Raw genomic sequence first — 52657 nt, 5'->3', positions numbered from 1 at the left:
GCGCTAGCCGCTCAGTCCCGCCCTTCCGCCCTGCCCCCACTTCACCCGCAAGACCGATAGGTTTCCCGATGCAAACAGTCCGCACCGTCAGCTTCCCCGACCGGCAACTGCTCGCCGATCTTTCACCCCTTCCCGCAGGGCTCAGAGGAGTCGTGTGGGACCTGAAGTCGGATCCCGACGGCGGGACGCTGGAGGAGATCGACGGCGTCATCCTCCCGTACATCGACGCCGCCGCGGTGCTGGGATCCCTCGCCAGGGTTGAGGACCTGAAGTTCGTCCAGACGCAGTCCACCGGCTACGACGGGGTCGTCGAGGCGGCCGGTCCGGCGGCCGGCGTCGCGAATGCCTCCGGTGTGCATGCGGCCGCGACGGCGGAACTTGCCGTGGGGCTGATCCTGGCGAAGCTGCGCGGCATCGACCAGGCCGTCCGGGACCAGCAGTACGGCCTCTGGCGTCCGGAGCGGCGCCAGTCCCTCGCGGACCGGCGCGTGCTGCTGGTGGGCGTCGGCGGGATCGGGCATGAGATCGCCCGCCGCCTGGAGCCCTTCGAAGTCACGGTCACGCGGGTGGGGAGTTCGGCCCGCACCGACAAGCACGGCGAAGTGCACGCATCTTCCGAGCTGACCGCGCTCGCTGCGACGCACGACATCCTGGTGACCGTGCTGCCGCTGAACGAGCAGACGCACCAGCTGATTGGCGAAGAGGTCCTCGCAGCCCTGCCGGACGGTGCCCTGGTGGTGAACGTCGGCCGCGGCCCGGTGGTGGACACCGCCGCCCTGACCAAGGAAGTCCTGTCCGGGCGCCTGCAGTGCGCGCTCGACGTCGTTGATCCGGAACCGCTTCCGCAGGACCATGCGCTGTGGTCCACGCCCAACGCGCTGATCACCCCGCACGTCGGCGGCAACGCCTCGGCTTTCCAGCCCAGGATCCTCAAGCTCCTCCGGAAGCAGCTCGAAGCCCTGGCCGCCGGGCAGGCCCCGGCGAACCTCGTGCAGAACGGTCCCTTCTCATGAATTCACTGTTTGATTTGACCGGACGGGTTGCGTTGGTGACCGGTTCGAGCCGGGGGATCGGCAACGCCCTGGCCCGGGCCCTGGCCGACTCCGGTGCCACCGTGGTGCTGAACGGCATCAATGCCGAACGGCTCAAGGACGCCGAAGCGGCGATGACCGCCGAGTACGCACCGGGGCGGGTGCACAGCTGTGCGTTCGACGTCACCAGCGACTCCGAGGCGGCGCGGGGCATTGCGTGGGTCGAGGAGAACGTTGGGCCGCTGGAGATCCTGGTGAACAACGCCGGCATCCAGCACAGGGTGCCGATGCTGGAGCTGGATGTGAAGGACTGGGAGCGGGTTATCTCCACCGATCTGACCAGCGCTTTCCTGGTCGGCCGGGAAGCGGCCCGGCACATGATCACCCGGGGCCGCGGCAAGATCATCAATATCTGCTCGGTGCAGACCGACCTCGCGCGTCCCACCATCGCCCCCTACATCGCGGCCAAGGGCGGGCTGCGGAACCTGACCCGCGCCATGACCGCCGAATGGGCCGGGTCGGGCCTGCAGATCAACGGCATCGCGCCCGGGTACATCCATACCGAGATGACGCAGAACCTGGTGGACGACGAGGAGTTCAACGCCTGGATCCTGGGCCGCACGCCGGCGCACCGGTGGGGCACCGTCCAGGACCTGGCCGGCCCGGCGGTATGGCTGGCGTCCAGCGGCTCGGACTTCGTGAACGGCCAGACCATCTTCATCGACGGCGGAATGACGGTGGTGGTCTGATGTCCACAAGCACAGCCCTTCCTGTCTCCGGTCCTGCCGTCGTCGCCCACGCCAAAGGCGACCTGCGGATCGACGACCTCTCCCTCAGCGCTCCCGCTGCGGATGAGGCCGTCGTCGAGGTCCTGTATGGCGGCATCTGCGGTTCGGACCTGCACTACTGGCTGCACGGTGCCGCCGGTGAGTCGATCCTGAAGGCGCCCCTGGTGCTCGGGCACGAGATCTCCGGCCGGGTGGTCCGTGCCGCGGCGGACGGGACCGGCCCCGCCGCCGGCACCCCGGTAGCGGTCCATCCGGCCACCCCGGGCCCGGGCGCGGCCCGGTATCCGGCGGACCGGCCCAACCTCTCGCCCGGCTGCACCTACCTCGGCAGCGCCGCCCGCTACCCGCACACCGACGGGGCGTTCAGCCGGTACGTGAACCTGCCGGTGCGGATGCTGCGGGCGTTGCCGGAAGGCCTCGACCTGCGCACCGCGGCGCTGATTGAACCGGCATCCGTGGCCTGGCATGCGGTGTCCCGGGCCGGAGGCGTCGCGGGCAAGACCGCGCTGGTGATCGGCAGCGGCCCCATCGGGGCGCTGGCCGTCGCGGTGCTGAAGCGGGCCGGCGCCGGCCGGATCGTCGCCGTCGACATGCACGCCAAACCGCTCGAAATTGCCGCGGCCGTGGGGGCGGATCAGATGCTGGCCGCCGGCGACGCCGAGGCGATCGCCGCCGTCGAAGCGGACATTGTCATTGAGTCCTCCGGCAACCACCACGGCCTGGCCTCGGCCATCCAGGGCGCCGCGCGCGGCGGGACAGTGGTGATGGTCGGGCTGCTGCCCACCGGCCCGCAGCCGGTGCTGATCTCCCTGGCCATCACCCGGGAACTCGACCTGAAGGGCTCCTTCCGCTTCAACGATGAAATCGATGACGTCATCGCCGCACTGGCCGACGGCACCCTGCACATCGAACCGGTCATCACCCACGAATTTCCGGTAGAGGCGGCCGTCGAGGCCTTCGGGGTCGCCCGCAACTCCGCGGAATCCGGCAAGGTGCTGCTGAGCTTTGGCTCCGCAGGTAAGTGAAGGACGAAGATATGATCACGAACCTCCCGCCTTTGGTTGTCATGGGCGTATCCGGCTGCGGAAAGTCCACCATCGGCGCCCGGTTGGGGGAGCGGCTGGGGCTGCCCTTCTTTGACGGGGACGACTTCCATCCTCCCGCCAACAAGGCCAAGATGGCTGCCGGAATCCCGCTCGACGACGACGACCGGGCGCCGTGGCTCGCCGAAATCGGTGCCGCCCTGGCAACGCCGGCCGAGGGTGCCGGCTCCCGCATCATCGCCTGCTCGGCGCTCAAGCGCAGCTACCGCGACCTCTTGCGCAGCTTCGCACCGGATCTGGTGTTCATTCATCTCTCCGGCGAGGCCGCAACCATTTCCCGGCGGCTGAGCGGCCGGGCGCACGAATACATGCCGAGCAGTCTGCTCGCCTCCCAGCTGGCCACGCTCGAACCACTGGCATCGGATGAGGCCCATGTTCTTGTGGACATCCTCGATGATCCGGCGTCGTTGGTAGAGGGGATCGCCAGGCAGTTGGAAACAAACGGCAGCCGGGCCTCCGTCGACGCCGGGGCATAGGGCCGGTGGTTGAGCCTGTCGAATCCTGGGTTTCGACAAGCTCAACCACCGGGGGTGCACCGGGGGACTCTGGGCTACCGTGGACTGGAAAACTACACAGTGCCACTCGTGGCGGGGGAACGGGGTAACAATGCGCAGCTTCACGTCCGTAGAGCGTCGAATCGATGAACGTGCACATCGGCTCCTGGACCGGGCGGCTGCCGACGGCGTCCGTTCGAGGCTCCTCGAGTTTGCCGTCTTTGGCTTGAAGCAGGCCTGGGCGTGCATCTTTGGCGCCGCGCTCCTCGCGGTGATCCTGGCGGCCCGCCTGTGGTACCCGGACGACGCTGCCCTGGCCAGGAATGACTTCCTGACACTCGCGGCGGTTGCCATCCAGATCCTGATGATTGCCACGCGGCTGGAAACTGCCCGTGAATTGCGCGTGATTGTTCTCTTCCATCTGGTGGGCACGGTGATGGAGCTGTTCAAGACCGACGTCGGGTCGTGGACCTACGAGGCCGAGGGCTTCCTGCGCATCGGGTCGGTTCCGCTCTTCAGCGGTTTCATGTACGCGGCGGTCGGGTCCTATATGGTCCGTGTCTTCCGGCTCTTCGACCTGCGCTTCGCCGGCTATCCGCGGCGGTGGGTCACGGCGATCCTGGCTGCGGCCATCTACGCGAACTTCTTCACGCACCACTACATCTTTGACGCCCGCTGGATTCTGCTGGCCGCCGTCGTGGTGATCTTCGGCCGGTGCCTGATGCACTTCCGGGTGTTCCGCAGGCAGTTCCGAATGCCCCTGGTCCTGGCGTTCCTGCTCGTGGCCCTCTTTATTTGGATCGCCGAGAACATCGCGACCTGGTCCGGGGCCTGGCTGTACCCCAGCCAGCTCGCCGGCTGGCAGATGGTCTCACTCGACAAACTCGTCTCGTGGTTCCTGCTGATGATCATTTCGGTGGTTCTGGTGGCATGGGTCTACAAGCCGTCCCCGCCCGGAGAGGACGGGGATGCCAGCGACGGCACGACGGAAGCCGGCGAGTCTCCTGCTATTACCGCGGCCACCGCGGAACGCTAGCAGACGACGCCGGGACCTCCCGCCGTCGGCCGTCGCGGCCGGCTCCATTCGCCCTCGGCGCATGTGTGGGTGCGAGCCGGGTCTCCGCTGTCAGCGCCCGCAAACCGCCGGGCATTTCGCCTTGGGACCCGGCGGTGTAGTCTTTGCTCCGTCCTGACCGGATCCTGTTGCCGAAGTGGGTACAGACATGTCGCAGTCGGAAATAGCCCAGGCGATCACACGCTCCCGGCAGTACCTGAACGACCGCCCGGAAAAGGCCTGCTCCCGTGACTCGAAGGCCACGGCCGTACTGGAGGAGGGCCTCCGCGTACGGGTTGAAGGGCCGCGTGGCTGGTCCCTGGTGACGGACATGGCCCCGGGTGTCGGCGGGAAGGGGTCCGCGCCCACGCCTGGCTGGATGCTTCGCTCCGCGAGCGCCGCCTGCCTCGCCTCGCTCATTGCGATGCGCGCCGCTGAGAAGGGAGTGGATCTGTCCCTGCTGGAAGTCGAAGTCGACAGCGAATCTGACAACCGCGGCCTGCTGGGACTCGGTGATGACATTCCGGCGGGCCCCCTCGGCCTGCGCACGTTGGTCCGCGTGGCAGCCGCGGACGCTGACGATGCCACCCTCCGGGACATCGTTCAGTGGGCGGACGAGCATTCTCCCGTGGACGACGCGGTCCGCCGCGCAGTCCCGGTGGAACTGGTCGTCATGACTGGCTAGGAGGAGAGCTCAACGAGCGCATCGAGGATGGCCACTTGCCCCTTCACCAACTTCGTGCGGGCTTCGGATACTGTGAACCACCTGGCGCCGTCGACCTCGGGGTAGTCGCGGATTATCCCGGACCCTTTCGGCCATTCCAACGAAAACGTGTTGCTCACAATCCGCTCGGGCTCGAAGTCCGCTTCTGCTGCGAAGACCGTGATGATCTTGCCTGAAGGTTGCCGAAAAGCGCCCAGCTCGATGTAGTCGCCGGGCGGGGCGGGGGTGCCCATTTCCTCGGCAAATTCGCGCATTGCCGCAATGAGCGGATCCTCGTCTTCGAGGTACTCGCCCTTGGGAACGGACCAGGCACGCTCATCCTTGCCTGCCCAGAACGGCCCGCCCATATGGGCTATCCACACTTCCGGCTGCGCGTCAGCGCCGTGCCGGTACAGCAGGATGCCTGCGCTTCGAACCGTCATGTGCCCTCCACGTCCCAAGGCTACCGCGGGCCAGGTGCTATTGCAGGTGCCCGGCGCCTGGGCCCCGGCGCCTGCCTCAGTTGTGCAGGGCTGCGTAGAGGTTCAGGCTTCCCGAGAACACGAGCCACGAAACGTACGGCAGCATCAGCAGCCCAGCCGCCCTGCTGATGGGCCCGAAACGCAGGACGGTAAGAGTCACTGCCGCGGCGAGCGCTGCAAGAATCGCAAATGCGAGCCACAAGGCGGCGGTCCCCAGCATTGGGTACATGCCGAAAAACATCGCCGGCCACGCCAGGTTCAGCGCCAACTGGATCCCGTAGAGCCTGAGCGCGGCACTTCGGGGGAACTGCCGCCAGACCAGCCAGGCCGCCACGGCCATCGCGGCATACAGAGGCAACCAGACTGCGGCGAACATCCAACCGGGCGGGGTCCACGGCGCCTTCTCGGCTGCGGCGTACCAGCCATCGGCGTTCATCCTGATCGGCAGGGACCCCAGCGCCGATACCATCCACGACACCGCCAGAAAGCCGAGCAGCGCGGCGGCCTGCGACAGCCAGGGCCGACTGCCGGGATGTGGCGGGCCCGGGGCCCCGTTCTCGACGTTTGACGGCACCCACTCACTGTGAACAATCGCGGGCACTGCCGTCAAACGACGGCGGGAGTCCCGCCGTCGCCCTCGGCTCTCAGCCGATCAGTGCAAGAACGGAGCCGGCGGTGACCAGCTCACCGGAAGCGGCGGTGACACCGGAGAGGATTCCTCCCCGGTGGGCGGGAACGCTGCTCTCCATTTTCATCGCCTCCAGCACGAGCACCGGGTCACCGGCGCTTACCTCGGTCCCGGGTTCCACCAGCCACTTGACCACCGTGCCGCTCATCGCGGCGCGGAGTTCCGCCGGGTCGCCGGCAGCCCCGGTGCCCGCACCGTCGCCGTCGGCCGGGATGCCTGAAACTCCGCCCGGAAGCGCCTGCCCTGACCGCGCCCAGCCGTCCAGCAGGTCGGCCGGGAGCCCGACGGCGAGCCGGCGCCCGTCCACATCGACCGTAATGGTGCGCCGGACACCCTCGGGGCCCGTGGTGCTGAAGCCGGGATCGGCCGGGATGAGGTCGGCAAAGTCCGTTTCGATCCACCGCGTATGGATGCCCAGCCCCGTTTCGGAGGTGAAATCCGGGGACTCGAGCACGGCGCGGTGGAACGGCAGGACGGTGGCAACTCCCGTGATGTTGATTTCGGCCAGCGCCCGGCGGGCCCGGCGCAGCGCCTGCTGGCGGTCCGCGCCGGTGACAATCAGTTTGGCGAGGAGGGAGTCGAACTGCGGTGCCACGAAGGAGCCGGAGCGGACGCCGGTGTCCAGGCGGATTCCGGGGCCGGTGGGTCCGTGGAATTCGCCGATGGTTCCGGGGGAGGGCAGGAATCCGCGGCCAACGTCCTCGGCATTGAGCCGGAACTCGAAGGAATGCCCGCGGGGTGCCGGGTCATCGGTGATGCCCAGCGGTTCCCCGGCAGCGATCCGGAACTGTTCCTGGACGAGATCGATCCCGGTGGTTTCCTCGGTGATGGGGTGCTCCACCTGCAGCCGGGTGTTCACCTCGAGGAAGGCGACGGTCCCGTCGGCGGCGACCAGGAACTCCACGGTGCCAGCGCCGGAATAGCCGGCTTCCCGGCACACTGCCTTGGCGGCGTCGTAAATCTGCTGCCGCTGCGCGTCACTGAGGAACGGCGCCGGGGCTTCTTCCACGAGCTTCTGGTGCCGGCGCTGCAGGGAGCAGTCGCGGGTTCCGACGACGACGACGTTGCCGCGCGTGTCCGCGAGCACCTGCGCTTCGACGTGGCGCGGCCGGTCCAGGTAGCGCTCCACGAAGCATTCGCCCCTGCCGAAGGCGGCCACGGCTTCACGCACGGCCGAGTCGAAGGACTCCTCGATCTCGTCCATCTTCCGGACCACCTTCAGCCCGCGGCCGCCGCCGCCGAAGGCTGCCTTGATGGCGATCGGGAGCCCGTGCTGTTCGGCGAAGGCGCGGGCCTCGGCGGCCGAATCCACGGGTCCGTCACTGCCTGCCACCAGCGGGGCACCGGCGCGTACCGCGATTTCGCGGGCAGTGATCTTGTTGCCCAACTGCCGGATGGCCTCCGGCGAGGGGCCGATCCATGCCAGCCCGGCGTCCAGCACGGCCTGGGCAAAGTCCGCGTTCTCGGACAGGAAGCCGTATCCGGGGTGCACGGCATCCGCACCGGATTCGATAGCCACGTTGAGCAGCTTCCCGATGTTTAGGTAGGTGTCAGCAGGAGAGTTGCCGCCGAGGCTGAAGGCCTCGTCCGCAGCGGCCACATGCATGGCGTCGGCATCGATGTCCGCATATACGGCGACGGATGCCAGCTGCGCGTCGTCGCAGGCTCGGGCTACGCGGACGGCGATTTCACCGCGGTTGGCAATCAGGACCTTGCGCATTAATTATTTCCCTTTCTGGGGGAGCCGGCCGGCAGGCCGGCGGAGGCTTCGTTGGCACCGGAGTTGGGGGTGGTGTATTCGGGGGAGATGCGGAAACGGATGCTTCCGCCGATGGGCACCTGGGCGGCCAGGTCAAGCTGGTGGTCCACCACCACGCCGATGACGGGGTAGCCGCCGGTAATGGGATGGTCCGCGAGGAAGAGCACGGGCAGGCCCTCCGGCGGCATCTGGATGGCGCCGGCCACTGTTCCCTCGCTGGGGAGTTCGCCGGCACGGCTGCGCTGCAGGGGTGTCCCTTGCAGCCTCATGCCTACCCGGTTGGATTCCGGTTTGACGGTCCAGTCCTGCCCGCACAGTGAATCCAGGCTGGCCTGGTCGAACCAGTCGGCGCGCGGGCCCGGGACGATGTCCAGTACGGTGACCCCTCCGTGCGGGTAGTCGGGCTGGAGCTCCGGACTGCCCACGACGCCGGATTCAGCCTCACCGCCGGCGGGCAGCAGCTGCCCCGCGGCCAAGGGCGCGGGCCCGATTCCGGACATGGTGTCCGTGGAGCGGCTGCCGAGGACGGGATCGGCTGCCACGCCGCCACGCATTGCCAGGTAGCTCCGGAAGCCGGCTTCGGGAACGCCGATGGTGAGGATCTCGCCGTCGAGGAGGGCGAAGGGTGAGGCCACCGGCACGGTGCGCTGCCTTTCGGTTTCTCCGGAACCGTTGTCCGACGGCGTGACGACAGAGAGTGCCGACGGCGCGCCGGCAACGGCCAGGACCTGGTCTCCGACGGCCTGCACTTTCAGGCCGCCCGACACTGTCTCGATGGCGGCGGCCGACGGGGCATTCCCCACGAGCCGGTTGGCCCTGCGGAGCGAGGCCCGGTCGAGTGCCCCGGCCGCGGAGACGCCCAAGGCAGAATGGCCCTGCCGGCCAAGGTCCTCGATCAGGCTGTGGATTCCCGGGGAAAGGACACGGAGCCCGGAGCTGGCCTCAGCGACCGGCTGCTCCTTTTCAGGCGCAGCGGAAGCGGGGGTCTCGGAGGCCATCTGGACCACGTCACGGACCGCGCGGAACCGGACGCTGTGGCCGGGGCTTGCCAGCGCGGGTTCGGGGCGGTCGAGGTCCCACATGCGGGCTCCGGTGCGGCCGATCAGCTGCCAGCCGCCGGGGGACCTGCGCGGATAGACGGCTGAATAGTTTCCGGCCAGCGCGACCGACCCCGCGGGCACAGCGGTGCGCGGGGAGCTTCGGCGGGGAACCTCGAGCGCCTGGTTCTCTCCCACCATGTAGCCGAAGCCAGGGGCGAACCCGGCGAATGCCACTGTCCAGGTCTGGCCGCAGTGTGCCGCGATCACACCCTCCACACCGAGGCCGGTCAGTTTCCCCACTTCGGCGAGGTCTTCGCCGTCGTACACGGTGTCGATGACCACCAGCCCCCCGTCCTGCGGCGTCGGGGCCGCGAGGTCCAGCTCCAGGAGGATCCTGGCAATGCGCCGGGCGGCTGCCGGCGACTCGGCCCTGACCATGACGGTCTCGGCTGCTGCCAGGACGTCCTGCTGTCCCGGAAGCGGCGCCTCAAAGAGCGCTGCCTGCAGGGCGAGCACGTCCTGCAGCCCGGAAAGCTCGGCGAGTACCGTGCGGGTCCCCACGGGCCGCACGGAGCGGACTCTGCCCGGGCGGTCCGCGTGCGTCGGCGGGGCCGCTGCAGCGGCTGGAGTTTCACGTTTGGTGATTGCCATCAGATCCTGAATTCTGCTGTTCGTTGCTGGTTGGTTGCCGGTGGTTGCCGGCTAGGCAAAGGCTGTGATGGTGATTCCGGCGTCATCCAGCGCGGCTCTCACTGCCACTGCCATGGCGACGGCGCCCGGCGAATCGCCGTGGACGCAAACGGACTCCGCCTGGATTTTCAGGTCGGACCCGTCAATGGCCCGGATGGTTTCGCCGGCGGTCATTCGGAGGACACGGGCGGCAACCATGTCCGGGTCGTCGAGCACGGAGCCCGGCTGGGAGCGGGAGGCCAGTGTGCCGTTCGGGTTGTAGGCCCTGTCGGCGAAGGCTTCGGAGACCGCACGGAGCCCCGAGGCCCCGGCAAGCCGCAGGACTTCCGATCCGGGCAAGCCAAGAATGGGCAAGCCCGGGTCCACGGACTTCACGGCCTCCACGACGGCCCGCGCCTGTGCGGTGTTGTGGACGATCGCGTTGTACAGGCCTCCGTGCGGCTTGACGTAGCGGACGCGGGTGCCGGCTGTGGCAGCCAGGGCCTGCAGCGCGCCGATCTGGTAGACGACGTCGTCGGCCAGTTCCCGCGGATCGACGTCCATGAACCGGCGGCCGAACCCGGCCAGATCGCGGTATCCCACGTGGGCGCCAACGGCGACGCCGGCCTTCGCGGCCGCCTCACAGGTATTCCTGATGACGCTCGGATCGCCGGCGTGGAATCCGCAGGCGACGTTGGCACTGGAAACCGACGCCATCATCGCGGCATCGTCGCCGAGGCTCCATCGCCCGAAGGACTCACCGACGTCGCTGTTCAAATCTATTGCGTGCATTGTGACCCTCATCTCAACTCGTCCTTGAATAAGCATGCACCCAAACAGCAAAATGTTCAACAATCCAACAATCCAATTGTGGTGGGTTCGTGTAGATTCGGACGTATGGCCCCTGTTGACGCAAACCCCGAAACTTCCCCGCTCCGCGGACCAATGGCTGCGCCACAAGGCGGGCAGGCGGGAATCTCCCGGCTGCGCGTGGCTGTTCCGTCGGTGGCAACCCGCGTCGCCAGTGAACTCCGGCTGCAGATCGCCGAAGGCGTGCTGCCGCCGGGGACGAAGCTCAAGGAAGAGGCCCTGTCTGAAGAGCTCGGCGTCTCGCGCAATACCGTGCGCGAGGCGTTCGCCGAACTCGCCAGCGAGCGTCTGGTTGTTCGCCAGCCCAACCGGGGCGTCTTTGTTGCCAGCCTGGAGGTCAGCGACATTCATGATGTCTATGTCGTCCGCCGCGCCATCGAAGTCAGTGCAGTCCGCGGGGGCGGAAGCCCCGAAAGCGTTGCCGCCGTGCGGGCCGCCGTCGAGGAAGGGAAGCGCGCGGCTGCTGCCGGCGACAGCGAAGGGCTCGGAACTGCCAACCAGCACTTCCACGGCGCACTGGTGGCCATGGCTGGCAGTGAGCGGCTGAACACCATCATGTCGCAGGTGCTGGCCGAGATGAGGCTGTTCTTCCACAGGGCCGCGATAGCCGGCGGCTTCTACCAGGATTACCTGGCGGACAACGAAGAAATCTGCAGTGCCCTCGAAGCCGGCGACGCCGAGCTGGCGGCTGAGCGCCTACTTGCGTATCTTGCCAGGTCCGAAGCGCACCAGACTGCAGTCCACACGTCCTAGCTGGCTCCGCCCACCATTTCATAAGCGCGAACGGACACTTGAGGCCCCACTTCCGAGGGCCACAAGTGTCACTTCGCGCTTAACCAGTCCGACCGTTCCTGACGTTTGACGGCGTGAGGCTCTTGACCCTGTGATCTGCGTCGCGTAGATTGTTCAACAAGTTCTGGATTGTTCTACATTTCCACAATCCAACAGAAACTCCGCTTTCGGCGGCTGTCCCTGGAAAGCCGCCAACCAGCCTTACTGCCCGCCCCCTGTCAACGTCGCAGGCCGGGCAGACTGGCAAACCAGCGTATCCGTAGCAAGACGGATGGAATCCACACTCTCCATGGAGGAACAAATGGCCAATCAATCAGTAATGGCCGCCGGGGGTCCGAAGCCCGCTGTAGGGCGCAAGGACATGTACAAGGCATTCGCGGCAAGCCTGACGGGCACCGCGCTGGAGTTCTACGACTTCGCGGTGTACTCCGCCGCGGCTGCGATCGTTTTCCCGCTGATCTTTTTCCCCGCCTCGGACCCGGTAACGGGCACCCTGCTGGCGTTCTCGACCTACGCCGTCGGGTACATTTCCCGTCCGGTCGGCGGCATCATTTTTGGCCGTCTCGGAGATGAGATCGGCCGCAAGAAGATCCTGGTCATCACCCTGATGCTGATCGGCGTGGCCACATTCCTGATCGGTCTGTTGCCCACGTATGACAACATCGGCATCATCGCTCCTGCCATCCTCGTCTTCCTGCGGTTCGCCCAAGGGGTGGGCGTTGGCGGGGAATGGGGCGGCGCGGTTCTGCTGTCGAGCGAGTTCGGCGACCCGAACCGCCGTGGCTTCTGGGCCTCGGCCGCGCAAATTGGACCGCCTGCCGGCAACCTGATGGCCAACGGCGCCCTGGCCGTGCTGACGCTTTCCCTCTCCGAGGAAGCGTTCCTCGACTACGGCTGGAGGATTGCGTTCCTGATCTCGGCGCTCCTGGTGGCCTTCGGGCTGTGGATCCGCCTGAAGCTGGAGGACACCCCCATCTTCAAGGCCATGGAAGCAAGGGGAGACAAGCCCAAGGCGCCGATCAGGGAAGTCCTCGCCACCCAGCGCCGGCCCCTCGTGGCGGCGATGCTCAGCCGCATCGGCCCGGATGTGACCTACGCCCTGTGCACCGTCTTTACCCTCACCTACGGCATTCAGGAACTCGGATTCGACCGCGGCCAGGTCCTGGTGGCCGTACTCATCGGGTCGGCACTCCAGCTCTTCACCATGCCGCTCGCCGGAGCCATCTCTGACCGCATCAACCGCCGGCTCGTCTATGGCATCGCGGCAGGGGCCGCCGCAGTCTGGGGATACCTGTTCTTCATCGTCCTCGACGGACGGTCCCCGGTCATGCTGGTGGTGGGCACGGTGCTGGGCCTGCTGTGCCACTCCTTCATGTACGGACCCCAGGCCGCCTTCGTCGTCGAGCAGTTCACCCCGCGGCTCCGTTCCACAGGCAGCTCACTGGCCTACACCTTCGCGGGAATCATCGGCGGCGCCATCGCACCGTTCATGTTCACCCTGCTGCTGAGCACCTACAACAGCTGGGTTCCGGTGGCCATATACCTCAGCGTCGCGTGCCTGCTGACCGTGATTGGCCTTGCCCTCGGCCGGGACTCCAACGTGGCCGAAGACGAGGAGTACCTGCAGGCTTCAGCTGAACTGTCGGGGAGCGCCGTCCGATGACGCACACGAACGCCCGTGTGGCGCCTTCCGAAGCGCGTTTGCAGTTCCGCAACGGCCTCGTCACGCCCACCTCCGGATGGAGCGACGGCTACACTCAGGCCAATCTGATCGCTGTGACCGCCGACTACGCTGACGAATTCCTGGAGTTTTGCCGGCTCAATCCCAAGGCCTGCCCCGTCATTGACGTCATACCGGCGGGGCAGTCGGAAAGTGCGCTCGCCCCGGGCTCGGACATCCGCAGCGACATCCCTGCCTACCGGGTGTGGAAGGACGGTGTGCTGGCGGCCGAAGTTCCGGACGCCACCTCGATATGGCGCGACGACATGGTGGGCGTGCTCATCGGGTGCAGCTTCACCTTCGAGGCAGCGCTTGCCAAGGCAGGAATCCCCCTGCGCCACACCGAAACAGGCCGCAATGTCCCCATGTACCGCACCAATGTCCAATGCACCCCCGCGGGGCGGATCCACGGTCCCATGGTGGTTTCAATGCGGCCGATGCCGCACGAACTGGTCGAAACCGCCATCAGGGTGACCGCGGAGGTGCCCAAGGTCCACGGAGCACCGGTCCACGTCGGATCACCTGAGGATCTGGGCATCGCTGACATTGACCGCCCCGACTTCGGGGACGCCGTGGAGATCCGGCCCGGGGAAGTGCCGGTTTTCTGGGCCTGCGGCGTGACGCCGCAGAGCGCAGTGATGGCTTCCAGGCCCGCCTTCGCGATCAGCCATGCTCCCGGGCACATGTTCATCACGGATGTTCCGGAAAGCACCTACCGGGTGCCGGCAGGGGAATAGCCCCGATGCGGGGTGTTCCGGCCGCCGGGCTGGAAGCCCGCCGTCTAGAACGCCGCCGGCCTAGAAACTCCTGGCGTTGGCCAGCACGGGCAGTTTTCCGCGGACGTCGGGGATGACGGAGGTGTCAATGTCGACGACGGCCAGTTCGGGTTCGCGGCCCAAGGTCACCAGGGGCGAGCCCAGCGGGGACACCACGGCGCTATGGCCGATGCCGGTGGGGGCAGCGCCGGCGGAGGGCAGCCCGATGCTGGCAGGATCGCCCTGCCCGCAGGCCACCACGAACGTGGTGCTGTCCACGGCGCGGGCGCGGACCAGCAGGTCCCATTGCTCGGCCTTCCCTTCCCCGGAGCCCCATGAAGCGCAGACGATGTTGATGTCGGCCCCGGCCCGGGCGTTCGCGGTAAACAGGGCGGGGAAGCGCACGTCGTAACAGGTCGCGAGGCCGATCACCGTGCCGTTGAGTTTGAAGGTCACCGGGGACGTGCCGGCGTCCACTGAGTCCGACTCGGCAAAACCGAAGGCATCAAAGAGATGGATCTTGTCGTAGGACGTGTCGATGCCCGAGCCGGTGACGAGAAGCGTATTGCGCACCCGCCCGTCGTTGCCCGGGGTGAACATGCCTGCCACGATGGCGATGTCCAGGTCCCCCGCAATGCTGCGGACGGCCGCCGCCCACGGCCCGTCCAGTGGTTCCGCAATGTCGGCGAGGGTGTTCCCGAAGGCCCGCATCGCGGCTTCCGGGAACACCACCAGCTCCGCTCCGGCGGCTTTGGCCTGGGTGGCGTATTCTCGGATCAGTTCCACGTTGTCCGCCGGATTGGCGCTGCTGACTATTTGTGCCACTGCTAAACGCATCAAATTACTCCAGTCTGTTGTATACATAATGTATGCGAAAAAGTTCGGGGACGGCGGCGTCCGGCCGGGAGAAGGCCTACGCGTACCTGCGTGAAAACATCCTGATCGACCCGGAAATGCAGGGGCGGTTCCTTAATGAGCAGGAGCTTGCCGCCGAAATCGGAGTCTCCCGCACGCCGGTCCGGGAGGCTCTCCTGCTCCTTGTCTCCGACGGGCTGGTGGAACTGATTCCCCAGCGCGGCGCTTATGTCCCCCCGGTGACCGGCCGCGAGATCTCTGAACTGATGGAACTGCGGGGAGTGCTCGAAAGCCATGCCGCCCGGCTGGTCATTGAGCAGGGCGCGGTGCCGGCCGAAACCATGCGGGACACCCTGGGCCAGCAGGCCAACCTGCCGGACACGCTCAGCGCGGAGGCCGCGCGGGAATTCATCCGCCTGGACACGCTCTTCCACCAGCAGCTCATCGACGCCGCGGCGAACGAACTCATCTCCCGCACCTACAGCAAGCTCCATGTCCGGCAGATCCTGGTGGGCGTTTCCGCGCTCTTCCGCGCCGGGGGCCGGCGCGAGCAGGTGTGCGCCGAACACCAGGACATCCTCGATGCCCTGGTGTCCGGCGACGCTGCCAAGGCGCAGCAGGCGATCGACCATCACCTGGCCGTCACCCGCGACCTCCTGCTCCGTACCTGAGCACGGTCTATTTGGATTCCGCGGCGCCGGACGGCTGGGTTGCCGCCCCGGTTCCTTCCAGCAGCAGGCGGTAGTCCAGGTCCTCCACGGTGTCGTTGTCCCGGCCGAGGGCCAGTCCCACCAAGGTGACGGCCGCGGCCACAGCAACGTAGATGGCCACCGGAATCCAGGTGCCGAACTGGGACAGCAGCAGCGTGAACATCAGCGGGGCGATGGCGCCGCCGATTACGCCGGCGAACGTGTAGGCCAGCGAGCTTCCGGTGGAGCGGAGCCTGGGGGAGAACTGTTCCACGATGAAGGCGGCCTGGGGGCCGTACATGAAGGAGTGCGCCATCAGGCCCAGGACGATGCCGATGATGAGCATCGGCTGGTTGTTTCCGCCCAGGATGCCGAAGAAGACGAACGTCCAGACTGCGCCCACCACAGCGCCGACGCCGTACACCAGGCGGCGGTTGAAGCGGTCGGAGACGGCGCCAGCCAGGGGAATCATGAAGAGCTGGAAGGCTGAGCCGATCAGGACGGCGGTGAGGACTTGGTTGCGTTCGTAACCGAGCGACTGGATGCCGTAGGTGAGCGTGAAAACGGTGAACAGCGCGTACAACACGTCGGGGCCCACGCGGCACAGGATGGCAGCGATCAGTGGCCGGAGTTCCTTGCGGAAGACCTCATGGATGGGCGCGTGGGGCTGTTCGCCGTGTGCTTGGATCGCTTTGAAGACGGGGGTGTCTTCCAGTTTCAGACGGATCCAGAGGCCAAAGCCAACCAGCACGGCCGAGACCAGGAAGGCGATCCGCCAGCCGAAGCTGAGGAACTGCTCCTCGGTGAGTGCGAGGGTCAGGACGGCCAGGGCGCCGTTGGCCAGGAGGTTGCCGGCGGGCGGGCCCACCTGGGCTGCGGAGGCCCAGAAGCCGCGGCGGTGGGGGTCGCCGTATTCGCTGGACAGCAGGACGGCGCCGCCCCATTCGCCGCCTACGCCGACGCCCTGGGCGAACCGCAGCAGGACCAGGATGATGGGGGCGGCGATGCCGATGCTGGCGTACCCCGGGAGCACGCCGATCAGCACCGTGGCTACGCCGATGATCATCAGCGTGGTCACCAGGACTTTCTTGCGGCCAATGCGGTCCCCGAGCCGGCCAAAGATGATGCCGCCGACCGGTCGGGACACGTAGCCCACGGCGTAGGTTGAAAACGCGAGGATGGTGCCGGTCAGGGGATCGGACGCCGGGAAGAAGACGATGGGAAATACGACAGCGGCGGCGGCAGAGTAGACGGCGAAGTCGTACCACTCGAGTGCCGTTCCGGTGAGGCTGGCGGCAAAGGCCTTGTACAGGCCCTTGGGGTGAATCGTCGGGTGCGGCTGCGGGTGCGGATGCGGCGCTGGGCCGGAAGCCGGAACTGGGTGGTTGGCCATGGTGTTGTCCTCCATGAGGGTTTTTATGAAGTGACGCCTGTCACGCTGGCGTTAAATGTATACATTACGCATACTGGATGTACATTGGCGACCGTTTCCGGTTTCTGGTTTGTAAAAGTTTTTTCGGCAGCACATGAAAAGGACGGATCCACGATGACGACTCTGAGCTTTCAACTTCCCGACGGCAGCACCCGGAACGTACAGGTCAAGCACCTCCTAAACGCTGGTTATGCGGGGCGCGAGCAGGATGAGGTGCAGGCCCACATTGCCGAGCTGGCTGAACTTGGCGTTCCGGGCCCCGCCACTACTCCCGCCCTATACCCAGTGTCCCCCTATCTGGCGCAACAGGTAACGGAGGTTCAGGTGCAGCACGGTAGGACATCGGGGGAGGCTGAATGGGCTCTTGTCATCACCGAGGACGGCGTGCTGCTCACCGTGGCCTGCGACCATACCGACCGGGAGCTCGAAGTGCATGGCGTGGCCTGGAGCAAGAACGCCAGCCCGGACGTTTTGGGGCGCAAGGCCTGGCGCCTGGATGACGTGCGGGACCATCTGGACCAGATCACCCTGAAAGGCTGGGTAGGAAAGGGGGATACCCCCGATACCCTCATCCAGGACAGTGCACTGGGGGCCCTGCTGACCCCGGACTACTGGCTGGGCGTCCTCACCGAGCGCGGACTGAACGAGCCTGGAACTGTTTTGATCTCCGGCACTGTCGCCATGACCAGCGGCGTGGACCAATTTGCCCGCAGCTGGAAAGTGGAAATGGCCGACCCGGTGACCGGCTACTCGGTGGATGCCCAGTACGTCGTGGAGCAGATGGCCGAGCCCATCGGCTGAACCGCCGTTTCTACAGGCCTCTATAAACGGAAGAGGTCGACGGCGGGAAGCATCCCGCCGTCGACCTCTTGCCTTTTCCGCTACTTTGCCGGCTACTCGCCGGCCTCAAGGCGGTCGGCGTCGTAGCCCGCCAGCAGGCGTCTGGCCGCTGTCTTCATGTGGGAGCGCATTGTCGCAGTGACGGCGGCGGCCCCCACGCAACAACAACAACAAAGAGGCCGACGGCGGGGGGGTTCCCGCCGTCGGCCTCTTTTCGTTGCGGGCGGCAGCAAATTTGCCGTTGACACCCGGACGCCACCGGCATATTCTGCAACCAAATGGTTGTAGATCAGATGGGCGATGCCGAACTTGACCGCCTCTTCCAGGCGTTCGCCGACGCCACCCGCCGGGACATCATGCGCCGGGTGGCCGTGGGTGAATACTCAGTGTCCGGCCTTGCCGCCCTCTACACCATGAGCTTCGCCGCCGTTCAGAAGCACGTGGCGGTGTTGGAGCGCGCGTCCCTCGTTACGAAGGAAAAGCGCGGAAGGGAGCAGATCGTGCGGGGCAACCATGAAGGCCTGCAGAAAGCCCGGCGGCTGCTTGATGAATACGAGGCGATCTGGCGGCAGCGCGCCGGGCGGATCGCCGACATCCTCGCTGAAGAATAGGAAGGGTCCGGCAATGACGGTTATCAGTTCCACGAAGAATCCCGAGACGCTGAGCTACACCCTCGTGGCCGAGTTCGACGCCGACGTCGAGCGGGTCTGGCAGATCTGGGAAGACCCGCGGCAGCTTGAACGCTGGTGGGGTCCGCCCACCTGGCCGGCCACGTTCAGCAAGCACGAGTTCACCCCGGGCGGCGAGGCCAGTTACTACATGACCGGCCCCGAAGGCGAGAAGGCCGGCGGCTGGTGGCGGATCACCAGCATCGAGGCCCCGTACCGCCTCGAATTTGACGACGGCTTCGCGGACGACAACGGCGCTCCGGACGCGGAGATGGGCAGCATGCATGCGACCGTCACGCTGGAGGACATCGGCGGCCGCACCCGGATGTCCGTCCTGTCCAAATTCGAGTCCGAGGAACAGATGGGCAAGATGATCGCCATGGGCATGGAGGAGGGCATGCAGGAGGCGGCAGGCCAGATCGACGCCCTCCTTGCCGAACACTCCCGCGCCTGAGCGGGCTCGACCACCCCGGCGCCGGCTACACCCTGGCGATCCGTTCGATGTCTTCCAGGAAGTCCTTGACCACCGGTTCGGTGACGGTGGCGCGGGTGCCCTCGATGGCCTGCAAGTAGGCGTCGGTTGTCAGGACGTGTTCCTCCGGCACCGGCTGCGGTGCCTGCACCGCACGTTCGAGGGCCTGCTGGGAGGCCTTCCTCGCCGCAAACTCGATATCCGCCGGCGAGAACCGCTCGCTGGCCAGGGCAAGGGCCTCCAGATCGATCTGCGGGGACACGGCCGGCGGGATGTAGCGGTTCCAGATGGCCCTGCGGGCGTCCAGGTCCGGCGGGCCGATGGGAATGACGTAGTCGAAGCGGCCGTGGCGGAGGAAGGCCTTGTCGAGTGAACGGATGAAGTTGGTCGCGCAGATCAGCAGGCGGCCTTCCTTTTCCCGGAACGCCGGGATGATCTTCAGAAGTTCGTTGGTGACCCCCTGCAGGGCAGACGATGCTTCCCCAGTGCGGGCAGCGGCTATTTCTTCGACCTCATCGATGAACACCACGGCATGTTCGAGGCGGCTGATCTCGAGGAATATCTGCCGCAGGGCGCCGGCGAGACCCTGGGGGTCGGAGGCGAGCCGGGAAGGGAAGACCTCAACAAAAGGCCAGTCGAGCCGGGAGGCCACCGCCTTGGCGAAGGTGGTTTTGCCCGTGCCGGGAGGCCCGAACAGGACTACGGAGCGCGGCGGGGTCACGCCCAGGGACTTGGCAAGTTCCGTGCGCGCCAGCGGCAGGATCAGCCGCTGTTCGATCAGCGCCTTTTCGCGCTGCATGCCGGCCAGCGCTTCCCAGAGCCCGTGGGGGAGGAGGCGGCCACCCAGCTGGCTCAGCGGCTCCCTCTCGCGGGGCTGCAACGGGATGGTTCTCTCAAAGTAGTGGAGGTCTTCCTCCACCCTGTACTCGCTGTTGCGGAAGGCGCGGACCCTGGTTTCCGAGGCCGGCAGGAGCGCCGAGATCCGCCGTATGCCCTGGCTGGTGAGCCTGTCTTCCATCCCGGCGAGGAGGGCGCTCCCGAGCCCCTGGTCCCGCCACTCCCGGTCCTGGGCGAGCAGGACCATCCAGGCGCGGCCATCGTAGATTCTGCACGCCGCCGCCCCGACGACCCGTCCCTCCCTCGCGGCGACGACCGCCACTCCGTTGGAGCAGGCATCGATGATCTCCGCGAGGCTGTAGACGGGGTGGGCACCCGGTGTCCTGGAGTCCTGCCAGACGCTGATGAGCTGGTCGAGATCGTCCGAGTGGAAGTCGCGGACGCTCCATGGCTGGATGACGGGCCTTCCGGTGGTTGCCGTGTCCGTGGAAGTTGTGGCCGTCATCTCAATCCGTTTCGGGGCAGGCGCAGAAGAAGCATTCCTCCCCGGTACTGCAGTCAAAGTCCTCTACAGGGAGGACCGTATCGGCTGCGCGCCGCTGCTGTACGTCAGTGGTTTGGGGGGAAATCAGAGCCGTCATTGGATCCGTCGCCTTCTTGTCAGGGTGGCTGCGCGCCGAAGCGTGGGCAAGCGTCACGTCGTTGTGAGTCCTGTCCAGTATGGAAGGAAAATTACATCAGGAAAAGCGATCAGATCTAAATGTTAAGGATTGGAAAAGCCAATGATTCAAGGCCTTGGTCCGCGGAGTCTGGTCGCCGGGGAAATGTGAAAGGACGACGGCGGGAAGCATCCCGCCGTCGTCCTGCCGTGCCGCGTAGTGCTTAGCGCGTAACGTCCTCGAAGGTCGGGGCGCTGCGGTTCAGGCTGACGGTAAAGGTGTTGGGGCCGCTGCAGGTCACTGCAATGCTGTGCTTCGGGGCGTTCGCCCGGGCGGACAGGTCCTGCACGACCGTATCGAGTGTGTGGTCGATGGCCGACCGGTCCCAGATCTTCAGCGTGACGGAGTCAGTGGTTTCGAACGTCATTATTCGGTGCCTCATTCGTGTATTCGGTCATGGGCCTTGCCTCGGTGCGAAGCCCGGAACGGGTCAATCCGTGAACGATCGGAGACCTCGGTGAAGCTCAGTTGAGCTCACTGGCTTGGCCTCGTTGCGTCCACCAGGTTGGGTACAGCTGTGGTTCTCAGCCACTGAATCTCTACGCGTCAGCATGAACGTCAGGGCTTCGCCGGACGGGAAATCGTGTTCCCGGCCGTCCCTTCCATGATGCCCGGCGGGGCGCCGGCGTCTCAAGCTGATTTGCGATCATTGCGCGTGAGACTGCTCACACGGCGGTATTCGCGTGGCGCCCCGGTGTGAGGGCGGCTGCCGCACGGGCCGTCGGCTTACCCGATCAGCCGCCGCCAAAGGCTTGATTCTTCACCGGGGTCCTCGCCCCGCTGCAGCAGTGCGCGGCGCAGCAGGAGGCGCCCCGTTGTCTGTAGGTGCTGCTCCATGGCCGAGGATGCGGCCTTCGGGTCGGATGCTTCAAAGGCGCGGACTATGGGGAGGTGGTCGATCAGCACTTCCCCCAGCGACCGGTCCACGCCGACGGTGGAGGCGTCCACCAGCCGGACGGCATCCCGCAGGTTGTTGATGATGCTCTTGGTCCTGCTGTTGCCCTCGGCGTCCATCAGCGCGGTGTGCAGTTTCTGGTCGTGCCATTCAAACAGCGACACATCGTTGGCGGCGGCGGCCTTTTCCATCGCGGCGTACTCCGCCTGGACCGCAGTCCGGTCGTTGCCGTCGGCCTGACGCGTGGCACGCCCGACGGCGGGCACCTCCAGCGCCAGCCGGATGGAGAAGATTTCGGCAATGTCATGCGGGGTGGGCAGGACCACGCGGAAACCCCGGTTCCGCTCAAACCTGATCATCCCCGTTTCGCCCAGCCGGAGCAGGGCCTCGCGCACGGGGCTCCGGGAGATGCCCAGTTCCTCGGCCAGCCGGTACACGGAATAGAGCTCCCCGGGCAGCAGCGCGCCCGAACGCACGCCCTACGCGATGCGGACATTTTGGCCGGAAGGGGAGGGGAGGGCCAAGGACACGTGCGCGATCATTGGTGCGGGCTCCGCCGGGCTGTTCTTCGTTCAGCTGGCGAAGCAGATGGGCTTCCGGCAGATCATCGTGTCCGACCTGAACGCGGAACGCCTTGCTGTTGCCGGCAGGCTCGGTGCAGACGCCACAGTCCACGCACCCGGGGAGTCCATTGTCGACGCGGTGGCGGAAATGACGGGAGGCGGCGGGGCAGACCTTGTCATCGAAGCGGCCGGGTACGACCAGTGCCGGGCGGATGCCATTGAGGCCGTCCGCACACTGGGCATCGTCGGCTATTTCGGGTTTCCGGAACATCTTGGCGATGCCAAGTTTCCGCAGTACGCCGCGTTTCGCAAGGTCGCCCGTATCCAGTGGGCGGGAGCAACGCAGTCTGAACCCGGGCTGCGCTCCTTTCGGGACGCAGTCCGGGACATCCACGAGGGACGAATCGAGGTCGACTACTGCCTCGGCGAGCCTTATGACCTTGAGGATCTCCCCCGCGCCGTGCACGTGGCGCGCGAGCAGGGGCATGGGAAAGTGAAAATCCTGGTCGGTCTCGCCGGCCGCTAGCGTGTGCCCAAGGCGGAGCGAGCCCCAGCTCTTCTGCGCCACGTCACGGCTGTTGTCCGTTCCAGGTGAGCTCCGGGTGTCCGGATTCTTCAGAATATGCTTCGTAGACGGCGGCAGCGACGGCGAGGAACGGAAGGCGAGGCTTCTCGAAGACGTGCGAGCCTGAGCCGCGTTGCTTCAATTCCGCCAACGGACCGTCCGCCAGCCCTTCCCCTGTGTGACGGCCGCTCCTAAGCTGTGCGTGTGGGGATGTCGCTGCTTTTTGGCGTGGTGGCTTCGAGCGCCCTGATTGTGGGCGCTCTTATCGGTGTCCGTTTCGAACTGCCGAAGCGGCTCCTCGCGATCCTGCTCTCCTTCGCCGCCGGTGCGCTGATCACCGCGCTGAGTTTCGAACTTTTCGAGGATGCGTACCAGCGCGGCGGGATTGTGCGGGCCGCGCTGGGCCTGCTGGCGGGTGCCGTCGTGTTCACCGCCCTGAGCGCGCTGCTCGACCGCTGGGCGCAGCCGGGATCCCAGGACATACCTGCCGACGAGTTCCGGGGAAGTGCCAAGCTGGACACCAACGCTGCAGCCGCTGAGAAGGCGCCGGGCGCTGTGTCGACGCGTGGCGCGGCAGGGATGGCGCTGCTGGCCGCCGTGACGCTCGATGGGGTTCCGGAGAACATCGCACTGGGCGTTTCGCTGGGGGAGGGGACCGGCGGGCTGGCGCTGCTTGCCGCGATCTTCGTCTCCAATTTGCCGGAGGCGCTGGTGGGTGCATCGTCGATGCGCAGCCAGGGCCGGTCCGGCGGGGCGATCATGGGACTCTGGACCGTCTGCGCCGTGCTGCTCGTGGCTGCCGTGGTGCTGGGTGCAGGCCCCTTGTCCGGCAGCGATCCGGAGACCATTTCCCTGCCGCTGGCGTTCGCCGCAGGAGCCGTGATTGCCTCGCTCGCGGACACCTTGATGCCCGAAGCCTACGAGCATGGCGGCCCGGCCGTGGCCCTCAGTACGGCCGCCGGCTTTGTGCTTTCGTTCGTGCTCTCCCTCGCCTGATCCGGGATCCGCAGCCTAGGCGTGGTTTGAGGTCCAGCCCTGCCTGTTCAGCCGCTCGAAACCGTCGAGGAGGAGGTCGAGGGCGAACTCGAACTCGAACTGGTCGTCGCAGCCCGTCCCGACCACGGAACCCTCGTCGTGTGCCGTGGTCGTGGCGATCGCGGCAATGTTCGGAAACTGCTCCGCCATCTGGCGGAACATAGCGGCCTGCGTTTCCGCAGGTACAACGGCTTCGACGGACCCGCCGTCAGGAGAGTCGAACAGCTCCTGCGTGAATCCCCACATGCGGCTGCCGAGGGCGTGCATCACATGGTGGGTGAGATCGGCCGAGAAGCCTCCCGTCAGGAACATTCCGGCGAACGAATCCATATACCCAAGAACGGCCGGCGTCCTGTTGGTCCGGGATTCGAGGACCGGGCGGGCCCAAGGGTGCCGCAGCAGCGCCTGCCGCGCTGACAGCACCCTCAGCCGGACCGCGGTCTTCCAGTCTGCCCCGCCGGCTGGAGGATCAATCTCGCTGATCATGGCTTCGACCATCCCGTCGAGTAGCTCCTCCTTGTGCGCGACGTGCTTGTAGAGCGCCATCGGCACCACGCCGAGCTCTTGGGCGAGCCGCCTCATGCTAAGCGACTCGATGCCGGCGTCATCCGCTAGCGCGACGGCCGCAGCCAGGACACGGCCCCTGTTCAGGGGCGCCCGCCGCGTCTCCTCACGTTGCTGAGTCATTGTCAACCCTCCCGGTGGTCACTTTCTCTTGACAAGTGTACGGCGTACACCTAACTTCAAGACCTGTAAGGTGTACGCCGTACACCAGCAACCGAAGGACTCGCCATGCCAGCGGTAACTGCCAGTTCCCCCATTTCTGTCCGGCGCCCCCGGGCCCAGTGGCCCGTCCCCGTGGCCCTGATCCTGGTCAGCCTCATCCCGGTGATCTTCGGGAGCCTGCGTCTTGCCCAGCTGACGGGAGGCGCCGAGGTCACGCCGGAAAATGCGCGGTTCTTCGATTCGCCGCTGCCTGTGCTGGTCCACATTCCCGCGGCCATCGTGTTCAGCCTGGTCGGGGCGTTCCAGTTCGTTCCGTCGCTTCGCCGGGGGAGGCGCGGCAGGGTTGCCTGGCACCGGCTCGCCGGCCGTGCGCTGGTTCCGGCAGGACTGCTCGCCGCGCTGTCAGGCCTGTGGATGGCGGTCTTCTACGACCTTCCGGAAGGGGACGGCGACGTTCTCCTTATCCTCCGGTTGGTCTTCGGTTCGGCCATGGTGGTGAGCATCGTTTTGGGGATGCTCGCCGTGGTGCGCCGTGACTTTGTCCGGCACAGTGCGTGGATGGCCCGCGGCTACGCTATCGGAATCGCTGCGGGAACGCAGGCCCTGGTGTCCATCCCCTGGATTCTTCTGGTCGGCCAGCCTGACGAACTCACCCGGGCAGTGCTTATGGGGTCGGCCTGGGTGATCAACCTCGCGGTGGCAGAGATTTTCATCCGTCGGCGCCTCAAGAGGGCTGCTTGAGTCGGCGCCTCAAGGCGCCCGCACCGTACGACGGCGGGCGGTCCCGCCGTCATCCTCTTATGGGCGCGTGAGCATCTGGATACAAAATCGAAACGTTCAGACGCTGCCATGAAACATGCGGTCGCTACGCTAATTCCTACATTGATAAATGCCAGTCGCCGGATGCATCGAAAGGAAAAAGCCATGCTTTGGAATACTTTGAGCCAGTCTTTCAGTTCCCCGCAGAATGATGGAAACACCCAGTTCGGCGGCGCCGATTTCACCTCTGATTTCCCGCAGGGTCAGCTGACGTCCGCTGCCTGGGAAGGCTGGTGGCACAACTCCGCGCAGGCCTGACTGACCGCCGCCCCGCCAGGGATAAAGCCTCCTGGACAGGGTGAAAGCCCGGATGAAATCAGTGCGGCAGTAATCTCGTGGGCCCGTGAGATTTCATCCAGAATTCGTGCACGGATTTCCTGATGTGGCGGCCCAGCCTTTGCAGCGGCCTGACCGCTGCCACCGAAAAAACGAGGCCCACAAGGCGCGCTATTCCGGCCAGCAACAGCAGGACGGTGAAGATGATAATGGCCGGCAGCAACATGATGAATACAGCAGCCATTGTGACGATATAGGCGGAAGTAAAACCAACGATCGACGCCTGATCCATCTGGAATCCCATCAATAGCCACGTTTCGTGGCTGGGTGGTGCCGCAGACTCCCTCCGCGGCCCTGGGTAGTGTGGTCCCCGACCGTCTGCACGGCCGGGGACCACTTTGCGGGAGGGGTCCGCGCGCTGCTGCTGCAAAATGCGCTACAAGGCGCTGTGGCGTAACAGAGTGCTAACCGCCCCTAGAGGCAGCGTTAGCGTGTTCCGGCATCCCGTCCCGGTCCATCAAGGCGTCGATCTGTTGTCGATGATTCTCCTTCGCCTGGAAAAAATCGTGTGAAGCTTTGCGTGGCCCCTGATCATCAACATCACACACCTCCTGTGATCGCCATTGATCCGATGCATGTCCGCTGATACAAGTTTTTATAGCACCGCTGGGGGTGGCGGACAAGGGTGCAAGCCGGGCCGCCGGCATGGCCTCAGCCCTCGTACAGGCCCAGGCGTCAAAAGGCCGGCCTGCGGCCCAGCACGTCGCGCTCCGGGTATTATTTGGGTATTTTCGGGAGCCCAGTAGGCTGGGCGAAATACGGCCGGAATTCGGGAAGGCGGAGATGACTAGATTGAACAGGGCTGCGAAGAGAGTGCACGCTCGGGAGGCTTTGAGCCGTGCGGAGCGGCAACTCCGGAAGGGCGGGCGGGCTGCGAGGACCGCATGGCTGGTCCTCGGCATTTTGGCCGCCGCCGTGACGGCATCGGTAATTGTGTGGCAAGTCCTGGAACGCAGCGAAGAACCTGACGTGGCGTCGGACGAGGAAGCCAAGACAGAACACATGTAGGGCTAACCGACCTGCCTCATCACAGCTCGGGAACACACGGGCCGCGGCCCAGCAGGGCAAGTCCTTCGCGGTCGCCGTCAGCGAATCCCGTAACGTCGGTACCTTCCGGATGCATCAACTGGGTCGGGTCGTCCACGTGGTCGAGTCCCAGAACGTGCCCGAGTTCGTGCATGATGATGGCGCGTGCGTAGGCGGACCCGTCGGGCCACCGCAGCATCTCGGCAAAATCGGGTGCATCGAGCTCCACCTGTCCGGCAACCAGCACGTAGGGGCGTCCGGGTGTATAGGCATATCCACTGCCTCCGAGCCCGTTTACGTCACCGGCCAGATCCGGGCTCTCCTGCGGTGTGGACCAGGCGATCAGCACGGGAACCCATCGTTTGCCGTACAGGTCAGGCTGGTATGCCGGCCGTTCCGGACTGGGAGCCTCGGTGGTGGTGCCGTCGTACACGAACTGCAGGCCTGTCGCCGCTGACACTTCGGCGACGGCCTGGCGGATCAGCGCATCTGACCCCGGTGGTGCGTTGTCCGGCCGGACCACGTAGTGGACGGGACGGCAGGGATCGTAGGCAGCGTACGGTTGGCCCGCGTCTGGAGTTTCCTGCAGCTTGTAGGCACTCGAACCCGTGAAGGCCGGGGGCTGCCCGAGAGGGGTGGCCGCGGCTTCAACGCCCGGAGGTGGCAGCGGAGCTCCGGGGAGAAAGGGGAGGACAGCCGGCAGCACGAAGCGGTCAAACAACGCAGGGGTGAAATACAGGCCCCCAAGCAGGACCAGGCTCAGCGCTATGGCCGAGTACCGGCGCCAGGGGCGGATCACTCCATGGCGGGTGCCCGTCCGGCCGGCGTATGGGTTTGGCCCGGGCATGCTGCCCGAACGCCAGGGGCCGGGATCCGCCCGGGTTACAAGGGCTTCATCGATCGCCCACTGCGGAACGCGGCCGCTGGCCGAATGCCGTACGGCTACCGTCCTCCCGTCGATAGTAACGACTGTGTGATCTGAGGACGGGCCGGCGTATTGGTCAGGATTTGGACGCTGCATCGGTTCCTACTTGCCGCCGGCACGAGGGCACGGCCGGAACCCCTGGTTATCAAGCATGTTTCCCCCATGGAAAGTGGTCAGCGCCCAGCGCGATGAGTCACTATAACAACGGCTTCTCAGGGAATCCGCAGGGGAACCGCAGGTTTGCCGTAGTTCCGCGGAGGCGCCGGGGATCCTGAGGCAAGAGGATGACGACGGCGGGCGGGTTGGGTTCCAGCGGCCGACGTCGTCCGCGGGACCTACGTGGGCAGGTAGCCACCCGGCTGAATAATCACGTACCGGCTACGGGTTACGGGGTTGGCCGGCAACCCTAGTGTGTAGTGCATGAGGTGGTCGGGTGCCTGCAGGAACACACACGATGGGCCTGTGCGCGCTGGACTGGGCGACCGCCACCGACACTGCCGGAGGGATCGATCCGACCATGAATAATCCGAGGGCCGAGGTTCCAGCCACCCTTGGCAACGACGCCGACAAAGATGTGCTCGCCCCCTCGGCGCCCCCCGCTGGCGGTCCGGCCGGGAAAACCAAGCAGATGACCGGCGACGTGCCGGGCGCCGTTCCGGTCCGGGGGGCCATCGGAAACTGGCCTGACCCCATGTAGGCAGCAGGTCCGGCCGGCGGCGTGCCATCCGCCCGCAAGGCCGTTGAAAGGCGCGCGGCACGTCGGAATACTGGAAGCCAGGGAAAGACACTCCGGGCCGAAGGCGGTGGTGAACGATGGGCGACGGGGCAGCCGGCGACTTCAGGCGAAGGATGGAACGGCTGGCTGAGCTGCGTACCGTTCGCGGTGCTGGAATCACAGGCCAGGAAGAGGCCGAGCTGAAGGCCGCCGAGGAGGAAGAACGGCAAAAACGCAAGAAGGTCTCAGACGCGGCCAGGGTCGAATACCTGATCCGGGACGCCATGGCCCAAGGGAAGTTCGACAACCTGAAGTACGCCGGTAAACCGATTCCGGGCCTGGGCGAGGGCTACGATCCGGACTGGTGGGTCAAGGGCCTGATCCAGCGGGAGCAGATCACAGGGGTTGGCCCGAAGGCAATTCTCCTCCGGACCGAGGATGCGGAGCTGGACGCACGGCTGGATTCCCAGTTTTCGGAGAAGCAAGTGCGCGACATCGTTGACGACTTCAACGCCCGCGTCATTGATGCGCGGCGCCAGCTCCAGGGCGGCCCGCCGGTCATCACCAAAACCCGTGATCCCGACGTCGAAGTGCAGCGCTGGCAGGAGCGGCGGCGCGCTGCAGCTCCAGCCGCACCGCCGGAGCCCGAACCCCGGCCGCCGTGGTGGCGGCGCCTCTGGACCGGATCCTCCTAGGCCGGGCCGGTGGCCAGCCAGTCCGGCTCGAAGTCAGGGTGGTCCGAGTAGGGCAGCGCCAGGGCGTTCAGGGAAAGAGTGGTCCATTCCAGCGCCTCCGGAATCCAGTGCGTGTCTTCCCCATAGGGGTTGCTGAGCAGCGTGGCCAGTGCCGTCTGGCGGGCTGCCTCGACTATGCCGATGATCCTGCGTTTCGCCGCGCACTCCATCAGCAGGCGTTGTTCGTACCACTGCCCCGATTTCGACAGGGTCTTGCCACTGAGCAGCTTCCGGGCCGCGTCCTCATCCTCGGTGATGCGCGCGGACAGGAATTCGACAATGTCCACAATCCGAGCGTAATTGGCTGACGTGGAACCGGGTAGGCCCGACGCCTCAGGTTAATCGGTGATTGGGGGCTTACAACGGGGCTCGCACGGGCTACGGTTTCACTGGGGGACAATTCCTTCCGCACACGGCGAGCAAAGGAGTTCCAATGGGTGGCGTGTGGCTTCGCACGATCAGCCACAGTCTGGTCCGGGCGGACCAAATTACAGAGATCGCGTCCGCCCGCGGGTCCGTCCACGAGGAATCGGGCTATTCGTTGAAGGTGGTGGTCGATGGCAAGGGCCACGTCCTCATCGACAACAGCGACCTTCCAGGTACCCTGGCCCAACGGCTCGACCACGCCCAGCAAATGCAGGATGCGCTGTTGACGGCAATAGACGCGGCCAGCGCCATAGGCCCCGCGATGGTGATCAGTCATGAACCGGATGCCGAGCGCTGGACGCTCTCGGCGGCAGCTGACCTGGCAGGTGAACCCGCCTCCTAGGCTAGGGCACTCCCAGGGCCTCCCCTGCCCTGAGGTGGATGGCGACGGTTCCGGCCAGCTCTCTCAGCCCGGCTTCGGCTACATGCCGGGCACCGTCGGCGTCGTCGTTCGTCGCGGTCCGTGCCAAACGCACGTGCGTGTTGTCCGTGATGCCCACGAAGTTCAGCCAGTCTGTAAAGAACGTGCTGCTGAAGTCAGAACCGAACGCAGGAGGCAGCCCCGGGGCATACACGCCGCTCGTGTGAATGGCCACGGCCTTTTTGTCCTCGAGCAGGCCAAGGTAGCCGTCCGCGGGATCGAAGGCGAAACTCCATCCAGGCTGCGTGACGGTGTCGATCCACTGCTTGAGTGCGTATGGCACGCCGGCGTTCCACATGGGGATGTTGAACACGTAGGCATCCGCGGCGGCAAACTGGTCGAACACGGCACGTGCGTCTTCCCATGCCTGGATTTGCTCGGGTGTCTGGTCAGCGCCGGAGAAAACAGCCATTTTGGCGGCGGCTGCGGGCTGGCCGAAGTCAGGGAGGGCTCCGGGGTCGAACAGATTGAGCGTTTCAACGTCAAAGCCCTCGTCGGCGGAGTCCTGGACGGCGGCGATGAAGTGGCGGGCCAGCCGCAGTGAATCGCTGCGGGACCCCCGCGGGGAGGCGTTGATGTGGAGGATGGGGCCATGACTCTGACAGCGGACCAGAAGCGCCGCAGGGCGCAACAGGATTACAACGGCGGACTCGGGCTGTGCCCGGCGCGCCAGCTCCTCGAAACGATCAGCAGCAAGTGGGTCACCCTGGTGATGCTTGCCCTGTCCGACGGGTCACTGCGGCACAGTGAGCTGCGCCGCCAGGTTGCCGGGGCCAGCCAGAAAATGCTGACTTCCACGCTGCGTTCACTGGAACGCGACGGCCTGGTGGCCCGCACCGTGACATCGTCAGTTCCTGTCCGCACCGACTATCAGCTGACTCCCGTCGGGCACTCTCTGCTGGACGTGGTGTATAGGCTGAAGGGCTGGGCCGAGGACAACATGGACGACGTGGCCCACGCGCGCATGGCGTATGACGGCGGCAGGCTCACACGCGTGGAATGACTTCGCGGGGCGTCAGGATGTGAAGGGCGTCAGGGTGTATGGCCGCTGGCGTCTTCCGGGCCCACGAAATGGCAGGAACCCTGATGTCGTTCGGGCAGGATGCAGGTGCGGCCGGTGGCGAGATGGACGTTGCCGCAACGGCCGGATCGCGCCACGTCCTCGCGGACGTGGACGCTTCGCAGATCAAGCCGTTCGTCGGCGCGCACCGATTCGCGGGCGGTTTCAGACGTGTTGTTCTCGTGACTGTTCATGCCTCGTGACTCCTCGTCGAGTGGCTGCCCCCAGTAGCAAGGCCAGTCAGTTGGACCCTGAGACTCAATTCTCGTCCCCGCGGATTAACGGTGGGTTACGGCCATGTTAGAACCACAGCGGCCGGCTGTCAGCCCGTCAATTGCTTCAGGATGGTCCTGCCGCGTTCTGGAGGGTTAGTCCAGTGAATCAGCGCCTTCGGCCGGGTCCTGCGAGTGCATGCGGAGATCAGTGGGATCGGCGGTTTCATCCCCTTCGGCAGGGGCCTCGCTGTGGATCCGCTGCATTTCTTCCAGGTTCTCACTCATGACTGGCGCTCCTTCTGCTGCCGTTCCGTGCCCGCGAACATCCCCAATAGTCATCTAGCTCCTGCCGGCCTCGGACTGTCAAGGACCCGCACAACGCTCTGGCCGGGCCAACCGTTGTGTGCTGAACTGTGTGGCATGGCAACTCACAAGATCGGATACTTCGTTGGAAGCCTGGCCAGCGGATCAATCAACCGCACGCTGTCCAAGGCACTCATCAAGCTCGCGCCGGAGGACCTTGAGTTCACGGAGATCCCCATCAGGGATCTGCCGCTGTACAGCTACGACTACGACGCCGACTTCCCGCCGGCGGGGCGGGCCCTGAAAGAGGCCATCGAGGCCTCCGACGGGATCCTCTTCGTGTCACCCGAATACAACCGTTCCATCCCGGGAGCGCTGAAGAACGCCATTGACTGGGGGTCACGGCCCTGGGGCACCAACTCGTTCGCCCGTAAGCCCACCGGCATCATCGGGGCGTCGCCGGGCAGTATCGGCACCGCCGTGATGCAGTCCTCCATGCGGGCAGTGCTGTCCTTCCTGGATGCACCGCAGCTCAACGCCCCGGAGGCCTACGTCAAATTCAAGCCGGACGTTTTCGGGGCCGACGGCGAGATCACGGACGAGTCCACCGCCGCTTTCCTCCGCCATTACATGGAGGAGTACTGCGCGTTCGTCCAACGGGTCCTGGCCGCCAACGCACCGGGCCACATCGGTGACCCGGTGCCAGACGCCCAGAAATTGTCCCGCTAAGCCGGGCTGGCAGCTGCGGCGCGGAAGCCGCCAAGAGCCCGGTATTTCTCCAGCCGGCGGGGCAGCAGGTCGCTGGTCCTGGCGGACGTGAGGGTCGCCAGCTCGTACTCGATGGCGTGCCCCAGGCGCTGGCAGAAGGCCTTGCCCTCGAGCGCGGCGTCCGGGCGTTCGTCCACGATGTGCTCCACCATGCCGTGGGCGTACAGCGATGCCACATTGACGCCCTGCGCCTCGGACATGGCTGGGGCAAAGTCGGTGCTGCGGTGCACGATCGCGCTGGCGCCTTCTGGCGGCAGCGGGGAGAGCCAGGCGTGCTGCGCCGCGACGGTCCGGTCGGCCGGCAGCAGGGCCAGTGCACCGCCGCCCGCTCCCTGGCCGAGCAGCACAGACACGGTGGGCGAGTTGAGTCCGATCAGGTCGTGCAGGGAACGGGCGATTTCGCCGGCCAGACCGCCTTCTTCGGCTTCCTTGGAGAGGGCTGCGCCGCCGGTGTCGATGACGGTCAGCAGCGGCAGGCCGAGCTCTTCGGCGAGGCGCATGCCGCGCCGGGCTTCGCGCAGCGACGCCGGTCCCATGGCTGTCTGCTGCGAGGGCCGCGGCCGCGTGTGGCCGATCACGACGCAGGACTTCTGGCCAAAGCGGGCCAGGGCCAGCAGCAGGCCGGGGTCCTTTTCCCCCTGGCCCGTGCCGTTGAGCGGAAGCACGTCCCGGGCGCCGTAGGCCAGGAGCTGGCGAAGGTCCGGGCGGCGCGGGTTGCGGGAGATTTCGATCGATTCCCAGGCGCCGGCGTCGGACGGTTTCACGGACAGCGTCCGCGGCGCGCGGACGCGCGGGTGCGGGCCGGTGACCAGAATGCCCAGGGCGCGGTCGACGACGTCGGACAGCTGCCAGGGCGGGACCACCGCGTCGATGAGCCCTTGGTCGAAGAGGTTCTCTGCCACCTGGACATTCTCCGGAAAGTGGGTGCCGTAGAGCGCCTCGTAGACCCGCGGCCCGAGGAACCCTAGGAGCGCACCGGGTTCAGCCACGGTGATGTGGCCGAGGGAGCCCCACGAAGCCATGACGCCGCCGGTGGTGGGGTGCCGGAGGTAGACGAGGTAGGGCAGGCCGGCCTGCCGGTGCGCCCGCACAGCGGCGCTGATCTTCACCATGGACAGGAAAGCGACGGTGCCCTCCTGCATCCGCGTGCCGCCCGACGCCGGCCCGGCCAGGAGGGGAAGCCCCTCCCTGGTCGCGCGTTCGACGGCGTGCACAATCCGTTCCGCCGCGGCGAGCCCGATGGACCCGGCCAGGAAACGGAACTCGCTGACGATGACGGCCACCCGGCGGCCGCGGATGAGGCCTTCGCCGGTCAGGACGGATTCGTCCACGCCGGTCTTCTCCCGGGCCGCGGCCAGCTCCTGCCGGTACTCGGGACTCGGATCCGGGTCAACCACCGGGGTGTCCCAGCTGCGGTAGGAGCCGGGATCGAGCACGGCGGCAATGAGTTCGGTGGCGTCCAGGTGCCTGACTTTCAGGTCCGCAGGCATGGTCATCGGCCCTCTCCGGCGGAGGCGGACGCGTCGGCCGGCACCAGCCCGAGCCACTGCCGGATCTGCGCTCCGTCCTGGTCCAGCAGCGGCGGCGCGGTGTGCGTCTTGAGCGTCGTTTCGGCGGTGTCCGCGGTGCTGAAGAACCGCAGGGGCGGGCCGGGAAGGCTCACGTTGCCGAGGATTTGATGGTCGACGTCAATCACCAGGCCCTGCGAATGAACCTGCTCCCATGCGTAGACTTCGTCCAGGGTCCGGACTTTGCCGGCCGGAATGCCGGCGTCGTTCAGCCTGGCGAGCAGAGGTTCGGCGTCGTAACCGGCGAACGCTCGCTCCACTTCTTCGATGACCTGCTCCCTGTTGCGCACCCGGTCCGCGTTCGTGGCGAACTCGGGCCGCCCCGCATCAATTCCGAATGCCGACGCGAACGTGGTCCACAGCTTCTCGCTGCCCACGCTGATCTGGACCCGGCCCTCCCGGCAGTGGAACAGCCCGTAGGGCGCAATGGACGGGTGGTGGTTGCCCTGCGCCTGGGGTGTTTCGCCGGCAACGGTGGCCCGGGTGCCCTGGAAGGCGTGCACGCCGATCAGGGCCGCGAGGAGGGAAGTTCGCACGATCTGTCCCCGCCCCGTCCGTTCCCGTTGCAGCAGTGCGGCGAGCGTGCCGAAGGCCCCGTACATGCCGGAAAGCAGGTCGGCAATGGGCACTCCCACGCGCTGGGGGTCGTCGGGCCCGGATCCGGTCAGGGACATCAGCCCGGCTTCGCCCTGGAGGATCTGGTCGTAACCGCTGCGCCGTGATTCGGGCCCGTCGTGGCCGAAGCCGGTGATGGACAGGACCATGAGCTCCGGGTTCAGTGCGTGCATCTCTGCGGCCGAGAACCCGAGCCGGTCCAGTACGCCGGGACGGAAGTTTTCGATCACGACGTCGGCGCGCTCCAGCAGTTCGCGGAGCACCGTCCGCCCGTCGTCGCTCTTCAGGTCAAGGGCGATGGATTCCTTGTTGCGGTTGCAGGAGAGGAAGTACGTGGCCTGGGGGTCGTCCTCAGGGCCGACGAACGGAGGCCCCCAGCCGCGCGTGTCGTCGCCGGTGCCGGGGTTCTCGACCTTGATGACCCGGGCGCCGAGGTCCGCCAGCATCATCCCGGCGTGCGGGCCGGCGAGGGCGCGGCTCAGGTCCACGACGAGGTAGCCGGTAAGGGGGCCTTCAGCCCGGGGTGTGGATTCGAAGCTCATGGGGGATGTTCCTTTTCTTGCGCGGGGAGGCTGCTGGTGATGTCTCGGCTACATCCAGCCCGGGACCACCATGACCAGCCAGGCGATGGCGGGGCCGGCGGCGACGACGATGCCGCTGTAGGCCAGGATCTGCTTGTAGAACTTGTCCTTGTCCACGTCCTCGGGGGCGTTTGCCAGCACCAGGGCGCCGTTGGTGCTGAACGGGGAGACGTCCACGATCGTGGAGGCGACGGCCAGCGCCGCGACGACGCCGACGGGGCCGATTTCGCCGCTGGCGAGGAACGGAACGGCCAGGGGAATGAGGGCCGCCAGGATGGCGGTGGACGAGGCGAAGGCAGAGACCACTGCGCCGATGTAGCAGATCAGCAGGGCCGCCAGCAGGGGCATGCCGAGGTGCGCCACGCCGTCGGAGACGAACTTGATGGTGCCGGCTTCCTCGAGGACGCCCACGAAAGTGAGCATGCCGCAGATGAGCAGGACCGTGGACCAGCTGATCTTGTTGATGGCACCCTTCTGGGCGGCCGGCGAGACGAGGGCCAGGACGATGGCAATGGTGATGGAGACGAAGCCGACGTCAACCTTGAATCCCAGCGAGATGACGGCGAGCGCGATGAGGCCCGCAATGGTCACCAGCTGCGGAACGCCGGCGCGTGCACGGCTGCCGTCCGACGGGCCGCCCGCCGGGGAGGAACCGGACGATTCCTTGCCTGCCGAGCCGGAGGGAGTGCTGCCAGGGCCGCAGTCCCGCGGGGTGGCGCCGGCGGCCCGGGCGCCGACGCTGACCGCCATGCGGGACTCTGCAGCCTGCTCCACGAGCCGGCCGGTCCTGGTGCTGAGCAGTTTGCTGCCGCCCAGGACGATGAACAGCACCACGGCGATGGCGAGGTTGAAGATGAAGCTCGCGAGGAAGATGGCCATCGGGCTGGCCTCCAGCTCCGTCTTGGCGATGATGCCGTTGACCGTGACGCCATAGACGGCGATCGGGGAGAAGCCGCCGGCCTGGGCGCCGTGGATGACCATCATGCCCATCATCAGCGGGTTGATTTTGTGCTTCGCGGCGAAGCTCAGCGCGATCGGCGCAATGATTGCGACGGCTGCCGGTGACAATGCCCCGACAGCGGTGATGACGGCCGTGATGGCGAACATGACCCAGGGGATGAGGGCCACTTTGCTGCCCACGAGCCGCACGGCGCCGCGGACCAGCAGGTCGATGGTGCCGTTGTTCTGGGCGATGGCGAAGAGATACGTGACGCCGACGATCGTCAGGAACAGGCCGCCGGGAAAGCTGGCAAGAATGTCGCTGGTGGACATGCCGAGGACCACGGAGCCCAGCAGGAATGCACCCACGAAGGCCAGGGCGCCCATGTTGAGGGGCAGCACCGTGGCCAGCAGGAACATCACCGCCAGGATGATGATGGACAGGACGGGAGCGGACATCGTTGTTCCTCCGGATTGAGAGTTTTGTGTGATGTGGATTACTGGCTCACTGGCCTAGCCTCCTAGACACTAGGTGACTTTGTCAATACTCCTCCGCTAAGCTGGACCGAGGACGTCGCCGGAAGGATGCGCATGCCCAGGAAGTCAGCAACGCAACAGATATCCCGCGTCTCGCGGCCCCGGCTCTATGAGCAGCTCGTGGAGCAGCTCATGGAGTTCATAGAGTCCGCGCAGCTCGGGCCCGGAGACACCCTTCCTGCGGAGCGGGACCTGGCCGAGCGGCTGGGCGTCTCGCGGGCAACACTGGCGCAGGCGCTGGTTGCCCTCGAAGTCCTCGGCGTGATCGATGTCCAGCACGGCACCGGCGCGGTGCTGGTGTACCGGCCCAACGTTCCGTCGGTGCTCAAGGGCCTGCGCGAACACCGCAGCCGTCTGCCGGAAATCGTCGAAGCCCGCAGCACACTTGAGGTCAAGCTTGCAGAGCTGGCCGCCGCCCGGCGCACCGAGGCGGACATGAAGGCGATCGACAAGGCGCTGGACGCCATGGCGGAAGAGGTGGCCTCGGGAGCCAAGGGAGCGCACGGTGACGAACAGTTCCACCAGGCCGTCACCACAGCGGCCCACTCTGCCGTGCTGGCCCAGCTCATGACCTTCATTGCCGGGATGATCCTGGAGACGCGCCTCGAATCCCTGGGCCAGCCCGGCCGGCCGGAACAGTCGCTGGCCTCGCACCGGAAGATCGCCGAGGCCATCCGGGCTCAGGATCCCAGCGGCGCCGCAGCGGCCATGCTGGAACACATCACCCTCGTCTCCGACGTCGCACTGCTGAAGTAGGACCATGAAACCTTTTCTGCTGCTCGCATCCCGCGCTGAAGACACCGCGGCGGAGGACGAGTACGAGGCATACCTGCGCTACGGGGGGCTGGACGAGAGCCAGCTGCGGCGGATCCGGATGGAGCAGGCGCCGCTGCCGGACCTGTCGCTGGAAGACTACTCCGGAGTCATCGTGGGCGGCAGCCCGTTCACCTCGAGCGATCCTCCCGAAAAGAAGTCTGAAACCCAGCACCGGGTGGAGCGCGAACTGTCTGCACTGCTGGACCGGATCGTGGAAGCGGACTACCCGTTTCTGGGCGCCTGCTATGGCGTCGGCACGCTTGGCCGTCACCAGGGTGCTGTCATCGACAGGACCTACGGGGAGCAGCTGGGCGGCGTGACCATCAGCCTGAGTCCCGAGGGCCTGCAGGATCCGCTGCTGGCGGGCATGCCCGCGGAGTTTACGGCCTTCACGGGCCATAAGGAAGCATGCACCGTGCCGCCCCCGCACGCCGTGCTGCTGGCGAGCTCGGCGGCTTGCCCGGTGCACATGTTCCGGATCAAGCAGAACCTCTATGCCACCCAGTTCCACCCCGAACTGGACGCCGAAGGGCTTGTCACCCGGATCGACATCTACCGCCACGCCGGATACTTCCCGCCGGAGTCCGCCGAGGAACTGATGGCGGCGGCCAGGACCTTCACCGCGACGGAGCCCATGAAGATCCTGCGGAACTTCGTCAAGATCTACGGCCGGTAGCCTCGGCTTCCTGCCCATTGACTTCGGCCGGGTGAGGACTACGGTTGTACTACTTCAACATGGATCTGTTGATGCGCGTGCGCTGAGGGGGGAGCCGCAGAGTGTGGATTGTTGCACAGCCAGGCCACGGCCGGCGATCCACACTCCCTCAGCTCGTCTCCGTTCCGGAGCCTCCACAATTCAGGTCTCAACCTAGTCCCAGGCAGCGTCCCATGACCGCTAATTTCGTTACTGCTTTCTCCGTAAAATCCTTCGACGTGCCGGATAAGAAGAGGTATCCGGACAAGGCGGAGGTGGATCTCGTCAGCGTGAACGACTACTCCGTCGCCCGTCTGATCCTCGCCCCCGGCTGGCAATGGTCCGTGTGCTCCAAGCCCACGGAAAAGACAGAATTCTGCCAGCACAACCACCTCGGCTTCTGCATCTCCGGAACGCTGGAGATCGCCACGCCGGACGGCCTCAAATCCACCATCCGTGCCAACGACACCTACGCGATTCCGCCGGGCCATGACGAATGGGTGCTCGGTTCCGAGCCTTTCGTCGCCGTGGAATTCCTCGGGGCGGCATCGTTCGGCCGGCCGTCGAGCCGCGGACAGCACGCACGCATGTGAACAGCCGCGCCTAACCGCTCCTCCGGAGAGCGGGGCGGCCACCCCCAAGGTTTTCCCACCGTGCAGCGCCTAGAGTCGGTTTTGTAGCAGCCGGCTGTATCTGGTGGGGAAGCCGGGCACGGACTGCTCGGCCCGCTGGGGGCCGTGCAGTCCGTGTTGCGTTGCCTCCGCCGTCAGTGCGCGTCCTCGAGGCCGTGTTCTCGAGGCAAGGCGGCCGGTCCAACGAAGGAGTCGCGGCCGTGACCATTGTCGACAACGCGGTGTATGTGGCAGGCCGCCGGACAGCGGATCCGGAGGGCCTTGAGGAGACGTACTTCCTGCTGCGCCAGCGCCAGGGGATGGCCTGGATCGGACTTTACCGGCCGGATGCGCCTGAGCTGCGCTCGGTGGCCGATGAGTTTGACCTCAGCCCGCTCGCAGTCGAGGACGCCCTGAGCGGACACCAGCGTGCGAAGCTGGAGCACTACGGCGACACCCTGTTCATGGTCCTGCGCCCCGCCAGGTACCTGGACGATGTGGAAAAGGTGGAATTCGGCGAAATCCATATCTTCATCGGGCCAGACTTCGTGGTCACCGTCCGGCACGCCGAATCACCGGATCTCGCCAAGGTGCGCCGGCGCATGGAATCCGAGCCCGAGTTCCTCGCACTGGGTCCGGATGCTGTGCTGTACGCCATCCTTGACCAGGTGGTGGACGAATATGAACCCGTCGCCACGGGGCTGGAGAACGACATCGATGAAATCGAGGATGACCTCTTCGGCGCCGATCCGGACGTGTCCCGGCGGATCTATGAGCTCTCCCGCCAGGTGATCACCGTCCAGCGCGCCACCGGGCCGCTGGCAGGAATCCTTCGGGCACTCATGGCAGGAACGCCGGACCATCACCCGGGTCCCGAGCTGCAGGACCACCTCAGGGACGTCCTTGACCATGTCCTGCGGCTGAATGACCGCATCTCGTCCTTCCGCGCCCTCCTCCAGAACGCGCTCGCTGTCAACGCTGCCCTGGTCGCGCAGCGGCAGAACGACGAAATGCGCCGCCTCACCGAGTCCAGCTTCGCGCAGAGCGAGCAGGTCAAACGGATCTCAGCCTGGGCGGCCATCCTCTTCGCTCCGACCCTCATCGGCACCATCTACGGCATGAACTTCCGGACCATGCCTGAGCTCGACTGGGTGTTCGGATACCCCATGGCCGTCAGCCTCATGGTCGGCATGGGACTGGCCCTCTACGCCACCTTCAAACGCAACAACTGGATCTAGCCGGCAGGAGCACGCGGTGGGGCGGGCTGCCTTCAGGCTGCGGCGGGCAAAAGCGCAGGATTGTGCCGGATTTTCCCCGGTTTATGCCCAAGATTCTGAGGATCGCCCAAGCTTTAAGACACCTCTGGCCACCAGCCCGGAACGCGAAAATACACTGGAACAACCAACCTTTGGTTCTCTCCCACCGGACCCACTCCTCCAAGGAAGCCCAAAATTCGCCCTCCGCTTTCTGCCCGCCCTGCCCTGGCCGCTCTGCTCCTCACGGCTCTCGCCGTAACGGCCACGGGGACCCCCGCCGGAACCGCGGCCACTCCGGAGGCCGGCTCCACTTCGAACCCCAACGCCGCGGCACCCCAGTCCGGCACGGTCCGCTACCTGGTGCGCTTTGCGTCCGGGACAGATGTGGCACAGGAGGCCCGGAGCCTGCGCTCGCGGAGCATCGCCGTCAGCCGCACATTCTCGAAAGCGCTGCGCGGCGCCGCGGTGACGGCGACGCCCGCCCAGGCCGCGGAGCTGAAGCGCTCCGCGCACGTGGCGGCGGTCGAAATCGACGCCCCCGTGAAGACCGCCGAAACCCAACAGGCGGCACCGTGGGGCCTGGACCGCATCGACCAGCGCGCCCTGCCCCTTTCCGGGTCCTACACCTCTGCCGCTGCCGGCGCCGGCGTGAACGCATACGTGGTCGACTCCGGTGTCCTCGCGTCGCACACGGAATTAGCGGGCCGGGTCGCCGCGGGATGGACGGCCGTGGCTGACGGCCGCGGAACAGGGGACTGCAACGGCCACGGAACGCACGTGGCTGGGACTGTCGCGGGCAAAACCTACGGCGTTGCCAAGGCGGCCACGGTGATTCCCGTGCGTGTCCTGGACTGCGCAGGCTCCGGCTTCAATTCCGATGTCATCGCCGGCCTCGAGTGGGTGGCCTCCCACCACCACGCCGGAACACCTGCCGTGGCCAACCTCAGTCTCGGCGGCACCGCCAGCGCCATGGTGGACGCGGCAGTGCAGGGCCTGATCAACGACGGAGTCACGGTGGCCGCTGCGGCAGGCAACTCCGCCGTCGATTCCTGCAGCAGTTCCCCTGCCCGGGTGCCGGATGCGCTCACGGTGGCCGCCAGTGACGCCTCGGACCGGCAGGCGGCCTTTTCCAACTTCGGCGCCTGCGTTGACCTGTACGCGCCGGGTGTGGCAATCACCTCCGCCGGTATCGCCTCGACCACAGCGACGGCTTCCATGAGCGGAACGTCCATGGCCACTCCGCACGTGGCCGGCGCGGCGGCTGCCGTTCTGTCGCGCTCTCCTGAACTGAGTCCCGCAGCGGTGGCATCCCGTCTGCTCTCCGGCGCAACGCCCGCAGTTATCGCGGCTGCCGGTGCAGGCACACCGAACCGACTGCTGTTCTCGGACCCGTCGGCGGGCACACTCTCCGCCCCGACGGTGTCCGCCCGTACGCCGGCCGCCAACGCCACCGCAATTGGTGTGGCGAGTCCGGTGACTGCCACCTTCAGCAGGGCGGTTCAGGGTGTCAGCGTTGCCACCTTTTTCCTGAAAAACCAGGCCGGGACGGTGGTCACCGCGACAGTTACCTACGACGCGACACTCCGGATGGCCACGCTGCGTCCGTCAACGGTCCTGGCAGCGTCGCAGAAGTACACCGCAACGCTGACGGGCGGCGCCTCCGCCATCCGCGACACGGCGGGCACGCCCCTGGTCTCCGAGAGCTGGGCCTTCACCACCGCGGCGGCCCCTACGGTCACGGCACGGACTCCGGGGGCCGGCAGCACCGGCGTTGCTGTCGGAAGCAACATCACCGCCACCTTCAGCACGGCCGTCCAGGGAGTCACCGGCAGCACTTTCCTGGTGAAAAGCGCCAGCGGGCAGGTTATTCCCGCGGCCGTCACGTACAGCGCAACCACGCGGACGGCAACGCTTGATCCGGCAGTCACCCTACTGAGTGACACGAAATATACCGCCACCCTCATCGGCGGCACGGCAGCCATCCGGGACGCGGCAGGCACTCCGTTGACGGGTACCAGCTGGACATTCACCACCGGCCCGGCGCCGGTCATCACGAGCGTGACCCCGCGGCCCGGGGCAGCGCTGGTGCGGCGGGCCAACAACATCGCGGTGACCTTCAGCGAGCCCGTCCAGGGTGCGGGCACGGGCTCGATCTTCATGAAGAACACCGCTACGGGCACGACGGTGGCCGCGACGGTGTCCCGTTACGGAACCACCAACCAGTGGATCCTGAACCCGTCGGCCACGCTGGCCGCCAAGACCAGCTACAGAGTGACCGTCACCGGGGGGCCGGCAGCCATCCGCGACCTCGCCGGCAACAGCCTGGCGACGTACAGCTGGACCTTCACAACGGGGTCCTTCTAACGCCACCACCCCAAGAACGCAGAACTACGGCGGCACCGCGGTGCCGCCGTAGTTCCTGCTTAGCTTGATATGACTGTCGGTTAGTAGCCCCTCTTGAAGTCGATCGTCAGCGTCCGGCTCTTGTCAACGTCGGACCCCTTGGACCACTTGCCCTTGCCGTCCTTGTCCTTGTCAAAGGTGATCTTCACAACATGAAGTACCTTGACGTAATCGTCCTTGCGGTCCTTGTCGACACGGGCCTTGGTGCTCTCGTGTACAACGTCGTTCTTATGGACCCGGACGTCACCGTCCCGGTACTTGATGCGGTCGTAGCCGTGCTTCGTTTCCTTCACGATCCACTGCTGCCAATGCACCTTGACATTCTTGTCGCACTTGATCTTGAAGGAGAAGTCCACCCTGGCGAACTTGTGGTACCCCTCTTTGTGGATCTTGATGAGGTCCGGTTTCTTGGCTTCCACCCAACAGTTAACCCGTTCTGAATAGGACGGGGCGGCGCTGGCGGGGCCCGCGAAGGCGACGGGACCGGCAACCAGTCCCAAGGAAACCGTTGAGACCAGTGCGAGCTTGGCTGCGAGGGGGCGCCGGGTTGGTGAGGTGATGGTCATTGTTTTGCTCCTGCATAGCGATGCGCGTGTTATCTGGGGTCGGGCAGCACTAGCCGATCACGTGGCGCGTGGAGACCTATCAACCACTTCTGCCGCATTATGATCGTCCGCCTGCTGTAGCAAGCGGGCTCGGAGCCGGATTCATTTTCAAGGCAACTCCTTGAATCCGGTAATTCAGAATTTTACCCCCTAAGTGAAGGTGAGCGATTGTTTTTGCAAAAATTGTAACCATTAGGGGTTGCCTGAGGTGCGGACCGACGGCGGGGTCCCGCCGTCGTCCACCACGTCCGGGCGCTACGTGTTCAGGAAGCTGAGCAGCGCCTCATTGACCTCAGCGGCGTGCGTCCAGAGGAGGCCGTGCGGAGCGCCCTCGATTTCCACATACTCCGCGTCCGGGAGGGCCTTGGTGAACTCCCGGCCGGTGGCATCGATCGGCAGGATGTTGTCCGCGGTGCCGTGGAGGATCAGCGAGGGAACGTCGATCTTGGGGATGTCGGCGCGGAAGTCGGTGAGCCAGGTGGGCTGGGCTGCCACTGAGGCAAAGGCGCCCGCGTTGGCGGCAAGATTCCAGCTTGCCCTGACAGACTCTTCACTGAGGCGCGGCGTTCCCAGGAAGGTGTCGCTGTTGTAGAAGTTCTTGAAGAACTCGGTGAAGAAGGCGTAGCGGTCCGCTGTGACCGCCTCGGTCAGGCCGTCGAATACTGACTGGGGGACACCGGTGGGGTTGTCGTCGGCCTGCAGGAGGTACGGTTCCAGCGACCCGAGGAAGGCGGCCTTGGATACGCGTGCCGAGCCGAACGTTGAGAGGTAGCGGGCAACCTCGCCCGTGCCCATGGAGAAGCCGACCAGCACGGTGTCATTCAGGTCGAGGCTGGTGAGGACGGTGTTGAGGTCGGCGGCGAACGTGTCGTAGTCGTAGCCGGTGGTGGGCTTGCTGGATTTCCCGAATCCGCGGCGGTCATAGGTGATGACACGGTACCCGGCATCAAGCAGGGCGGCGGTCTGCTTCTCCCAGGAGGATCCGTCCAGCGGGTAGCCGTGGATCAGGACGACAGCCTGGCCGGTTCCGTGGTCTTCGTAGTAGAGCTCGATGTCGGTGCTGTTTTCCTGTCCAACGGTGATGTAAGCCATATCAGCATTCCCTTCGGTCTCGTGAGAACGGACGTCCTCAAGCGGTGATACCAACCTATCCGGCCGGGATGCGCGTGCGGCTCGTTCGGGGAGGAATGGCAGTGCCCGCGGGAACGTTGGAGCAGGCATGAAACGTATCGGCTTCCTATCGTTTGGCCACTGGGGCCCCGTCCAGGGATCCCACACGCGAACAGCACGTGACGCCCTGTTGCAGGGGATCGACCTGGCGGTCGCCGCAGAGGAACTGGGCCTTGACGGCGCATTTTTCCGCGTGCACCACTTCGCCCGGCAGCAGGCGTCGCCGTTCCCGCTGCTCGCGGCCATCGCCGCCCGTACCAGCCGGATCGAAGTGGGCACCGCCGTGGTGGACATGAGATACGAAAATCCCTTGTACATGGCGGAGGAAACCGCGGCCACGGACCTCATCAGTGGCGGACGGCTGCAGCTTGGCATCAGCCGGGGCTCACCCGAGCCAGCGAGGAACGGTGCCGCCGCGTTCGGCTATGTCCCGCGCGAGGGCGAGACGGACGCGGACATGGCGCGCCGCCACGCAGCCGACTTCCGGAGGGCTGTGGCCGGTGCCGGGGTGGTGGAAGCGGACCCGCGGTATGCCGGCGGGGCAACCGGCTTGCTGCCGATCCAGCCTAGGTCCGAAGGGCTGGGCGAGCGGATCTGGTGGGGCGCGGGAACCCGCAAGACTGCTGTCTGGGCCGCCGAACTCGGGATGAACCTGATGAGCTCCACGCTGCTGACAGAGGACACGGGCGCGCCCTTTGACGAACTGCAGGCCGAGCAGATCGCGATGTTCCGTGAGGCGTGGGCGGCCGCCGGCCACGTCCGAGAACCCCGCGTTTCGGTCAGCCGGAGCGTGTTGCCCCTGGCCGATGAGGAGGACCGCCGCTATTTCGGACTCAGTGCACTGCGGGAGGGCCGGGATCAGGTGGGCGCGCTGGATGGAGTCCTGTCCCGCTTCGGAAAAAGCTATGCTGGCGAGCCTGACGCCGTTGCCGCGGATCTGGCAGCGGATGCCGCCGTGCAGTCCGCGGACACCCTCCTGCTGACTGTTCCGAACCAGCTGGGCGTGGCATACAACACGAAAATGCTGGAGACCATCGCCACGCAAGTGGCACCGGCCCTCGGGTGGCAGCCGAAGGGGGAAAGGGTGCGCCGGCGCTAGGGCTCCGGCATCTTCGCCTGCCGGATCCCGCGTGGTCACCCGCCCCGGCACATAGACTGGGCTTGCTGTGCCGCGGACCTGGAGTGAATCGCTCCGTTGCGGCGCAGCCCGCCGGAGGGTGGACGATCTGCAGTCCAGAGTGAAAGGCAGTTCCATGACCGACCCCAACAAGCCGACGCACGAATCCGCTGGCCTCCAGGGCCCTGGCGACCCCGACGCCGTCGAGGCCCCGCAGCCACATCCCGAAGCGGGCTCTGCGCACAATATCCGTGAGGAGCAGCTGACCCAGGGCGCCGGTACCGTGCCCGCGGGCTATGTGGGCAGCGGCGCGGCGGACTCCGGGCACAAGCCGGAAGAGGCGGCGGACGAATCCGGGCTGTGGGACGCCGAGGAAGAGTAGCCTGCTAGTTCGCTAGCCGCTTCGCCCGCCCGGCGTCAGCGCCAAAGGATCACCCGGTCGGCCCGGTCCCGGGTTGCTTCTATCAGCCGAGCGTTCGCTTCGTCGGACCCGTTCGCCCAGGCTTCGGCTGCAGGCCGGTCCATGCCGAAGACCATATGCCGCTCCACGAGGCGGGAGAGTCGCAGCGCCGGGGGAGTGTCGATGAACCACACCGCATCCAGCTGCGACCGCACCCGCTGCCACGCGGGGTTCTCGGCCAGCAGATAATTCCCTTCAGTGATGATGAGCGGCACTGAGGCCGGGACAGCTATGGATGCGGCCACCGGCTCGTCGATGGACCTGCGGAAATCCGGTGCGTAGACAACGTCCTCGTCCCGCCGCGCCAGCCGCTGCAACAGCGAGAAGTACCCGCCGACGTCGAAGGTGTCCGGAGCGCCCTTGCGCTGCCTCAGCGGCGTGCCGTCAATGACGGCGTTTCCCAGGTGGAAGCCGTCCATGGGAACCACCAGCGCCGCTCCGGGGCCGAAGAAATCTGCGAGCGAGGCGGAGAACGTGGACTTGCCGGCACCGGGGGCGCCGGCCACGCCCAGCAGGAGGCGCGAACCGTCGGCCAAGCGGAGGCGCAGGTCTGCGACGGCCTGCCGGATGTCCGGGGAGTCGAAGGCCCGGGACACAGCCGACTGGGCGTTTGGCATAGTCATGGAATGAATCCTAGGCCAGGCCGGACCTGGCGAGGCCGGGCCCGGGTCAGTCCAGTGGGATCGTGACGGTGACCTCGGTACCCGCTCCAGGTTCCGAAGAGATGGCGACCGTTCCGCCGGCATCCTGTATCGCAGCGGACATCGTCCGAAGCCCGCTGTCGCCGTCGTCGGCAGTGTTGGCCAGGAGGGACGCATTGTCGGGCCCCGTGCGGTCCGTTGAACGCTGGCCGAATCCGTTGCCGTTATCGGCAATGGTCAGACGGATGCCGTGGAAGACGGCCGTGAGCCGGACCGTCACATCAGTGGCATGGGCGTGCCTGAATGCATTGTTGAGGGCCTCCTGCGCTGACCGGTACAGCAATGTTGCGCAACTGGCCGAGATCTCCAGGCCGTGGCGCGGCGTCTCCCAGTGGACGCAGGTGCCCTGGCGGCGCAATGGTCCGGTCAGCCGGTCGATGCAGCCTGCGAGTCCCAGCCGGTGGAAATCCGCAGACGCAGGAACCTCAACCGCGCCCCATGCCTTGGCCACACCTCCGAGAGATGCTGAGCTGTTCATGGCGGCCCCGCCTCCTTGCATCCTGATGCGTGCGATCCGGGGAAACTTTTTGCCCCGGGCTGTTGCATTCAGGATGGCGCGGGAGGATCAGGCTTAGCGCGGGATATCCTCAGGATCGGATCAGGATTGCCGGCTCATGCCCAGGGCTGGAGCACCTGCTGGGGATAGGTCACCGCGTCCGCGGCGTCGAGTACTTCAAGAGCCGTCATGTGGGCTGCCGCAGCCACTTCGCGTATCGGTTTGCCGTGCGTCACCGCTGCTGCCACCGCTGTCTGCAGTGTCACTGCGGCAGGCTCGTGCTCTGCGTTGGCGGTTTCCAGCGTGGCAACCGCTTCCTCTACTGCCCGGATGTCGTCATCGTCCATCAGTGCACTCCTATCTCTGCTCCATTGCAGTAACCTCTGCTGCAGCGTCCCCGGATGGGTTCCGGGCGCTGCGTCATGTTGATAAAACAATAGGACAGACAGGTCTGTCTCGGCCAGTCCCACGGTAGAGTATTTTCTTGATGAACGCACCTGAATCAACAGAGGGCACGTTGCTGCCCCAGGGGGTACGTGCCGGTCAGAACGAACCCCTGCACCGGATACTGTCCACTGCCTACGAGCTCTTCTCCCGCCGCGGGATCCGCGACGTCGGGATCAACGAGCTGATCGAGCGATCCGGCGTGGCAAAATCCACCTTCTATCGGCATTTCCCCTCCAAAGATGCGCTCGTTCTTGCCTTCCTGGCCCTTCGCGACCAGGTGTGGACCGTGGACCTCATCGTTGCCGAAGCCAGGCGGAGGGGCAACACTCCGGAGGAACGCCTCCTGGCCATTTTCGACGTGTTTGGCGACTGGTTCCAGCGCGACGACTTCGAGGCCTGCACCTTCATCAACGTCCTGCTTGAAATGGGACCGGAACATCCCCTGGGGGAAGCCAGCATCGGCTACCTTGCCCGGATCCGCGGCCATCTCAAGGCGCTTGCCGAAGAAGCCGGCCTGCGCGACACGGAGGAGTTCGCCCGCTCCTGGCACATCCTGATGAAGGGCTCCATCATTTCCGCCACGGAGGGTGACTTCCTGGCGTCCAAACGCGCCCAGCAGATGGCCGGCTGGCTGATCGCCCACCACCGGAGCTGAGGCGCGAGCTGCGGCTCCGGGCGATCCGCTGCCACCTGCGGTTGATGTCCTCACCCCCCCCCGTCTTTCCTTTGCCCTTCCCTGACCCATTGCCCGGGCTGTCGCCTGGGCCTTTGCCGCCGTTTTCGTTGTCCGGTGCGGGGGACGGCAACGGCGGGGGAGCCAGGGTGGCCGGAGCCGGGCGAACGGCGGTTTCCTGAGCTGCTGCTGCTGCTGCTGCTGCTGCTGCTGCTTCTGCTTCTGCTTCTGCGGCGGCCACCTTCTCCGCCGCCGCTGCCGCTTTCTCCGCCGCGGCTTTGGATGCGGCGGCCTTCGCGGCCATCGCCGCGCGGAGGTCTGCCCGGACGGCTCCGACCGCCTTCATGATGCTTTGGTGACGCTTGAAGGAGACCTCCCCGTCAGCCGCGGCCCGGGTGAGATGGTCCACCAGTTCATCAAGGGTCCGCAGGCCAGCTGCGGGGTCTGCGTTGGCGGCCGCGGTGCTGACGGCCAGGACCCGTGCCTGCAGTTCCCTGCCGGTCTGCGGGTCCAAGTCGCCAGGAGCTGCAGCGCAGCCCGAGAACGCGGCAACGGTGAGGCACGCAGCCGCCAGCCCCGCGGCGACGCGTAACCGCATGCCCCTGCGGCCGAGCGAATCCTTCATACTTCCAGCCCCATCCGAGTTCCCCGCTGAGCGTTTTGCCCGGCAGCACCGGCGCCGTCCCTTAACGGCAGCCGAATAAATCATAAGGCTACTTAGCTTTGCTCGGGAACGCGGCTGAAGACCAAGGGGCGCCGCGAGTTCTCAAACAGGTGGCACAGTAGCGCCTGCTCAGGGCGGCCGGGGTGGGCAGCGAGATGGCGCAGAAGCCTTAGCCTGACCTCTGACTGGGGATCTGTGGCTGAAATGATGTCCAGGATGAGGTCAATAACCTGCTGGCGCAGCACGGTCTGGTCCTCCCGGCCGGGGGCACTAGCGGCCATCACGGACTCCACGGTTGTCGGCGCCGGTCAGTGACGCCGCGCCTTCTTGCCTGTCCCTTAATCCGGGCCCGTCGTCGAATGCACGGTGGCCGGTGGCCGGGCTGGCGCCCTGCATGTTGGGCACCACGATGCCCGGAATGTGCGCCGGTGCCGGCTCAGCCAAAGCCTGGCTCCACACCTGCAGCCCGGCGATGGCGATCGCGGGAAGACCCAGGAGTAACAGCTTCTTCATCGGGGCTCTCCTTCAAGGGGCTTCAGTGCCGGACAGCACCAAATATCCTGCCGCGCACCTGTGAAAATCTCGGCGTGCCATCCCCACAATCCGGCGGGCAGCGCAGGAATTGGGGGGTGAGGGAAGCAGCATGGTCCCCGCGCGGGGCAACCCCAGGGTTTCCACCAGGTTCTCCCCGGCTGTTCCCAAGGAAGCCAGCGGGATGGGCTCCGGCATGTGCCGGAAGGAGCCTTAACAAGCGGCTGCGCCCGGCGTAGCTTATTGGTGTTGGAAGCATCCCGGCCCCTCCGCTCTCATGCCAAAACAGGGCCGGACACAGACAGGAGGTAACAGCGATGGCCAACATTCTCCGCCGTGCCGGTGTTGAGTTCCCGGAGCCGTTCCGCCGGTTCCTGGAAGGAGATCTGGACTCCTGGCTCCGCGTGGAGGAATACCGCGAGGGCGGTGACCTGGTGGTCAAGGCGGAGGTCCCGGGAATCGATCCGGACAACGACGTCGACATCACCCTGGCGGGCAACCAGCTGGAAATTTCGGTCCGGCATGAGGAAAAAGCCGAGCACAAGGATAAAGACGGTTACCGATCCGAGTTCCGCTACGGCACGTTTGCCCGCACCGTGAGCCTGCCCGGTCCCGTCAGCCAGGAAGACATCCGCGCCTCATACACTGACGGCATCCTGGAGGTCCGTATCCCCTTGCCCGAAGAGCCCGCGGCCGGAGCCCGGAAGATCCGGGTTTCACGCGGTGCCGCGCCCTCGCCCGGATTTGGTTCCGCCGCCCAGGAGTAAAGCCCAGCGCGTCAGTGCGTATCCCGGAGCCTTGGGGCCTGCGTTGGATAGAGTCGACCTGCATGCGGTCGCGCCGGCGGTCCGTATGCAGGCCGGGTCGACGAGAGGGACGCAGTGCAGTGGATCAGACATGCCGTAATTCGGCGCATGGCGATGCTATTCGCCGTCGTCATCCTGGCCGGAGGGCTGGGCGGGTGCGGACTTTCAATGCCCGGAGACCCGGACGGCACCCTGGAACGGGTCTCGGGGGGAACCCTGCGGGTGGGTGTCACGGACAACGGCAAGTGGGCCAGTATCAGTGACGGACAGGAACCCCGGGGCCTCGAACCAGGTCTGGTGCGCTCCTTTGCCTCCTCCATCAGCGCCACGCCCGAATGGGTCGCAGGGAGCGAGCAGGAGCTGACGAAGGCGCTCAAGGAGGGCGACCTGGACCTGGTGATCGGCGGTTTTGCTGCCGACACGCCGTGGACCACGCATGCAGGAACCACGCGCCCGTACACGGAGTCGAAGGACGCCTACGGCAAGACCGTGAAGCACGTGCTCCTGGTGCCGCTGGGCGAGAACGGCTTCCTGCTGGCCCTGGACCGCTTTCTCCTGGAACAGGACGTGCAGGCATGAGCCGCACGGATACTGCCGGCAAGTTCGGCAACACCGAACTGCCCGAGGAGCAAAAAGACGCGCTGGAAAAGGCGATCAGGTTCGAATGGATCACCCTGGCGTTCCTGACGGTTTCCACCGCCCTCGTATTCCTGGTGCTGGGCAATTCCCAAGCCATGAAGGCTGCATGGATCGAAGACCTCCTCTCCTTCCTGCCGCCCATCGCCTTCCTGCTGGCCGCCCGGCTGATTCGCAGGCCTCCGACGGAGAAGCATCCGTACGGATATCACCGCTCGGTGGGGATTGCCCACCTTGTTGCCGCGGTGGCACTGGTGGCCATGGGCTCCTTCCTGATTGTCGATTCCGGCGCGGGCCTGCTCAGCGCGGAACACCCGACGATTGGCGGCATCGAGCTGTTCGGGCACACCATTTGGCTGGGCTGGCTGATGGTCGGGGCGATGCTGCTTACCGCGGGCCCTCCGGTGTATTTGGGGCGGGTCAAGATCAAACTCGCCGAAAAGCTCCATGACAAAGTGCTCTACGCCGATGCGGACATGAATAAAGCCGACTGGATGACCGCGGGGGCGGCGGCCGTAGGCGTTCTCGGCATCGGTGTCGGCCTTTGGTGGGCAGACTACGCAGCCGCCCTCCTGATATCGGTGAGCATTCTCCGCGACGGAGTGAAGAATCTTCGCGGTGCTGTGGGGGCGCTGATCGACACCCGGGCCCATACCGTGGACGACTCCGCACCGGACCCCCTCAACCGGCGGATCGACATCTACCTGAAGGGTCTTCCCTGGGTCAGCGAGGCCGCCTCACGCATCCGCGATGAGGGGCATGTTTTCCACATCGAGTCCTTTGTGGTCCCGGCCGGGGGCGCCGTTCCGTCCCTGGAAACCCTGGAGGAGGCACGCAAAGCCTGCGCCGGGCTCGACTGGAAGGTGCAGGACCTGGTCATCATCCCGGTTGCGAAGTTGCCGAAGGAGTTCCTGCCCGGACTGCGGTCGCCGGGTGCAGAGTACTGAACCTAGCCCTCGTAGTGGGTCTTTGCGGGCCCCTGGCCGAGCGAATCGACGATCGCCGACGCGACGCTGTGGAGCTTGGTGTTCCGTGTGCTGGAGGCGGCTTTCAGCAGCTGAAATGCCTCTTCCTGGCTGCACCGGTTCTGGGCCATGATGACACCGATGGCGACATCGATCACCGTCCGCGACTCCAGCGTGGCCTTCAGATTTGCGGCTGCCTCGCTGTAGTGGGCAAACCGCACCGCGAGTCGCAGTGCCATGGACGTCTGGGTGACAAAGTCCTCAGCAAGGTCCAGGACACGTCCCTCAAACCTGCCGGGGCGGTGCGAGTAGAGGTTCAGTGCGGCGCGCGTCTCGCCCTCAAGCTGGAAGGGGATCGCCAGGATGGAACGCACGCCCTGGCCCAGCACCGTACGGGAATACTGCGGCCACCGGGCATGCCCTTCGAGATCGGGGATATGGACGGTCACTTGCTCGCGTGAGGCGGTCATGCAGGGTCCGTCACCAAAGTCGTATTGGATCTCGTCCATGGCCTGGGCCTCAGGGGTGCTGCTTGCCACGGTGGCGGCTTTGCGGTGCCGCAGGAGTGTGATGCCGCACAGGACTTCGTCGCCGGGCTCGGAGAGGCTGCGGGCGGAAACCCGGGCAAGCTCGTGGAGGAATGCCTCCACATCCGGGCTGGCGAGCACCATCTCATTCAGGTGCTCCGTGATTGACGTTTCAAATTTTGCGGTCGACTCGCTGGCCACGATTCCCAGTACCGTTTCGCTCAGGTCAAGACGAGCCGGCGGCGCAGCGCATACCACGGAAGGGGAGCGGGTAGCGGCAGCAAAGAGCCGGATCGAACAAACTATCCAACGGCCTTCTGCTAAACCGTACCGAGAAATTATATACACCAGTTTGATGCGCATTTTGACTGCGCCGGCGCACCCTCCCGCCTAGGCTGGGGACCACGGCGAACCAGAGGAGAGCACCATGAGAATTGCGGTAACAGGCGGAAGCGGAAAACTTGGGCGCAGCGTAGTCCGCAGGCTTACGGAGGACGGTCATTCCGTCCTGAACCTGGACCGGACGGGCGAGAGGAGCCCCGCGCTGGCCATCGTGGACCTGCGGAACTACGGCCAGGTCTTGGATGTGGTCCTTGGCCTGGACGACCGGCATCAGGGCTTTGACGCGATCGTCCATCTTGGTGCCATTCCGGCGCCGGGGATCGTGCCGGATGCCGCCACGTTCGAAAACAACATGCTGGCCACGTACAACGTGTTCCAGGCGGCCCGCAGGGCCGGCATCAAAAAAGTCGTATACGCCTCCAGCGAGACGGTGCTGGGACTGCCGTTCGACGTCGACCCTCCCTACATCCCGGTGGACGAGGAGTATCCGGCGCGGCCGGAGAGC

Annotated in this window: 65 protein-coding genes (2 of these 65 cut by a window edge); 37 read left to right on the top strand and 28 right to left on the bottom strand. The window is 66.0% G+C overall.

Annotation, left to right across the window (positions count from 1 at the left end; genetic code table 11):
* The 7 genes from AC3A3W_RS19990 to AC3A3W_RS19960 all read left to right on the top strand — a co-directional run.
* On the top strand, positions 1-7 hold the end of the coding sequence (locus AC3A3W_RS19990) for an SDR family oxidoreductase (protein ID WP_487444867.1). Its footprint begins 743 nt before the window's first position; only the last 7 of its 750 coding nucleotides appear in the window; the start codon falls outside the window, past its left edge; it ends in the stop codon at positions 5-7.
* Between the two features lie 61 nt (positions 8-68).
* Complete coding sequence (locus AC3A3W_RS19985) at positions 69-1013, top strand: 2-hydroxyacid dehydrogenase (protein WP_487444866.1); 945 nt, start codon at positions 69-71, stop codon at positions 1011-1013.
* The gene (locus AC3A3W_RS19980; RefSeq protein WP_487444865.1) at positions 1010-1780 is read left to right on the top strand and encodes an SDR family oxidoreductase; all 771 of its coding nucleotides are present in this window, start codon (positions 1010-1012) and stop codon (positions 1778-1780) included. Before AC3A3W_RS19985 ends, AC3A3W_RS19980 begins: the two co-directional genes overlap by 4 nt.
* Complete coding sequence (locus tag AC3A3W_RS19975; RefSeq protein ID WP_487444864.1) at positions 1780-2844, top strand: L-idonate 5-dehydrogenase; 1065 nt, start codon at positions 1780-1782, stop codon at positions 2842-2844. The genes AC3A3W_RS19980 and AC3A3W_RS19975 overlap by 1 nt, the downstream gene beginning before the upstream one ends.
* An 11-nt stretch (positions 2845-2855) precedes the next feature.
* Positions 2856-3398 (top strand): gluconokinase, encoded by a 543-nt coding sequence (locus AC3A3W_RS19970; protein WP_487444863.1) that lies wholly within the window; start codon positions 2856-2858, stop codon positions 3396-3398.
* A gap of 130 nt (positions 3399-3528) precedes the next feature.
* On the top strand, positions 3529-4452 hold the full coding sequence (locus tag AC3A3W_RS19965) for a DUF817 domain-containing protein (protein WP_487444862.1): 924 nt from the start codon (positions 3529-3531) through the stop codon (positions 4450-4452).
* Between the two features lie 187 nt (positions 4453-4639).
* Entirely contained in the window at positions 4640-5155 is a 516-nt protein-coding gene (locus AC3A3W_RS19960; protein ID WP_487444861.1) for an OsmC family protein, read from the top strand.
* Here the strand turns inward: AC3A3W_RS19960 and AC3A3W_RS19955 are convergent.
* The 5 genes from AC3A3W_RS19955 to AC3A3W_RS19935 all read right to left on the bottom strand — a co-directional run bounded on the left by AC3A3W_RS19955 (position 5152) and on the right by AC3A3W_RS19935 (position 10603).
* Complete coding sequence (locus AC3A3W_RS19955; RefSeq protein WP_487444860.1) at positions 5152-5616, bottom strand: NUDIX hydrolase; 465 nt, start codon at positions 5614-5616, stop codon at positions 5152-5154. The genes AC3A3W_RS19960 and AC3A3W_RS19955 overlap by 4 nt on opposite strands.
* A 76-nt stretch (positions 5617-5692) precedes the next feature.
* Entirely contained in the window at positions 5693-6229 is a 537-nt protein-coding gene (locus AC3A3W_RS19950) for a TspO/MBR family protein (protein WP_487444859.1), read from the bottom strand.
* 70 nt (positions 6230-6299) lie between these two features.
* Positions 6300-8063, bottom strand: a complete 1764-nt coding sequence (locus AC3A3W_RS19945) for an acetyl/propionyl/methylcrotonyl-CoA carboxylase subunit alpha (RefSeq protein ID WP_487444858.1) — start codon at positions 8061-8063, stop codon at positions 6300-6302.
* A complete protein-coding gene (locus AC3A3W_RS19940; RefSeq protein ID WP_487444857.1) occupies positions 8063-9793 on the bottom strand; it encodes a 5-oxoprolinase subunit B/C family protein in 1731 nt (576 codons plus the stop codon). Before AC3A3W_RS19940 ends, AC3A3W_RS19945 begins: the two co-directional genes overlap by 1 nt.
* Before the next feature lie 51 nt (positions 9794-9844).
* On the bottom strand, positions 9845-10603 hold the full coding sequence (locus AC3A3W_RS19935; RefSeq protein WP_487444975.1) for a LamB/YcsF family protein: 759 nt from the start codon (positions 10601-10603) through the stop codon (positions 9845-9847).
* 153 nt (positions 10604-10756) lie between these two features.
* Here AC3A3W_RS19935 and AC3A3W_RS19930 point away from each other — a divergent pair, with 153 nt between their 5' ends.
* The 3 genes from AC3A3W_RS19930 to AC3A3W_RS19920 all read left to right on the top strand — a co-directional run bounded on the left by AC3A3W_RS19930 (position 10757) and on the right by AC3A3W_RS19920 (position 13930).
* On the top strand, positions 10757-11434 hold the full coding sequence (locus AC3A3W_RS19930) for a GntR family transcriptional regulator (RefSeq protein WP_487444856.1): 678 nt from the start codon (positions 10757-10759) through the stop codon (positions 11432-11434).
* A 340-nt stretch (positions 11435-11774) separates the two neighbouring features.
* Entirely contained in the window at positions 11775-13136 is a 1362-nt protein-coding gene (locus tag AC3A3W_RS19925) for an MFS transporter (protein ID WP_487444855.1), read from the top strand.
* Positions 13133-13930, top strand: coding sequence for a putative hydro-lyase (locus AC3A3W_RS19920; protein ID WP_487444854.1), 798 nt, complete (start codon positions 13133-13135; stop codon positions 13928-13930). Before AC3A3W_RS19925 ends, AC3A3W_RS19920 begins: the two co-directional genes overlap by 4 nt.
* 60 nt (positions 13931-13990) lie before the next feature.
* On the opposite strand, the gene AC3A3W_RS19915 is transcribed toward AC3A3W_RS19920, so the two are convergent.
* Positions 13991-14785, bottom strand: coding sequence for a carbon-nitrogen hydrolase family protein (locus tag AC3A3W_RS19915; protein WP_487444853.1), 795 nt, complete (start codon positions 14783-14785; stop codon positions 13991-13993).
* 32 nt (positions 14786-14817) lie between these two features.
* On the opposite strand from AC3A3W_RS19915, the gene AC3A3W_RS19910 reads away from it, so the two are divergent.
* Positions 14818-15474: a GntR family transcriptional regulator gene (locus AC3A3W_RS19910; protein ID WP_309992146.1), complete on the top strand. Its 657-nt coding sequence runs from the start codon at positions 14818-14820 to the stop codon at positions 15472-15474.
* Between the two features lie 7 nt (positions 15475-15481).
* On the opposite strand, the gene AC3A3W_RS19905 is transcribed toward AC3A3W_RS19910, so the two are convergent.
* On the bottom strand, positions 15482-16885 hold the full coding sequence (locus AC3A3W_RS19905) for an MFS transporter (RefSeq protein ID WP_487444852.1): 1404 nt from the start codon (positions 16883-16885) through the stop codon (positions 15482-15484).
* 153 nt (positions 16886-17038) lie between these two features.
* Here AC3A3W_RS19905 and AC3A3W_RS19900 point away from each other — a divergent pair, with 153 nt between their 5' ends.
* The 3 genes from AC3A3W_RS19900 (at position 17039) to AC3A3W_RS19890 (ending at position 18886) form a co-directional block, all read left to right on the top strand.
* Positions 17039-17725, top strand: a complete 687-nt coding sequence (locus tag AC3A3W_RS19900) for a DUF2848 domain-containing protein (protein WP_487444851.1) — start codon at positions 17039-17041, stop codon at positions 17723-17725.
* 317 nt (positions 17726-18042) lie between these two features.
* Positions 18043-18375, top strand: coding sequence for an ArsR/SmtB family transcription factor (locus tag AC3A3W_RS19895; RefSeq protein ID WP_487444850.1), 333 nt, complete (start codon positions 18043-18045; stop codon positions 18373-18375).
* Between the two features lie 13 nt (positions 18376-18388).
* Positions 18389-18886, top strand: a complete 498-nt coding sequence (locus tag AC3A3W_RS19890; protein ID WP_487444849.1) for an SRPBCC family protein — start codon at positions 18389-18391, stop codon at positions 18884-18886.
* A 25-nt stretch (positions 18887-18911) separates the two neighbouring features.
* Here AC3A3W_RS19890 and AC3A3W_RS19885 read toward each other — a convergent pair whose 3' ends face one another.
* From AC3A3W_RS19885 to AC3A3W_RS19875, 3 genes are all read right to left on the bottom strand, one after another.
* Entirely contained in the window at positions 18912-20198 is a 1287-nt protein-coding gene (locus AC3A3W_RS19885) for an ATP-binding protein (protein WP_487444974.1), read from the bottom strand.
* A 425-nt stretch (positions 20199-20623) separates the two neighbouring features.
* On the bottom strand, positions 20624-20827 hold the full coding sequence (locus tag AC3A3W_RS19880) for a hypothetical protein (RefSeq protein ID WP_400580631.1): 204 nt from the start codon (positions 20825-20827) through the stop codon (positions 20624-20626).
* A 359-nt stretch (positions 20828-21186) separates the two neighbouring features.
* Complete coding sequence (locus AC3A3W_RS19875) at positions 21187-21831, bottom strand: GntR family transcriptional regulator (RefSeq protein WP_487444848.1); 645 nt, start codon at positions 21829-21831, stop codon at positions 21187-21189.
* A 10-nt stretch (positions 21832-21841) separates the two neighbouring features.
* Between AC3A3W_RS19875 and AC3A3W_RS19870 the strand changes: the two genes are divergently transcribed.
* Together AC3A3W_RS19870 and AC3A3W_RS19865 are read left to right on the top strand one after the other, a co-directional pair.
* Positions 21842-22444: a zinc-binding dehydrogenase gene (locus AC3A3W_RS19870; protein ID WP_487444847.1), complete on the top strand. Its 603-nt coding sequence runs from the start codon at positions 21842-21844 to the stop codon at positions 22442-22444.
* Positions 22445-22687: 243 nt separating this feature from the next.
* Complete coding sequence (locus AC3A3W_RS19865) at positions 22688-23479, top strand: ZIP family metal transporter (protein ID WP_487444846.1); 792 nt, start codon at positions 22688-22690, stop codon at positions 23477-23479.
* Positions 23480-23494: 15 nt separating this feature from the next.
* On the opposite strand, the gene AC3A3W_RS19860 is transcribed toward AC3A3W_RS19865, so the two are convergent.
* Positions 23495-24205, bottom strand: a complete 711-nt coding sequence (locus tag AC3A3W_RS19860) for a TetR/AcrR family transcriptional regulator C-terminal domain-containing protein (RefSeq protein WP_487444845.1) — start codon at positions 24203-24205, stop codon at positions 23495-23497.
* 105 nt (positions 24206-24310) lie between these two features.
* Here AC3A3W_RS19860 and AC3A3W_RS19855 point away from each other — a divergent pair, with 105 nt between their 5' ends.
* Positions 24311-24985, top strand: coding sequence for a DUF2306 domain-containing protein (locus tag AC3A3W_RS19855; protein WP_487444844.1), 675 nt, complete (start codon positions 24311-24313; stop codon positions 24983-24985).
* A gap of 183 nt (positions 24986-25168) precedes the next feature.
* Positions 25169-25321 carry a hypothetical protein gene (locus tag AC3A3W_RS19850; RefSeq protein ID WP_487444843.1) on the top strand — a complete coding sequence of 51 codons (153 nt, stop codon included), beginning with the start codon at positions 25169-25171 and terminating at the stop codon, positions 25319-25321.
* 58 nt (positions 25322-25379) lie between these two features.
* Here the strand turns inward: AC3A3W_RS19850 and AC3A3W_RS19845 are convergent, their stop codons facing one another.
* Positions 25380-25643 (bottom strand): hypothetical protein, encoded by a 264-nt coding sequence (locus tag AC3A3W_RS19845; RefSeq protein WP_487444842.1) that lies wholly within the window; start codon positions 25641-25643, stop codon positions 25380-25382.
* A gap of 539 nt (positions 25644-26182) precedes the next feature.
* Between AC3A3W_RS19845 and AC3A3W_RS19840 the strand changes: the two genes are divergently transcribed.
* The gene (locus AC3A3W_RS19840) at positions 26183-26407 is read left to right on the top strand and encodes a hypothetical protein (RefSeq protein ID WP_487444841.1); all 225 of its coding nucleotides are present in this window, start codon (positions 26183-26185) and stop codon (positions 26405-26407) included.
* A 19-nt stretch (positions 26408-26426) separates the two neighbouring features.
* Here AC3A3W_RS19840 and AC3A3W_RS19835 read toward each other — a convergent pair whose 3' ends face one another.
* Positions 26427-27272 (bottom strand): matrixin family metalloprotease, encoded by an 846-nt coding sequence (locus tag AC3A3W_RS19835; RefSeq protein ID WP_487444840.1) that lies wholly within the window; start codon positions 27270-27272, stop codon positions 26427-26429.
* Positions 27273-27783: 511 nt separating this feature from the next.
* On the opposite strand from AC3A3W_RS19835, the gene AC3A3W_RS19830 reads away from it, so the two are divergent.
* On the top strand, positions 27784-28047 hold the full coding sequence (locus tag AC3A3W_RS19830) for a hypothetical protein (protein WP_487444839.1): 264 nt from the start codon (positions 27784-27786) through the stop codon (positions 28045-28047).
* 116 nt (positions 28048-28163) lie between these two features.
* Positions 28164-28760: a DnaJ family domain-containing protein gene (locus AC3A3W_RS19825; RefSeq protein ID WP_487444838.1), complete on the top strand. Its 597-nt coding sequence runs from the start codon at positions 28164-28166 to the stop codon at positions 28758-28760.
* Here AC3A3W_RS19825 and AC3A3W_RS19820 read toward each other — a convergent pair.
* Positions 28757-29086 (bottom strand): DUF6221 family protein, encoded by a 330-nt coding sequence (locus AC3A3W_RS19820; protein WP_487444837.1) that lies wholly within the window; start codon positions 29084-29086, stop codon positions 28757-28759. The two genes, AC3A3W_RS19825 and AC3A3W_RS19820, sit on opposite strands and share 4 nt — an antisense overlap.
* A gap of 146 nt (positions 29087-29232) precedes the next feature.
* Between AC3A3W_RS19820 and AC3A3W_RS19815 the strand changes: the two genes are divergently transcribed.
* Entirely contained in the window at positions 29233-29568 is a 336-nt protein-coding gene (locus AC3A3W_RS19815; RefSeq protein ID WP_487444836.1) for a hypothetical protein, read from the top strand.
* A 1-nt stretch (position 29569) separates the two neighbouring features.
* On the opposite strand, the gene AC3A3W_RS19810 is transcribed toward AC3A3W_RS19815, so the two are convergent.
* Positions 29570-30277, bottom strand: coding sequence for an FMN-dependent NADH-azoreductase (locus AC3A3W_RS19810; RefSeq protein WP_487444835.1), 708 nt, complete (start codon positions 30275-30277; stop codon positions 29570-29572).
* Here AC3A3W_RS19810 and AC3A3W_RS19805 point away from each other — a divergent pair.
* Entirely contained in the window at positions 30239-30649 is a 411-nt protein-coding gene (locus AC3A3W_RS19805; RefSeq protein WP_487444834.1) for a winged helix-turn-helix transcriptional regulator, read from the top strand. The genes AC3A3W_RS19810 and AC3A3W_RS19805 overlap by 39 nt on opposite strands.
* A 29-nt stretch (positions 30650-30678) precedes the next feature.
* Here AC3A3W_RS19805 and AC3A3W_RS19800 read toward each other — a convergent pair whose 3' ends face one another.
* Both AC3A3W_RS19800 and AC3A3W_RS19795 read right to left on the bottom strand, forming a co-directional pair.
* On the bottom strand, positions 30679-30900 hold the full coding sequence (locus AC3A3W_RS19800; protein ID WP_487444833.1) for a hypothetical protein: 222 nt from the start codon (positions 30898-30900) through the stop codon (positions 30679-30681).
* Between the two features lie 174 nt (positions 30901-31074).
* The gene (locus AC3A3W_RS19795; protein ID WP_487444832.1) at positions 31075-31206 is read right to left on the bottom strand and encodes a hypothetical protein; all 132 of its coding nucleotides are present in this window, start codon (positions 31204-31206) and stop codon (positions 31075-31077) included.
* A gap of 135 nt (positions 31207-31341) precedes the next feature.
* Here AC3A3W_RS19795 and AC3A3W_RS19790 point away from each other — a divergent pair, with 135 nt between their 5' ends.
* Positions 31342-31953 carry an NADPH-dependent FMN reductase gene (locus AC3A3W_RS19790; RefSeq protein WP_487444831.1) on the top strand — a complete coding sequence of 204 codons (612 nt, stop codon included), beginning with the start codon at positions 31342-31344 and terminating at the stop codon, positions 31951-31953.
* Here AC3A3W_RS19790 and AC3A3W_RS19785 read toward each other — a convergent pair.
* Genes AC3A3W_RS19785 through AC3A3W_RS19775 form a run of 3 tightly spaced genes read right to left on the bottom strand, consistent with a single transcriptional unit; the run spans position 31950 to position 36154 of the window.
* A complete protein-coding gene (locus AC3A3W_RS19785) occupies positions 31950-33482 on the bottom strand; it encodes a carboxyl transferase domain-containing protein (RefSeq protein WP_487444973.1) in 1533 nt (510 codons plus the stop codon). The genes AC3A3W_RS19790 and AC3A3W_RS19785 overlap by 4 nt on opposite strands.
* Positions 33483-33484: 2 nt before the next feature.
* Positions 33485-34717, bottom strand: a complete 1233-nt coding sequence (locus AC3A3W_RS19780; RefSeq protein WP_487444830.1) for a CaiB/BaiF CoA transferase family protein — start codon at positions 34715-34717, stop codon at positions 33485-33487.
* 48 nt (positions 34718-34765) lie between these two features.
* Entirely contained in the window at positions 34766-36154 is a 1389-nt protein-coding gene (locus AC3A3W_RS19775) for an SLC13 family permease (protein ID WP_487444829.1), read from the bottom strand.
* A 132-nt stretch (positions 36155-36286) separates the two neighbouring features.
* Between AC3A3W_RS19775 and AC3A3W_RS19770 the strand changes: the two genes are divergently transcribed.
* The 5 genes from AC3A3W_RS19770 (at position 36287) to AC3A3W_RS19750 (ending at position 41973) form a co-directional block, all read left to right on the top strand.
* Positions 36287-36988: a FadR/GntR family transcriptional regulator gene (locus AC3A3W_RS19770; RefSeq protein WP_487444828.1), complete on the top strand. Its 702-nt coding sequence runs from the start codon at positions 36287-36289 to the stop codon at positions 36986-36988.
* Positions 36989-36992: 4 nt separating this feature from the next.
* The gene (locus tag AC3A3W_RS19765) at positions 36993-37724 is read left to right on the top strand and encodes a glutamine amidotransferase (RefSeq protein ID WP_487444827.1); all 732 of its coding nucleotides are present in this window, start codon (positions 36993-36995) and stop codon (positions 37722-37724) included.
* A 212-nt stretch (positions 37725-37936) separates the two neighbouring features.
* Positions 37937-38335, top strand: a complete 399-nt coding sequence (locus tag AC3A3W_RS19760; RefSeq protein WP_487444826.1) for a cupin domain-containing protein — start codon at positions 37937-37939, stop codon at positions 38333-38335.
* A gap of 239 nt (positions 38336-38574) precedes the next feature.
* Positions 38575-39591 (top strand): magnesium and cobalt transport protein CorA, encoded by a 1017-nt coding sequence (locus AC3A3W_RS19755; protein ID WP_487444825.1) that lies wholly within the window; start codon positions 38575-38577, stop codon positions 39589-39591.
* Between the two features lie 402 nt (positions 39592-39993).
* A complete protein-coding gene (locus tag AC3A3W_RS19750) occupies positions 39994-41973 on the top strand; it encodes an Ig-like domain-containing protein (RefSeq protein WP_487444824.1) in 1980 nt (659 codons plus the stop codon).
* An 80-nt stretch (positions 41974-42053) separates the two neighbouring features.
* Here the strand turns inward: AC3A3W_RS19750 and AC3A3W_RS19745 are convergent, their stop codons facing one another.
* On the bottom strand, positions 42054-42578 hold the full coding sequence (locus tag AC3A3W_RS19745; RefSeq protein WP_487444823.1) for a hypothetical protein: 525 nt from the start codon (positions 42576-42578) through the stop codon (positions 42054-42056).
* Positions 42579-42872: 294 nt separating this feature from the next.
* Positions 42873-43709, bottom strand: coding sequence for an alpha/beta fold hydrolase (locus AC3A3W_RS19740; protein WP_487444822.1), 837 nt, complete (start codon positions 43707-43709; stop codon positions 42873-42875).
* A 127-nt stretch (positions 43710-43836) separates the two neighbouring features.
* Here AC3A3W_RS19740 and AC3A3W_RS19735 point away from each other — a divergent pair, with 127 nt between their 5' ends.
* Positions 43837-44886, top strand: coding sequence for an LLM class flavin-dependent oxidoreductase (locus AC3A3W_RS19735; protein ID WP_487444821.1), 1050 nt, complete (start codon positions 43837-43839; stop codon positions 44884-44886).
* A gap of 154 nt (positions 44887-45040) precedes the next feature.
* Positions 45041-45286 carry a hypothetical protein gene (locus tag AC3A3W_RS19730; RefSeq protein WP_487444820.1) on the top strand — a complete coding sequence of 82 codons (246 nt, stop codon included), beginning with the start codon at positions 45041-45043 and terminating at the stop codon, positions 45284-45286.
* Between the two features lie 35 nt (positions 45287-45321).
* On the opposite strand, the gene AC3A3W_RS19725 is transcribed toward AC3A3W_RS19730, so the two are convergent.
* The 3 genes from AC3A3W_RS19725 to AC3A3W_RS19715 form a co-directional block, all read right to left on the bottom strand.
* Positions 45322-45987, bottom strand: coding sequence for a nucleoside/nucleotide kinase family protein (locus tag AC3A3W_RS19725; RefSeq protein ID WP_487444819.1), 666 nt, complete (start codon positions 45985-45987; stop codon positions 45322-45324).
* Positions 45988-46033: 46 nt separating this feature from the next.
* Positions 46034-46543, bottom strand: coding sequence for a sensor histidine kinase (locus tag AC3A3W_RS19720; protein WP_487444818.1), 510 nt, complete (start codon positions 46541-46543; stop codon positions 46034-46036).
* Between the two features lie 134 nt (positions 46544-46677).
* Positions 46678-46908 (bottom strand): hypothetical protein, encoded by a 231-nt coding sequence (locus AC3A3W_RS19715; protein WP_487444817.1) that lies wholly within the window; start codon positions 46906-46908, stop codon positions 46678-46680.
* Positions 46909-47048: 140 nt separating this feature from the next.
* Between AC3A3W_RS19715 and AC3A3W_RS19710 the strand changes: the two genes are divergently transcribed.
* A complete protein-coding gene (locus AC3A3W_RS19710) occupies positions 47049-47663 on the top strand; it encodes a TetR/AcrR family transcriptional regulator (RefSeq protein WP_487444816.1) in 615 nt (204 codons plus the stop codon).
* A gap of 373 nt (positions 47664-48036) precedes the next feature.
* Entirely contained in the window at positions 48037-48273 is a 237-nt protein-coding gene (locus tag AC3A3W_RS19705; protein WP_487444815.1) for a hypothetical protein, read from the top strand.
* 125 nt (positions 48274-48398) lie between these two features.
* Here AC3A3W_RS19705 and AC3A3W_RS19700 read toward each other — a convergent pair whose 3' ends face one another.
* Together AC3A3W_RS19700 and AC3A3W_RS19695 are read right to left on the bottom strand one after the other, a co-directional pair.
* Positions 48399-48626, bottom strand: coding sequence for a hypothetical protein (locus AC3A3W_RS19700; RefSeq protein ID WP_487444814.1), 228 nt, complete (start codon positions 48624-48626; stop codon positions 48399-48401).
* Positions 48616-48858 carry a hypothetical protein gene (locus AC3A3W_RS19695; RefSeq protein ID WP_487444813.1) on the bottom strand — a complete coding sequence of 81 codons (243 nt, stop codon included), beginning with the start codon at positions 48856-48858 and terminating at the stop codon, positions 48616-48618. Before AC3A3W_RS19695 ends, AC3A3W_RS19700 begins: the two co-directional genes overlap by 11 nt.
* Before the next feature lie 335 nt (positions 48859-49193).
* Here AC3A3W_RS19695 and AC3A3W_RS19690 point away from each other — a divergent pair, with 335 nt between their 5' ends.
* From AC3A3W_RS19690 to AC3A3W_RS19680, 3 genes are all read left to right on the top strand, one after another.
* Positions 49194-49643, top strand: a complete 450-nt coding sequence (locus AC3A3W_RS19690) for an Hsp20/alpha crystallin family protein (RefSeq protein ID WP_487444812.1) — start codon at positions 49194-49196, stop codon at positions 49641-49643.
* Positions 49644-49790: 147 nt separating this feature from the next.
* A complete protein-coding gene (locus AC3A3W_RS19685) occupies positions 49791-50261 on the top strand; it encodes an ABC transporter substrate-binding protein (RefSeq protein ID WP_487444811.1) in 471 nt (156 codons plus the stop codon).
* The gene (locus tag AC3A3W_RS19680; protein ID WP_487444810.1) at positions 50258-51265 is read left to right on the top strand and encodes a cation diffusion facilitator family transporter; all 1008 of its coding nucleotides are present in this window, start codon (positions 50258-50260) and stop codon (positions 51263-51265) included. Before AC3A3W_RS19685 ends, AC3A3W_RS19680 begins: the two co-directional genes overlap by 4 nt.
* A gap of 2 nt (positions 51266-51267) precedes the next feature.
* Here the strand turns inward: AC3A3W_RS19680 and AC3A3W_RS19675 are convergent, their stop codons facing one another.
* The gene (locus tag AC3A3W_RS19675) at positions 51268-52011 is read right to left on the bottom strand and encodes a GAF and ANTAR domain-containing protein (protein WP_487444809.1); all 744 of its coding nucleotides are present in this window, start codon (positions 52009-52011) and stop codon (positions 51268-51270) included.
* Between the two features lie 226 nt (positions 52012-52237).
* On the opposite strand from AC3A3W_RS19675, the gene AC3A3W_RS19670 reads away from it, so the two are divergent.
* Positions 52238-52657, top strand: the 5' end (the start) of a protein-coding gene (locus AC3A3W_RS19670) for an NAD-dependent epimerase/dehydratase family protein (RefSeq protein ID WP_487444808.1). 453 nt of this gene lie beyond the right edge of the window; the window shows 420 of its 873 coding nt (coding positions 1-420); the start codon lies at positions 52238-52240; the stop codon falls past the right edge of the window.

It is taken from the genome of Arthrobacter sp. Soil_N43, from assembly GCF_057655195.1.
This window is presented reverse-complemented; position numbering and strand designations above follow the sequence as displayed.

Excerpts from the sequence above, each read along its gene's own strand:
- AC3A3W_RS19895 (WP_487444850.1), top strand. The coding sequence starts at position 18,043 with ATGGTTGTAGATCAGATGGGCGATGCCGAACTTGACCGCCTCTTCCAG.
- AC3A3W_RS19795 (WP_487444832.1), bottom strand. The coding sequence starts at position 31,206 with ATGAGTGAGAACCTGGAAGAAATGCAGCGGATCCACAGCGAGGCCCCT.
- AC3A3W_RS19715 (WP_487444817.1), bottom strand. The coding sequence starts at position 46,908 with ATGGACGATGACGACATCCGGGCAGTAGAGGAAGCGGTTGCCACGCTG.
- AC3A3W_RS19700 (WP_487444814.1), bottom strand. The coding sequence starts at position 48,626 with ATGGCCGCTAGTGCCCCCGGCCGGGAGGACCAGACCGTGCTGCGCCAG.
- AC3A3W_RS19920 (WP_487444854.1), top strand. The coding sequence starts at position 13,133 with ATGACGCACACGAACGCCCGTGTGGCGCCTTCCGAAGCGCGTTTGCAG.
- AC3A3W_RS19780 (WP_487444830.1), bottom strand. The coding sequence starts at position 34,717 with ATGAGCTTCGAATCCACACCCCGGGCTGAAGGCCCCCTTACCGGCTAC.
- AC3A3W_RS19980 (WP_487444865.1), top strand. The coding sequence starts at position 1,010 with ATGAATTCACTGTTTGATTTGACCGGACGGGTTGCGTTGGTGACCGGT.
- AC3A3W_RS19740 (WP_487444822.1), bottom strand. The coding sequence starts at position 43,709 with ATGGCTTACATCACCGTTGGACAGGAAAACAGCACCGACATCGAGCTC.
- AC3A3W_RS19785 (WP_487444973.1), bottom strand. The coding sequence starts at position 33,482 with ATGCCTGCGGACCTGAAAGTCAGGCACCTGGACGCCACCGAACTCATT.
- AC3A3W_RS19735 (WP_487444821.1), top strand. The coding sequence starts at position 43,837 with ATGAAACGTATCGGCTTCCTATCGTTTGGCCACTGGGGCCCCGTCCAG.
- AC3A3W_RS19850 (WP_487444843.1), top strand. The coding sequence starts at position 25,169 with ATGCTTTGGAATACTTTGAGCCAGTCTTTCAGTTCCCCGCAGAATGAT.
- AC3A3W_RS19770 (WP_487444828.1), top strand. The coding sequence starts at position 36,287 with ATGCCCAGGAAGTCAGCAACGCAACAGATATCCCGCGTCTCGCGGCCC.
- AC3A3W_RS19955 (WP_487444860.1), bottom strand. The coding sequence starts at position 5,616 with ATGACGGTTCGAAGCGCAGGCATCCTGCTGTACCGGCACGGCGCTGAC.
- AC3A3W_RS19910 (WP_309992146.1), top strand. The coding sequence starts at position 14,818 with ATGCGAAAAAGTTCGGGGACGGCGGCGTCCGGCCGGGAGAAGGCCTAC.
- AC3A3W_RS19815 (WP_487444836.1), top strand. The coding sequence starts at position 29,233 with ATGGGTGGCGTGTGGCTTCGCACGATCAGCCACAGTCTGGTCCGGGCG.
- AC3A3W_RS19730 (WP_487444820.1), top strand. The coding sequence starts at position 45,041 with ATGACCGACCCCAACAAGCCGACGCACGAATCCGCTGGCCTCCAGGGC.
- AC3A3W_RS19900 (WP_487444851.1), top strand. The coding sequence starts at position 17,039 with ATGACGACTCTGAGCTTTCAACTTCCCGACGGCAGCACCCGGAACGTA.
- AC3A3W_RS19880 (WP_400580631.1), bottom strand. The coding sequence starts at position 20,827 with ATGACGTTCGAAACCACTGACTCCGTCACGCTGAAGATCTGGGACCGG.
- AC3A3W_RS19800 (WP_487444833.1), bottom strand. The coding sequence starts at position 30,900 with ATGAACAGTCACGAGAACAACACGTCTGAAACCGCCCGCGAATCGGTG.
- AC3A3W_RS19985 (WP_487444866.1), top strand. The coding sequence starts at position 69 with ATGCAAACAGTCCGCACCGTCAGCTTCCCCGACCGGCAACTGCTCGCC.
- AC3A3W_RS19870 (WP_487444847.1), top strand. The coding sequence starts at position 21,842 with ATGCGGACATTTTGGCCGGAAGGGGAGGGGAGGGCCAAGGACACGTGC.
- AC3A3W_RS19960 (WP_487444861.1), top strand. The coding sequence starts at position 4,640 with ATGTCGCAGTCGGAAATAGCCCAGGCGATCACACGCTCCCGGCAGTAC.
- AC3A3W_RS19720 (WP_487444818.1), bottom strand. The coding sequence starts at position 46,543 with ATGAACAGCTCAGCATCTCTCGGAGGTGTGGCCAAGGCATGGGGCGCG.
- AC3A3W_RS19760 (WP_487444826.1), top strand. The coding sequence starts at position 37,937 with ATGACCGCTAATTTCGTTACTGCTTTCTCCGTAAAATCCTTCGACGTG.
- AC3A3W_RS19970 (WP_487444863.1), top strand. The coding sequence starts at position 2,856 with ATGATCACGAACCTCCCGCCTTTGGTTGTCATGGGCGTATCCGGCTGC.
- AC3A3W_RS19775 (WP_487444829.1), bottom strand. The coding sequence starts at position 36,154 with ATGTCCGCTCCCGTCCTGTCCATCATCATCCTGGCGGTGATGTTCCTG.
- AC3A3W_RS19935 (WP_487444975.1), bottom strand. The coding sequence starts at position 10,603 with ATGCACGCAATAGATTTGAACAGCGACGTCGGTGAGTCCTTCGGGCGA.
- AC3A3W_RS19695 (WP_487444813.1), bottom strand. The coding sequence starts at position 48,858 with ATGAAGAAGCTGTTACTCCTGGGTCTTCCCGCGATCGCCATCGCCGGG.
- AC3A3W_RS19710 (WP_487444816.1), top strand. The coding sequence starts at position 47,049 with ATGAACGCACCTGAATCAACAGAGGGCACGTTGCTGCCCCAGGGGGTA.
- AC3A3W_RS19805 (WP_487444834.1), top strand. The coding sequence starts at position 30,239 with ATGACTCTGACAGCGGACCAGAAGCGCCGCAGGGCGCAACAGGATTAC.
- AC3A3W_RS19975 (WP_487444864.1), top strand. The coding sequence starts at position 1,780 with ATGTCCACAAGCACAGCCCTTCCTGTCTCCGGTCCTGCCGTCGTCGCC.
- AC3A3W_RS19925 (WP_487444855.1), top strand. The coding sequence starts at position 11,775 with ATGGCCAATCAATCAGTAATGGCCGCCGGGGGTCCGAAGCCCGCTGTA.
- AC3A3W_RS19940 (WP_487444857.1), bottom strand. The coding sequence starts at position 9,793 with ATGGCAATCACCAAACGTGAAACTCCAGCCGCTGCAGCGGCCCCGCCG.
- AC3A3W_RS19685 (WP_487444811.1), top strand. The coding sequence starts at position 49,791 with ATGGCGATGCTATTCGCCGTCGTCATCCTGGCCGGAGGGCTGGGCGGG.
- AC3A3W_RS19855 (WP_487444844.1), top strand. The coding sequence starts at position 24,311 with ATGCCAGCGGTAACTGCCAGTTCCCCCATTTCTGTCCGGCGCCCCCGG.
- AC3A3W_RS19840 (WP_487444841.1), top strand. The coding sequence starts at position 26,183 with ATGACTAGATTGAACAGGGCTGCGAAGAGAGTGCACGCTCGGGAGGCT.
- AC3A3W_RS19945 (WP_487444858.1), bottom strand. The coding sequence starts at position 8,063 with ATGCGCAAGGTCCTGATTGCCAACCGCGGTGAAATCGCCGTCCGCGTA.
- AC3A3W_RS19890 (WP_487444849.1), top strand. The coding sequence starts at position 18,389 with ATGACGGTTATCAGTTCCACGAAGAATCCCGAGACGCTGAGCTACACC.
- AC3A3W_RS19915 (WP_487444853.1), bottom strand. The coding sequence starts at position 14,785 with ATGCGTTTAGCAGTGGCACAAATAGTCAGCAGCGCCAATCCGGCGGAC.
- AC3A3W_RS19745 (WP_487444823.1), bottom strand. The coding sequence starts at position 42,578 with ATGACCATCACCTCACCAACCCGGCGCCCCCTCGCAGCCAAGCTCGCA.
- AC3A3W_RS19965 (WP_487444862.1), top strand. The coding sequence starts at position 3,529 with ATGCGCAGCTTCACGTCCGTAGAGCGTCGAATCGATGAACGTGCACAT.
- AC3A3W_RS19905 (WP_487444852.1), bottom strand. The coding sequence starts at position 16,885 with ATGGCCAACCACCCAGTTCCGGCTTCCGGCCCAGCGCCGCATCCGCAC.
- AC3A3W_RS19680 (WP_487444810.1), top strand. The coding sequence starts at position 50,258 with ATGAGCCGCACGGATACTGCCGGCAAGTTCGGCAACACCGAACTGCCC.
- AC3A3W_RS19845 (WP_487444842.1), bottom strand. The coding sequence starts at position 25,643 with ATGGGATTCCAGATGGATCAGGCGTCGATCGTTGGTTTTACTTCCGCC.
- AC3A3W_RS19860 (WP_487444845.1), bottom strand. The coding sequence starts at position 24,205 with ATGACTCAGCAACGTGAGGAGACGCGGCGGGCGCCCCTGAACAGGGGC.
- AC3A3W_RS19765 (WP_487444827.1), top strand. The coding sequence starts at position 36,993 with ATGAAACCTTTTCTGCTGCTCGCATCCCGCGCTGAAGACACCGCGGCG.
- AC3A3W_RS19790 (WP_487444831.1), top strand. The coding sequence starts at position 31,342 with ATGGCAACTCACAAGATCGGATACTTCGTTGGAAGCCTGGCCAGCGGA.
- AC3A3W_RS19825 (WP_487444838.1), top strand. The coding sequence starts at position 28,164 with ATGGGCGACGGGGCAGCCGGCGACTTCAGGCGAAGGATGGAACGGCTG.
- AC3A3W_RS19930 (WP_487444856.1), top strand. The coding sequence starts at position 10,757 with ATGGCTGCGCCACAAGGCGGGCAGGCGGGAATCTCCCGGCTGCGCGTG.
- AC3A3W_RS19835 (WP_487444840.1), bottom strand. The coding sequence starts at position 27,272 with ATGCCCGGGCCAAACCCATACGCCGGCCGGACGGGCACCCGCCATGGA.
- AC3A3W_RS19690 (WP_487444812.1), top strand. The coding sequence starts at position 49,194 with ATGGCCAACATTCTCCGCCGTGCCGGTGTTGAGTTCCCGGAGCCGTTC.
- AC3A3W_RS19725 (WP_487444819.1), bottom strand. The coding sequence starts at position 45,987 with ATGACTATGCCAAACGCCCAGTCGGCTGTGTCCCGGGCCTTCGACTCC.